Origin of the sequence: Phaeospirillum tilakii, from assembly GCF_042683125.1 — a bacterium.
Taxonomy (GTDB): Bacteria; Pseudomonadota; Alphaproteobacteria; order Rhodospirillales; family Magnetospirillaceae; genus Phaeospirillum; species Phaeospirillum tilakii.
In genome coordinates this window covers 1-54,360 of the sequence record NZ_JBHUIY010000019.1, presented here as the reverse complement: position 1 = coordinate 54,360, position 54,360 = coordinate 1, and the positions used below count along the sequence as shown (strand labels likewise).

Sequence of the window (54,360 nt, the reverse complement as noted above, 5' to 3'; positions counted from 1 at the left end):
TCGAGCTGCTGCGCTACGAGGGGCTGGTCGAGGCGGTCGACGGTGCCGGGATGGAGGACGATGCCCGGCTGGAAATCACCGCCGCCGGCCGGCGCGAGCTGCATGCGCTGCTGACGGCGCGGCTGCGGCTGGGCAGCGACCTGTCGAAGCTGGTGGTGGCGCTGAAGATCCGCTTCCTCGATCTGCTGGAGCCGTCGGAACGGCGGGCCCAGGTCGATCGGCTGATCGAGGCGGTCGAGACCGAGCTGGCCCGGCTGATCGACCTGCGCGGCAGCGCGGTGGGCGAGGACGGCATCGACAGCGCGCTGGTGGCGTGGCTCGACCACGACATCTCGCAGCTGGAGGAACGCCAGGCCTGGCTGGAATCCTTCCTCGCCCGTTTGTAGAAGGGGGAGGCGCTTTTCTTCGCCCGGCGGCTTTGGCATCCTGAGCCGGGCGGAGCGCCCGGCGTGGCGCGGCGGCATCGGCCCGATGCCGCCGTTGGTCTGTCCGGGTCCGGGAAATGAGCGGAGGCGATGGAGCAGGACGAGCAGGATCTCGCGGGGCATCGCGAGCGGTTGCGCCGCCGTTTTCTCGAGGCGCCGGAGGCGTTGCCCGATTACGAGCTGCTCGAACTGCTGCTGACGCTGGCAATCCCCCGTCGCGACGTCAAGCCCCAGGCCAAGGCGCTGATCCGCCGCTTCGGCAGCTTCGCCGACGTGCTGACCGCCCCGGTCGAGGAGCTGATGGCCGAGGCCGGGATCAACCAGCGCACCGCGGTGGCGCTGAAGGTGGCGCGCGAGGCGGCGATCCGGCTGGCCCGCGCCCCGGTGATCAACAGCGTGGTGATCTCAAGCTGGGATTCGCTGGTCGATTACTGCCGCACCGCGATGGCGACCCTGCCGATGGAACAGTTCCGCCTGCTGTTCCTCGACCGCAAGAACGTGCTGATCGCCGATGAACTGCAACAGACCGGCACCATCGACCACACCCCGCTTTACCCGCGCGAGGTGGTGCGCCGCGCCCTGGCCCTGCATGCCAGCGCCCTGATCATGGTTCATAACCACCCCAGCGGCGACCCCAAGCCGTCGAAGGCCGACATCGAAATGACCCGCGCCGTGCGCGAGGCGCTGGCGGTGGTCGGGGTGCAACTGCACGACCATCTGGTGATCGGCCGCAAGGGCGACGTCAGCTTCAAGGCGCTCGGCCTGCTGTAAAAGACGCGGGCGCCGCCCGCACCCGCCAAGGGCCGAGGGCCCTTGGAACCCGTTCCTTGTCCTTCGCGCGGCAAGCGCCCGCGTTTTTATTCCCCGCCACAGGGATCCGCTTCGCCCCGGTCGAGCCGGCCGAGGCTGGCGGCGATTCTCTCCCCCAGCCGGCCGGCCCCCTCGGCCAGGGCGGCGACCGCCGCGTCGCTGCCGTTCCCCGGCAGGGGCACGGCGAAGCCGGCGCGGCAGGCGGCCGGGCTGCCCTGGGGCAGGCGGCGCACCGTCCACGACCCTTCCACCGCCGCGCTGCGGCCGGGCACGGCGTCGAACCGTTCGATCCGCAGGGCGAGGCGGTATTGCGGCAGCGGGCTGGCGCCGGGGGCGACCGGGGCGCGGTAGGTGTCGGCGGCGCGCAGGCGGCGCCACAGCGCGTCGGCCACCACCTGGCGCATCTCGTCGGCCAGCGGCGCGGCCCAGCGGTCGTTGTCGCGCACGTCGAGCGGGGCGCCGCCGCCGCCGCCCAGCACCAGCCCGTCGCGGTCGAGCCGCTGCGGCACCGCCACCGGCAGGAATTCGACCAGCATCGCCGCGCCGCCGCCGCCGAGCGGGGCGGGGTCGGCCAGCAAGGCGTGGTAGCGCGGTGGCGGCGAGGCGCCGCAGCCGCCGAGGGCCAAGGCCGCGAAGATCAGCCCGATCCGGCTTGCCTGTCTCATCTGTCCTGATCCTTCTTGCCCCGCAGCAGGGATTCCGGCTGGCGGTCGAGGGTGTCGGTCAAATTCTTCAGCGACCGCGCCGCCTCGGTCAGGGTTTGCAGCGCCTGCCGCGAATCCTGTTGCAGCGGCGCGTCGGCGGCGGTCTGCGATTGCAGCGCCTCGACCGTCTGGCGCATCTGCTTCAGGCTGTCGCGCAGTTCGGGCAGCACCTCGCCGTTGGTGCGCTGCATCACCGCGTCGAGATTCTTGAGGCTGGAATCGAGGCTGGTCAGCAGGCGGTGGGCGTCCTGGCCCAGCGTCTCGATCGGCAGCCGGTCGACCTTGCGCAGGATCGCCTGGACCTGCTGGTACAGCTCCTGAAGGTCGCTCGCCACCGTCGGCAGCTCCATCGGCTCGGCGGTGAGGTCGAACCGGGCCGGGGCGGAATCGGGGAAGAAGTCGATCGCGACGTAAAGCTGGCCGGTCAGCAGGCTGCCGGTGCGCAACTGGGCGCGCAGGCCGCGCCGGACCAGTTCGGCGATGCCCCGGGCGCGGGCGGCGACCCGGTTCTTGCTCTTGCCCTCCTCCAGCGGCAGCGCCAGCCGCTCGGGGAACACGTCGAGCAGCACCTCGGGGGCGAAATCGCCGGTGCGCTTGTCGTAGGTGAGGTCGATCGAGCGCACCCGGCCCAGTTCGACGCCACGGAAATCGACCGGCGCGCCGACGGCGAGGCCGCGCACGCTCTGATGGAAGCGCAGCAGCAGCGGGAAGGCGTTGCCCTCGGGGTTCTTCATCGCCTCGGTATGGTCGGCGGCGAGGGCGAATTCGGTGCCGTCGGCGGCGGGTTCGGCCTGACTGCCCGGGCTTTCGAAGGCGATGCCGCCCATCAGGATCGAGGCCAGCGACTGGGTATCGACCTTGACCCCGTTGGCGTCGATCTTGAGATCGACCCCGCTGGCATGCCAGAAGCGGGCATTGGTGGTGACGAAATGGTCGTAGGGGGCATCGACGAAGATCCCCAGCGTCAGGCTGCCGCCATCGGGGGCCAGCGCGGTGGTCTCGACATGGCCGACCTGGATGCGGCGGAAGAACACCGGCGAGCCGACATCAAGCGAGCCGATGTCCTCGGCGCGCAGGGTGAAGCGGCGGCCGGGGATGTCGGCCGCCACCGCCGGCGGGCGTTCGAGGCCGGTGAACTCGGCCCGGCGCTCGCTGGAATAGCCGGCATCGACCCCGATGTAAGAGCCCGACAGCAGGGTGTCGAGCCCCGACACCCCCGAGCCGGCCAGACGCGGCCGCACCACCCAGAACCGGCTGTCGGCCACCGCGAACTGCTCGGCCTCCTTGGCGAGGTCGATCGTCACCAGCACGCGGGAACGGTCGGGGGCGAGGTGCAGCGCGGTGACCTCGCCGATATCGACCGCCTTGTACTTGACCTTGGTCTTGCCGGCCTCGATCCCCTCGGCGGTCGAGAAGCTGACGACGATGGTCGGGCCGCGCTCGCGGATCGCCTGGATCACCAGCGAGGCGCCGATCAGCGCCGCCAGCAGCGGCACCAGCCACACCATCGACGGAACCCAGCGCGGCCGGGTGCGGATCTCCGGCTCGGCGGCCAGATCGGCGGGATCATCGTTCATCCTTGCCCTCGTCCTTGTCCCAGATCAGGCGGGGATCGAAACTGAACGCCGCCAACATGGTCAACACCACCACCGCCCCGAACGCCGCCGCCGCCGGGCCGGCCTTGACCACCGCCAGCGAGCCGAAGCGCACCAGCCCGACCATCAAGGTCACCACGAACACGTCGAGCATCGACCAGCGCCCGACGAACTCGATCACCCGGAACAGCGTCATCCGCTGCCGGCGCGAACGGGGGCGGCCGGTGCGGACCGAAATCACCAGCGTCGCCAGCGCCGCCATCTTCAGCATCGGGATCAGGATGCTGAAGGCGAAGATCAGCACCGCCAGCCCGGCCGAGCCGGTGGTCCAGAAATAGACCACCCCGCTCAGGATGGTGTCCTGGGTCTGGGTGAACAGCGAGCGGGTCTCCATCATCGGCAGCAGGTTGGCCGGCAGATAGAGGATCATCGCCGCCACCAGCAAGGCGGTGGTGCGGTCGAGGCTGGCCGGCTTGCGCCGGTGCAGGGCGGAACCGCAGCGCGGACAGCGGTGGGTGCCCGCCGGGCTGAGCCGGCCGCAGCGGTGGCAGCCGATCAGGCCGAGCCCGGCGGCGCTGGTCACCGGCGGGGCGGGGGGCGGGGCGGGGGGCGGGGGGGACATCGCGGCGCTCCGGTCAGTGGTCGGCCGGGGCGGGATCGGGGTCGTCCCACAGGCTGGCGAGGTCGAAGGTGACGATCACCGCCAGCATCACCGTCAGCGCCCCGAACGCCCACAGCGCCGCGCCCGGCACGATCCGGGCCATGTGCGACAGCTTGACCAGTGCCACCAGCACGCCGAGCATGAACACCTCGGTCATCCCCCACGGCCGCATCCCCTGGATGAAGCGCAGCAGCGGCGCGAACCAGCGCGGCCGGCCGACCCGCCGCCGCCGGCTGCGCACCACCGCCATCAGCAGGGCGAACAGGATGGTGAGGTCGAGCAGCGGGAACAATTGGGTGGTGGCGAACACCAGCACGGCGGTCAGGTGGCGTCCCTCGCCCCACAGCGCGGCGATGCTGCCGAACAGGGTGGCGCTGTTGATCGAGCCCTGGAGGTTCAGCACCACGATCGGATAGGCATTGGCGATCAGATAGGTCAGCAGGGCGCCGATCACCAGCCCCAGCATCTGCTCGGGATCGAACCGGGGGCGGCTGTAGAGGCGGGCGCCGCAGCGTGGGCAGCGGGCAACCTCGCCCCGCCGCAGCTTTCGCCGCCGGTAGAGGGCGTCGCATTCGGGGCAGGCCCCCAAACTGTCGCTCATCATCACCGCTTCCGTCGCAGCCGGCGCACGGGTCGAAGCCCGGCCCACCCGCTCTCTTTTACACCGGGGAGCGGGGTGGCGGGAATCACTTGCTCGACATGGCGGCCGCGCCCCCGGCCCGACTCTGACCGGGGGGCTGGGCGAGGAAAGGAGAAGACGCGGGCTCTGCCCGCCCCCGCCAAGGGCCGGAGGCCCTTGGAACCCGCGCCTTGCCCGTCGCGCGGCAAACATCCGCGCCCAAGCTGACCGGCCTTTCCGTGCCCGACCATCAAAGGGTTCCAAGGGCCTTGCGGCCCTTGGCGGGGGTGGGCGGAGCCCACATCACCCTAAAACCCGACAGGAGGGAGGCTTATTCGTCGCCTTCGTCGATGAACAGATGGCCGGGCCGGCCATGGATGTAGCCGTTGGCGAAGGCGACGCCGGGACAGAGCCCGGCCAGCCGCTCCTCGGCCTCGGCGACGGCGATGCGGCGGTCGAGCACGGCGCGGTACAACGCCGCCACCGCCACCATGTCGACGTTCTGCGGCCACAGCCGGAACCGCTTGACCCCGTTGGCGACCAGGGTCTCCAGGTCGCCGAGCAGGTCCATGTAGTGGAACGACATGGTCTGGGTGCCGTTGACGGCCAGGAACGGCACCTCGTCGAGCGTCTCGACCGGCATCCCGTCGGGATCGTCGGCGCAGACATACTGACAGGCGTCCTTGGTCAGCTGGCGGGCGCGGGCGGCGTAGCAGCGGGCGGAAATCGCCAGCGGCAGCCGGCCGAAGGCCTGGACCTCGATCTCGGCCTTGGCGGCGCGGGCCAGGGCGGCGATCGCCTCGCCCGACAGCTCGGCCGGCAGGCAGACCCGGCTCGCCCCCATCGCCTCGAGCGCGGCCAGGGTGCCCTCGTTGTAGATGTTGAGCAGCGCGCCGGCGACGAACGGCCGGCCGGCGGTGATCGCCGCCACCGAGATGTCGTTGGCCTCGACCAGGGTGGGGGCGTCGGTGGCGAGGTCGCGCGCCGCTCCCATCTCGCGGTCGCTCATGATCAAGGCGAGCGAGGACAGCACCACTTCCTTGCCGGCGGCCTGGAGCCGCTCGACCACCGGGGCGATGTAGGGCTCGAAGAACGGGGTGCGCTTCGAACAGACCACCTCGCCGACATGGACGGTATCGACCGGCGCCTCGTCGGCGATGCGGAAGTAGAAATCACGCAGGGTCTCGGGCTTCCAGTTGAACAGAACCGGGCCCAGGGTCAACTTAGCGGTCATGATCAGCGCCACGCCTTCTCATAGGCACCGGTGGTCTGCTTGCCACCCTCGGTGATGCGGTCGAGGTCGATGTCGGGCAGGGGTTTGCCGGCCAGCACCGCGTCCACCCCCTCGCGGAACGCCCGCACCACCGCCGCGACATAGGCGCGGCCGCGCTGGCGGCCCTCGATCTTGAAGGCGGTGACGCCGGCCCGGATCAAATCGGGCAGGATCGCCAGGGTGTTGAGCGAGGTCGGCTCCTCGAACAGGTAGCTGGCCTTGTCGTTGGCGATGAAGCGGCCCTTGCACAGGGTGGGATAGCCGGCCGGCTCGTTGTGGCCGAACTTGTTGATGGTGAAGCCGCCCAGCTCGGAGGTGATCCCCTCGGCGGTTTCGGTGTAGCGGACGTCGCAGGCGGGCGAACAGGCGCCGTTGATGTTGGGCGACTGGCCGGTGGCGTAGGAGGACAGCGCGCAGCGGCCCTCGGCCATCACGCACAGGCCGCCGAACACGAACACCTCGGTCTCGACCGGGGCGATGCGGCGGTTGACCTCGGCGATCTCCTGCACCGTCAGCACGCGCGGCAGCACGACGCGGCGGATGCCGTAGCGTTCGGCATAGAAGCGGATCGCGTCGGGATTGGACGCCGCCGCCTGCACCGACAGATGCAGCCGCAGCTCGGGATGGGTGCGGGCGGCATAGTCGATCAGGCCGATGTCGGCCAGGATCACCGCGTCGGCGCCGAGTTCGGCGCAGGCATCGACCGCCTGATGCCACAGCTCGGGGCGGCCGGCGCGGGGGAAGGTGTTGACCGCGACCAGCACCTTGCCGCCGTGCTGGTGGGCGTAGGCGATGCCCTCGCCCAGCTCGCGGCGGGTGAAGTTGAGCCCGGGGAAATTGCGGGCGTTGGTTTCATCGCGGAAACCGACATAGACGCAGTCGGCGCCGGCATCGACCGCGCTTCTGAGCGCGGCGGGGGTGCCGGCGGGGCAGACCAGCTCGGGACGGACCAAAGCGGAGTCGGGCGCGGGGGCGGGCTGAACGGAAGCCATCATGCGAGTCCTCCTCGACGGGCGGCCTTGCGCAGCGTCTTCAGCTCGGTTTCGAGCTGGGCGATGCGGGCGCCCTGGGCATCGGCGGTCTTGACCGTGGGGGCGATCACGGCGGCGCGCAGGGTTTCGAGATCCTGCTGGATCCGCCCGAGCAGCCCGACCGCGGTCGAGGCGCAGGAGCGGAACAGCCCGGCCAGCGGGCCAAGCTCGGCGGCGACGTCCTCGATCAGGTCGATGCCGGCGCCGTCGATGGCGTTGCGCAACGCCACCACCACCTCGGTGTCGCCCTCGATCACCAGGCGGCGGGTGAAGAACAGGGCATCGCCGTCAACCTTGCCCTCGGCCAGCGCCAGCAGCATTTCGAGCGGGCCGTGGATGGTGGCGGCGACCTCCTGCGGATCGACCTCGCGCCGCACGGTGAGGCGGGGATCGTCCGGATGGGGATCAAGCAGGATCATGAACGGCAGATCGACCGGATCGATGCAGACCGGCTGGCTGGCGTAATCGGCCATGCGATCGAGCAGTTCGGGATGGCGGCGGCGCAACATCTTCAACACGCCATCGAACACCGGCTGCAACAGCGCGGGACGCAGCGGCCGCAGCGCAAGGCCCAGCAACAACACCGGCGAGAGCGGCGGCTGGACCGGCGTGACGGCGGCGCGGACATGCCCTTCCCTCATGGTTCAACCTCTTTTCGACCGTGGGCGACAGCGACGCATCCTGCGGGTCATATTCTCCTTGGTCGGCGGAAGTCAAGCGACGGCGCGGCCGCCCCCCACCCGGCGGGGGGCGCGGGGCGGGGCTTGACATTGACAGCGACCGGGCCGGCCTCTATCTCTTGCCGGTCGCGACCGCCCCCCCGCGCGGGGGGGCGGAGACCATCTGGGTGCGGGGATTCACATAATGTTCGGCGCCATTGCCCGGCGGATTTTCGGTTCCGCCAACGACCGTGTTCTCAAGCCGCTGCGGGCGCAGGTCGCAGCCGTCAATGCCCTCGAACCCGACATCGCCAAGCTGTCCGACGACCAGTTGCGGGGCAAGACCGACGAATTCCGCCAGCGTCTCGCCAACGGCGAAACCCTCGACGACCTGATGGTCGAGGCCTTCGCCGTGGTGCGCGAGACCGCCAAGCGCACCCTCGGCCAGCGTCACTTCGACGTCCAGCTGCTGGGCGGGATGGTGCTGCACCAGGGCCGCATCGCCGAGATGCGCACCGGTGAAGGCAAGACCCTGGTCGCCACCCTGCCGGTCTATCTCAACGCCCTGACCGGCAAGGGCGTCCATGTCGTCACCGTCAACGATTACCTCGCCCGCCGCGATTCGGAGTGGATGGGGCAGATCTACCGCTTCCTCGGCATGAGCGTCGGGGTGATCGTCCATGGCCTCAACGATGTCGAGCGCCAGCAGAATTACGCCTGCGACATCACCTACGCCACCAACAACGAGCTGGGCTTCGACTATCTCCGCGACAACATGAAGTTCAGTCTGGCGGAAATGTCGCACCGGCCGTTCAATTACGCCCTGATCGACGAGGTCGATTCGATCCTGATCGACGAGGCGCGCACGCCGCTGATCATCTCCGGCCCGACCGAGGACAATTCCGAGTTGTACCGGCTGGTCGATAAGGTGATGCCGCTGCTGACCGCCGAGGATTACGAAAAGGACGAGAAGGTCAAGGCGGTGACCCTGACCGAGCGCGGCACCGAGCGGGTCGAGGTGCTGCTGCGCGAGGCCGGGCTGCTGAAGGGCGGCCTCTACGACGTCGGCAACGTCAGTCTGGTCCACCACGTCAACCAGGCCCTGCGCGCCCATTACCTGTTCACCCGCGACGTCGATTACATCGTCAAGGACGACAAGGTGATCCTGATCGACGAGTTCACCGGGCGGATGATGGAGGGGCGCCGCTTCTCCGAGGGCCTGCACCAGGGGCTGGAGGCCAAGGAAGGCGTCACCATCCAGAACGAATACCAGACCCTGGCCTCGATCACCTTCCAGAACCTGTTCCGGCTCTATCCCAAGATGGGCGGCATGACCGGCACCGCGATGACCGAGGCCGGCGAGTTCGCCGAGATCTACGGGCTTGAGGTGGTCGAGATCCCCACCAACGTGCCGGTGGCGCGCAAGGACTGGGACGACGAGGTCTATCGCGGTCAGGCCGAGAAGCTCGACGCCATCGCCGTGCTGGTCGAGGATTGCCAGAAGCGGCGCCAGCCGGCGCTGGTCGGCACCACCTCGATCGAGAAGTCGGAGCAGCTTTCCGCCCTGCTCAAGCGGCACAAGATCCCGCATCAGGTGCTGAACGCCCGCTATCACGAGCAGGAAGCCTACATCATCGCCCAGGCCGGCGTGCCGGGGGCGGTGACGATCGCCACCAACATGGCCGGCCGCGGCACCGACATCCAGTTGGGCGGCAATGTCGAGATGCGGATCAAGCTGGAACTGGCCGAGGTGACCGACCCGGCCGAGCGCGAGCGCCGCATCGCCGCGATCCGCGCCGAGGTCGAGGTGGCCAAGCAGGAGGCGCTGGCCGCCGGCGGCCTGTACGTGATCGGCACCGAGCGCCATGAATCCCGCCGCATCGACAACCAGTTGCGCGGCCGGTCGGGCCGCCAGGGCGATCCCGGCGCCTCGAAGTTCTTCCTGTCGCTGGAAGACGACCTGATGCGGATCTTCGGCTCCGAGCGGATGGACGTGATGCTCCAGCGCCTCGGCATGAAGAAGGGCGAGGCGATCATCCATCCCTGGATCAACAAGGCGCTGGAAAAGGCCCAGCAGAAGGTCGAGGCCCGCAATTTCGACGTCCGCAAGAACCTGCTGAAGTTCGACGACGTGATGAACGATCAGCGCAAGGTGATCTACGAGCAGCGCAAGGAGCTGATGGCCGCCGACAGCGTGGCCGAGGAGATCGCCGGCTTCCGCGAGGACGTGATCCAGGCGATGGTCACCCGCTGCATCCCCGAGCGCGCCTTCGCCGACCAGTGGGACGTCGCCGGCCTGCACGAGGAGGTCCGCCGCGTCCTCAATCTCGACCTGCCGGTGGCCGAATGGGCCAAGGAGGAAGGGATCGCCGACCAGGAGATCCTCCACCGCATCGTCGCCGCCGCCGAGGCCAAGATGGCGGCCAAGGAACAGGAATACGGCACCGACACCATGCGGATGGTCGAGAAGAGCCTGCTGTTGCAGATCCTCGATCAGGTGTGGAAGGACCACTTGCTTCAGCTCGACCATCTGCGCCAGGGCATCAGCCTGCGCGCCTATGGCCAGCGCGACCCGCTCAACGAATACAAGCGCGAGGCCTTCAACCTGTTCGAGGCGGCGCTCGACGACCTGCGCGAGAAGGTCACCTCGGTGCTGGCCCATGTCGAACTGCGGGTCGGCGATCCCGATCTCGGTCCGGCGCTGACCCCGGCCGCGCCGCAGGCCCAGGAAAGCCACCCCGAGCCGGTCAGCGCCATCGCCCCGGTGCAGATCGACCCCAACGATCCCGCCAGCTGGGGCGCGGTGTCGCGCAACGCCCCCTGTCCCTGTGGCTCGGGCCGTAAGTTCAAGCACTGCCACGGCGCGGCGGCCTGACGTTTAGGTTACGCGGGCTCCCGCCCGCGGGCCCGGCCGGGGCGATGCCCCGGACCCCCTTCTTTTTGTAAAAAAAGGGGGAGGTCCGGAGGCGCCAGCCTCCGGGCGGGGCCGGGGCGGCAGCCCCGCATAGTCGCGAGGCGCGGATGGGCAAGGATCCCCGGCTTCTGTTGCAGGAAGGGCTGGCCCATCATCGGGCCGGCCGGATCGAGGCCGCCGCCGCCGCCTACCGGCAGGTCCTGAAGCTCCTCCCCCGCCAGTTCGACGCGCTCAACCTGCTCGGGGTCTGTCTGGCCCAAAGCGGGCGGGGGGCCGAGGCGCGGGCGATGCTCGACCGGGCGCTGGCGGTCAATCCCGGCCATGCCGGGGCCCACGGCAATCGCGGCAATGTCCGCAAGATGCTGGGCGATCTCGCCGGCGCGCTGGCCGATTTCGACCGGGCGATCGCGTTGGCCCCGACCCAGGCGGAAACGCACGGCAACCGCGCCAACATTCTCCATCTGCTCGGCCGCGCCGACGAGGCGCTGGCCAGCTACGACCGGGCGATCGCGCTGCGGCCGGATCATCCCGATCCCCATTTCAACCGGGGGGGGGCGCTGAAGGATCTCGGCCGGATCGAGGCGGCGGTCGAGGCCTATGACCGGGCGATCGCGCTGCGGCCGGCTTATGTCGAGGCGCATTACAATCGCGGCAACGCCCTGGCCGAGTTGGGCCGGCCGGCCGAGGCGCTCGCCAGCTACGACCGCGCCCTGGCGCTGAAGCCCGACCATGCCGAGGCGCTGGTCAATCGCGGCAACGCGCTCCAGGCGCTCGACCGGTTCGCCGAGGCGCTCGACAGTTACGACCGGGCCCTGGCGCTGAAGCCGGACCGGGTCGAAAGCCTGTCCAATCGCGGCAACGCCCTGTGCGAACTGGGGCGGAGGGACGAGGCGCTCGCCAGCTACGACCGCGCCCTGGCCCTGGCCGGCGCCGCCGCCCCGGGCGAGATCCATTACGGCCGGGCCAAGGTGCTGAAGGCGCTGGGGCGGTCGGCCGAGGCGGTTGGCGCCTATGACGCCGCGCTGGCCCGCCGGCCCGACCATGCCGAGGCCTGGCTCAACCGGGGGATCGTGCTGGCCGATCTCGACCGCTTCGCCGAGGCGCTGGACAGCTTCGAGCGGGCGATCGCGCTCGATCCCGCCTTGGCCGAGGCGCATGGCAACCGGGGCAACGCCCTCAAGCAGCTCGGCCGGGCGGAGGAGGCGCTGCCCTGCTACGCCGCCGCGCTGGCGCTGAAGCCCGATTTCGCCGAAAGCTACAGCAACCAGGGCAACGCGCTGTACGACCTCGGCCGCTTCGAGGCGGCGCTGGCCAGCTACGACCGCGCCCTGGCGCTGAAGCCCGATTTCGCCGAGGGCTACAGCAATCGCGGCAACGTGCTGAAGGAACTCGGCCGTCGCGACGCGGCGCTGGCCGATTTCGACCGCGCCCTGGCGCTGCGGCCCGATTATGCCGATGCCGCCTGGAACAAGGCGCTGTGCCAGTTGCAGGCCGGGGCCTGGGCCGAGGGCTGGGCCGGCTACGAGGCGCGCTGGCGCTGCGGCGCCCTGCGCCGGGTCCGGCGCGATTTCGTCCAGCCGCAATGGCGCGGCGAGGATTTCGCCGGCCGCACCCTGCTGCTGCATGCCGAACAGGGCCTCGGCGATACCCTCCAGTTCTGCCGCTTCGTCCCGCTGGTGGCGGCGCGCGGCGGCCGGGTGGTGCTGGAGGCGGAACGGTCGCTGCTGCCGCTGCTCGCCACCCTGGCCGGCGGGGCCGAACTGATCGCCAAGGGCGCGCCGCTGCCCGATTTCGACCTGCATTGCCCGCTGCTGAGCCTGCCGTTGGCGCTGGGCACCACCCTCGCCACCCTGCCGGCCGCGCCCGCCTATCTCGCCGCCGATCCGGCCCGGCTGGCGGCGTGGCGGCAGCGGCTGGGCCCGGCCCCGGCCAGGCGGATCGGGCTGGCCTGGAGCGGCAATCCCGCCCACCGCAACGACCGCAACCGCAGCCTGCCGCTGGCGCTGTTCGCGCCGCTGCTGACGGCCGGACTCGAGCTGATCTCGTTGCAGAAGGAGATCCGCCCCGCCGACCGCCCCGCGCTGGCGGCGCTGTCCGGCCTGCGCCATTTCGGCCCCGACCTGACCGACTTCGCCGACACCGCCGCCTTGTGCGCCCTGTGCGATGCGGTGGTCAGCGTCGATACCAGCGTCGCCCACCTTGCCGGCGCGCTGGGGCGGCCGACCTGGCTCCTGCTGCCCCGCCACAATGTCGATTGGCGCTGGCTGCTCGACCGGACCGATTCGCCCTGGTACCCCAGTGTCACCCTGGCCCGTCAGACCGAGCCCGGCGACTGGGCCGGCCTGATCGCCGCGCTCGCCGCCCGGCTGTAAACGACCGGGGTCGCGGGGCCGCCGGCCCCGCGCGGAGAGCGCCGAGAGGCGGAGCCTTTCGGCCAAGCGGTGTCCCGAAACCGTCACCGCGCTCCCTGGTCGCGGCCATGCTATTTTTCTCCCCCATCGCCGCCACCGGCGGCCCAGGGAGGGGAACCCGATGCCCGAGATCAGCTTTGACGGCAAATATTTCTGGATCAACCGGCGCTGGCGCTTTTCCGAGGATTACGTCTCGGGGGTGATCCGCGCGGTGGTGGCCTCGCTGCGGCGCGACCCGCGCACCCGCGACAAGCTCGCCGCCCTGGCCGAGGAAACCGGCCTCAAGCAGGCGATCGGCTGAGGAAATTCTCGAGATCGGCGGCGACGCGCCCGACCACCGCCGGCCACGGCTCGCCGCGCTGCTGGCGGTAGAGGGTCGCGGCGGGGTACCAGGGCGAATCGGCGCGGTCGAGCAGCCAGCGCCAGTCGGTGTTGCGGGCCGGCAGCAGGATCCAGGTCGGCCGCCCCAGCGTCGCGGCGAGATGGGCGACGCTGGTATCGACCGCGATCACCAGATCGCACAGGGTGCACAAGGCGGCGGTGTCGGCGAAATCGTCCAGCTCGGGGCCGAAATGGCGCAGGCCGGGCCAGGCCGGCAGGGTGGCGGCGTCCTCGGCGCGCAGGTCCTTCTGCACCGAGATCAGCTCGGCCCCGACCCCGCGCAGTGGCCCGATCTGGGCCAGCGTCAGGCTGCGGTGGCGGTCGTTCTGGTGGACCGGGCTGCCGCGCCACGCCAGCCCGATCCGGGGCCGGGTCGCCGGCCCCAGCCGCGCCCGCCACGCCGCCAGCCGCTCGGACGGCACGGCGAGGCCGGGCGGCAGCGGCGGGATCGTCGCCGGATTGGTGGCGAACAGCCGGGGCAGGCTCAGCAGCGGGCAATGCAGGTCGAACGGCGGCAGGTCCTCGCCGCGCTCGACCATCCACGCCACGCCGGTCAGCCCGGCCAGCAGCGGCCGCAGCCCGGGCTGGACCTCCAGCACCACCCGGCCGCCGCGCGCCGCCACCAGCGGGACGTAACGGCAGAATTGCAGGGTGTCGCCGAGGCCCTGCTCGGCATGAAGCAGGATGGTGCGGCCGGCGAGGTCCTCGCCCTGCCAGTGCGGCTGCGGGAACGGCCGGGTCCAGCCGCGCATCAGCGCGGTGCCCCAGCGCGATTCGTAATCCTGCCAGGCCTGATCCCACTGGCCGAGCTGGAGCCGGCACAGCGCCTTGTTGAAGCGGGCCTCGGCGAAGCCGGGGGCGATGGTCAGCACGGTGTCGAAACACTCGATCGCCGCCTCGCTCCGCCGCAATTCCTTCAGCACGCCGCCCCGGTTGAGGTGGGCATCGACATAGCCCGGCCGCAGCGCCGCCGCCCGTTCGTAGCTGACCAGCGCCTCTTCCGCCCGGCCCAGCTCCCACAGCGCGTTGCCCCGGTTGAACCAGGTCTCGGCGTGGCTGGGGTCGCAGGCCAGCGCCCGCTCGTAATCGACCAGCCCGGCGGCGTAATCGCCGAGATCGGCCTTCAGCGCGCCGCGATTGGAATAGGCCGAGGCATAGGCCGGCTGCAACGCGATCGCCCGGTCGTAATCGGCCCGCGCCGCGTCGGCCCGCCCCATCTGCTTCAGCAGGTTGCCGCGATTGTTGTAGGCCAGCGGATAGTCCGGCCGCAGCGCCACCGCGCGGTCGTAGCTGGCCAGCGCCGCCTCGGCCTGACCGAGGCTTTTCAGCGCCACGCCGCGATTGAGCCAGGCGTCGGCATGCTCGGGCCGCAGGGCGAGGGTCTGGTCATAGCCGCGCACCGCCGCCTCGGGCTGGCCGAACGACTGGAGCAGGGTGGCGAGGTTGAACCAGGCCTCGACCCGGTCGGGCTGGCGCTTCAGCACCGCGCCATAGGTCTCGGCCGCGCCGGCCAGGTCGCCGGCCTGGTAGCGGGCGGCGGCCTGCTCCATCAGGGTGGCGATTTCGCTTTGCGGTGCCGGCGCCATCGCCGTCCTCCCTCGCTGTTGCCGTCCGAGCCTACCGCAGCCGGGCGGCCGGGGACAGGGGGCGCTTTCACCGCCGGACTTGCGCCGGGGCGGGTTTGGTGCAAAGCAGAAGGGGGCCGGCGGTGGGCGCCGGCCGTTCTTTCTCCAACCCGGGAGCAGACGGATGCAGGCCTGGCTGTGGCTCGGCGGCGCCATCCTGGCCGAGGTGGCGGGCACCTCGGCGCTGAAGGCCAGCGACGGTTTCACCCGGCTGTGGCCGGCGCTGGGGGTGGTGGCCGGCTACGGGCTGGCCTTCTATGGCCTGTCCCAGGCGCTGCGGACGGTGCCGGTCGGGGTGGCCTATGCGGTGTGGTCCGGGGTCGGGCTGGTGCTGGTGGCGCTGATCGGCTGGCTGTGGTTCGGCGAAAGGCTGCCGCCGCTGGCGCTGGTGGGGATCGGGCTGATCCTGGTGGGGGTGGTGCTGCTCAATCTCGGCGGCGGCGGGACTCACTGAGGCGGAGCGGGGCAGGGCCCCCCCCAGGCGCGGCTTGCCCCCGATCGTGACAGGCCCCATGTTTGCGGCTACAGTGCCCGCATCTCCGGCTCGTCCCGGCAATTCGGGAAACTCTCCCGCTCGTCCCGGGCCGCGCGGCGGCCCGGCAAACACAAGGAACGTGCTCAATGAAGACTGTGACGGATTCCTCGTTCGAGGCCGAGGTCTTGCAGGCCGCCGGCCCGGTCCTGGTCGATTTCTGGGCGGAATGGTGCGGCCCCTGCCGCCAGCTTGCCCCGACCTTGGAAGAGCTGGCCCGCGACAAGGCGGAGCAGATCACCGTCGCCAAGATCAACATCGACGAAAACCCGGCCACCCCGGGCAAATACGGCGTGCGCGGCATCCCCACCCTGATGATCTTCAAGAACGGGGCGGTCACCGCGACCAAGGTCGGCGCGCTGCCGAAAAGCAAGTTGTTCGAGTGGGTCGAGTCAAGCTTGTGAGTGGATCGGGGCGGAGATGTCCGCCCCGCCCGCAACGCCAATTGCATTTGGCCTCGCTTGTGCGAAACTGGAGCGCGTATCATCGTCTCCAGAGGGAGGGAGGCCAGCATGAAACGGTCGCTTACCCTGTTCGCCGTCGCGATCCTGCTCGGGCCGGCGGGGGCCGCCTGGGCCAAGGATGAGGTCATCAGTTATTCCGAGGACATCCGCCCTATCATCGTCGGTCGATGTCTCGAATGCCATCACCCCGGCGGCCAGGGCACCGAGGCCAGCGGCCTCGACCTCAGTTCCTACGAGGGGCTGATGAAGGGCACCAAGTTCGGGCCGATGATCGTGCCCGGCGAACCCGACACCAGCAGCCTGATGCGTCTGATCGATCACAAGGTCGATCCCTCGATCCGGATGCCCCACGGCAAGAAGAAGCTGTCGCAGTGCGACCGCGACGCCTTCCGCCTGTGGATCAAACAGGGCGCCAAGAACAACTGACGCCCGCTTTGTCGTCCCGCCCGGATCGCGACCGCCCCAGGGCGTCGCGGCCGGGCGGCTTTTGTTTGCTCTCCGCCCGTTCCCGCTGACCTGCTGGTTGTGCCGTGTCCCTCCTTGCCTCCGCTCCCGATCCGCTGCTGATCCTGATCCTGGCGATCGGCCTCGACGGCCTGCTCGGCGATCTGCCCTGGCTGTTCCGCCGCCTCCCCCATCCGGTGGCGGCGGTGGGCACGCTGATCGGCTGGCTCGACCGCCGGCTCAACCGGCGCGACCGCTCCGCCGCCCTGCGCGGCTGGCTGGGGGCGGCGATGGCGCTGGGGCTGGTGGCGGCGGCGGCGGCGGCCGGCCTCGCGGTCCAGGCCGTCACCCGCACCCTGCCCTGGGCCTGGCTGTTCGAACTGTTCTGCGTGGTGGTGCTGCTGGCCCAGCGTTCGCTGTTCGACCATGTCTACGACGTCGCGGTGGCGCTGCGCGACAACGGCCTCGAAGCCGGGCGCTATGCGGTGTCACGGCTGGTCGGGCGCGATCCCGCCAGCCTCGACCGCGCCGGGGTCGCCCGCGCCGCGATCGAATCCCTGGCCGAAAACTTCTCCGACGCGGTGGTGGCCCCGGCGCTGGCCTACGCCTTGTTCGGCCTGCCCGGGCTGTTCGTCTACAAGACCGTCAACACCCTCGATTCGATGGTCGGCTACCGCACCGAGCGTCACCGCGCCTTCGGCATGGTCTCGGCCCGGCTCGACGACCTGCTCAACCTGATCCCGGCCCGCGTCGCCGCGCTGCTGCTGGCGCTGGCTGCCCCCTTCGTCCCTGGCGGCCGGCCCGTCGCCGCCCTGGTCACCCCCTGGCGCGACGCCCGCCATCACCGCTCGCCCAATTCCGGCTGGCCGGAATCCGCCTGCGCCGGCGCGCTCGGCCTCGCCCTCGGCGGGCCGCGCCGCTATCCCGGGCTGGTGGTCGATGAGAAATGGATGGGGCGCGGCCGCCAGGACGCCGACGCCCGCGACATCCTGCGCGCGCTGCACCTGTTCGGCGTCGGCTGCCTGCTCGATGCCGGGCTGATGGTGCTGCTGCTGTGGCTGAAGGACGGGCTGACCCGCCTTTAGGGCGTGGTCTGGCCGTAGGCCTTTTCCGGCAGCTTCTTGATGATCTCGTCGATGCCGACCGACAGCACCTGATCGGGGTGGGCGGCACAGAAGGCGTTGAGGGTGTCGAACACCAGCTCCTGCGACATCCCCGACAGGTCGCGGATGCGGTGCTGGGCGGTGCCGGTGAACAGGTTGACGGCGGACAGGTAGCCCGCGACCCACGAATAGAGCCCGACCCGGGTGGCGGAGTCGGTCAGGTCGCTGGCGCGGTATTCGCCGCATTTCTGGGTGCCGAACCCCAGCATCACATAGGCGTCCGCCCGCGCCGTGACCGGGGCAAGGATCGCGAGCGCCAGGGTCGCCGCCAGAATCTTGCGCATGATGATGGTTCCTCCTCGGGAGGCCGGTGGCCGATCAGGCCGCCAGTATACGCGCCCCGCCCCGGCCCGGTCGAGACGGTCGGGCTTGACGGCGGCGGGGGCGGGAGCCTACATCCCCGGCGATGAAAGTCGATCTGTTTGATTTCGAACTGCCGCGTGAGCGGATCGCCGACCGTCCGGCCCGCCCGCGCGACGCCGCCCGGCTGCTGCGGGTCGCCGCCGGCGGGGTGGCCGATCGCGGCGTGCGCGACCTGCCCGACCTGCTCGACCCCGGCGACGTGATGGTGTTCAACGACACCCGGGTGATTCCGGCCCGGCTCGACGGACGGCGCGGCACCGCCGGGGTCGAGCTGACCCTGCATCTGCGCGAGGGGGCCGAATGCTGGCGCGCCTTCGCCCGGCCGGCGCGCAAGCTGCGCCTGGGCGACCGGGTCGAGTTCGCCGCCGATTTCGCCGCCGAGGTGGTCGGCAAGGGCGAGGGCGGCGAGGTGACGCTGCGGTTCGATCGCGGCGGCGCCGCGCTGATGGCGGCGCTGGAAGCCCATGGCCGGCTGCCGCTGCCGCCCTATATCCGCCACGGCGCCGCCGACGCCACCGACCGCGCCGATTACCAGACCACCTTCGCCTGTCATGACGGCGCCGTCGCCGCCCCCACCGCCGGGCTGCATTTCACCCCCGAACTGCTCGCCGCCCTCGACGCGCGCGGAATCGAGCGGGTCGCGGTGACGCTGCATGTCGGCGCCGGCACCTTCCTGCCGGTCAAGGTCGAGGACACCGACCAGCACCACATGCATGCCGAGATCGGCATCGTCACCCCGGCGGCGGCGGAACGGATCAACCGCGCCCGCGCCGAGGGACGGCGGGTGGTGGCGGTCGGCACCACCGCGCTGCGCCTGCTCGAAAGCGCGGCGGCGGAAGACGGCACCCTGGCCCCGTTCGACGGGGTGACCGACATCTTCATCGTGCCGGGCTACCGCTTCCGGGTGGTCGATCGGCTGATGACCAATTTCCACCTGCCGCGCTCGACCCTGTTCATGCTGGTGTCGGCCTTCGCCGGGCTGGAGCGGATGCGCGCCGCCTATGCCCACGCCATCAATGACGGCTATCGCTTTTATTCCTACGGCGATGCCTGCCTGCTCGATCGGAGCGACGATGCCCCCCAGCTTCCAGTATGAGTGTCTCGCCACCGACGGCGCCGCCCGGCTCGGCCGGCTGGCGACCGCCCATGGCGCGATCGACACCCCGGCCTTCATGCCGGTCGGCACCGCCGCCACCGTCAAGGCGATGCAGCCCGAATCCGTCGCCGCGACCGGGGCGCAGATCCTGCTCGGCAACACCTATCACCTGATGCTGCGGCCGGGGGCCGAGCGGATCGAGCAGCTGGGCGGGCTGCACCGCTTCATGAACTGGCCGGGGCCGATCCTGACCGATTCCGGCGGGTTCCAGGTGATGAGCCTCGCCAAGCTGCGCAAGCTCGACGCCGACGGCGTCACCTTCCAGTCGCATCATGACGGCTCGAGCCACCGGCTGACCCCGGAACGCTCGATGCGGATCCAGCATTGCCTCGACGCCGACATCACCATGGCGTTCGACGAATGCACCCCGTTCCCGGCCACCCCGGCCCAGGCGGCCGACAGCATGCGGCTGTCGATGCGCTGGGCGGCGCGGTCGAAGGCGGCGTTCGTGCCCCGCCCCGGCTATGGCCTGTTCGGCATCGTCCAGGGTGGGATCTATCCCGACCTGCGCGCCGAATCCGCCGAGGCGCTGCAACGGATCGGCTTCGACGGCTACGCCGTCGGCGGGCTGGCGGTGGGCGAGGGGCAGGAGGCGATGTTCGCCACCCTCGACGTCACCGTGCCGCTGCTGCCGGCCGACCGTCCCCGCTACCTGATGGGGGTCGGCCGGCCGTCCGACATCATCGGCGCGGTCTGCCGGGGCATCGACATGTTCGATTGCGTGATGCCGACCCGCTCCGGCCGCACCGCCCAGGCCTTCACCCGGCGCGGCACCGTCAATCTGCGCAACGCCCGCCACCAGGACGATCCCCGGCCGCTGGAGGAAGGCTGCGCCTGCCCGGCCTGCCGCCAATATTCCCGCGCCTATCTCCACCACCTGATCCGCTGCGAGGAGATCCTCGGGGCGATGCTGCTGACCTGGCACAATCTCCAGCATTACCAGGACCTGATGCGCGACCTGCGCGCGGCGATCGGCGCCGGCCGGCTCCAGGCCTTCGCCGCCGAGGCCGCCGCCACCGAGGCGTTGGGCGACATTCCGCCGCTGGGGTGAAGCTACGCGGGCTCCCGCCCGCGGGCCCGGCCGGGGCGATGCCCCGGACCCCCTTCTTTTTCAAAATGGGGTCATCACGGAGGAGCGGAGAGGACGTCTTCGCTCCTTTCCGTCATGCGCGGCCGTGACCAGCCTCTCTTCCCCGCTCATCCGTGATGAACCAAAAAAGGGATGGGTTCGGGAAGCTCCGCTTCCCGAGCGGGCCGGCGGGCGGCAGCCCGCCTAACCGGTGTGTGTTTGCGCGCAAGGCGCGCGGGGCGGCAGCCCGCCTAGGGTACGCGCGAGGTGCGGGGGCCGGTGGCGCGGCGGAAGGCGGGGTAGGTCGGCGCGATGCCGGAGATGTCGCCGAGATGGGCGACGATATAGCTCATCAGCGGCAGGGTGGGGTGGAACTCGCCCCGCACCATGAATTCGTCGGCGGCGCGCACCGTCACCACGGCGTTGACGCAATCTTCCGGGGCGTCGATCCGGGCGATGCGGATCCGGAGCGTGTCGCCGACCTGATGGTTGGGGCCGCCCTGGAAGGCCAGTCCGGCGATCGACAGGTTGGCGATCGGGAACATCTGGCGCCCGACCACCACCACCAGCCCGTGTCCGGGCAGGCGGGGATGCTGGCGGCGCTCGATGAAGTCGGTCATGGCCGTTCGTGTCCTCCGGCGGGAACAGGGTGGGGCGGGGGTGGGCTTGTCATCCGCTCCGGCAACGGCCACATCAGCGGAAACCCCGGTGCGGTTCCCGGTGGCCAATGACGGAGCGGGCATGGAGCCAGGCGTCCTGCTGATCGATGACGATCCCCACCTGCTGTCGGCGTTGCGGCGCCAGCTCGGCGACCGGTTCGATATTACCACTGCGTGCGGTGGCGAGGAGGGGGTCGAGAGGGTGCGCGCCGCCGCCTCGCCTTTTGGCGTGGTCCTCTCGGACATGCGTATGCCGGGGATCGACGGGATCGAAACCCTGCGCCGGATCCGCGACCACGCCCCCGACACGGTGCGGATGATGCTGACCGGCAATGCCGACCAGCAGACCGCGATCGACGCCATCAATCAGGGCGCGATCTTCCGCTTCTACACCAAGCCCTGTCCGTCCGAGACCCTGATCGACGGGCTGGCGGCCGGGCTCGAACAGTTCCGCCTCGTCACCGCCGAGCGCGATCTGCTCGAACAGACCCTGACCGGGGTGATCCAGGTGCTGGTCGAGGTGATGTCGGTCAACGACCCCGCCGCCGCCGCCCAGGCCGCCCGCCTGCGCGAGTGGGTGCGGCTGCTGACCACCGAGTTCCGCATGCCGCATCGCTGGCAGCTCGAGATCGCCGCCGCGCTGGCGCCGATCGGGATGGTGGCGATGCCGCCCGCCGCGCTGGCCCGGCTGCGGCAGGGCGAGGCGCCCAATCCGGACGAGCGGGCGATGCTGGACCGGGTGCCCGAGGCCGGCCGCAACCTGCTGGCCAGGATCCCCCGGCTCGCCCGGGTGGCCGAGATCGTCCACTGGCAGGATCGTGGCTATGACGGCAGCGGCTTTCCCGCCGATGGTCCGGTCGGGGCCGATCTGCCGCTTGATGCCCGTCTGCTGAAGATCCTCAAGGATCTGCTGGCCGCCACCGCCGGCGGTCCGCTGACCGCGGCGTCGTTCGAGCAGCTCGAACGCCAGCGCCAGCACTATGACCCGGTGCTGCTGCCCCGGGTGCGGGGCTGTCTCGAAGGGCTGGCGCGCAACGAGGTCTTCACCTCGGTCGCCCTGACAGTCGGGCAGTTGCAGGCCGGCCATGTCCTGGCCGGCGATCTGCGGCTGGGCAACGGCCACCTGATCTTTCCCGCCCATACTCAGTTGCAGGCACCCCAGATCGAGCGGATCCGCACCCTGGCCCGGGTGTTCAGTTTCGCCGAGCCGATCCGGGTGCGGGGCTGACGCCGCCGGCCGTTCACGCCGAGACGGTGCCGCCGTCCTGGGCCAGATCGCGGAACAGCCGCCCGGCGAAGCTGCCCTCGCCGGGGGTGCCCTGGCCGCTGCCGCCATTGCGGTATTTGGCCACCAGGCTGCCGACGTCGGCCGGGGCCGGGACCGCCTGACCGGTGGCGGCGCTGGTCAGCGCGGCCGAACTGCCGAGGGTGCCGACCAGCTGGTCGAGGTCGGCCAGCACCGCCGCGCCGCTGCCGCTGGGGGTGCCGCTGCCGATGCCGGCGGCGGCGGTCACCGCGCCGGCGGCGGGGGTGGCGGTGACGTCGAAGCCGCTGCCGCTGGTGGCGGCGGCGCTGTCCTGCGAGGCGATCAGCGCCGACTGCATCGCCGCGCTCATCAACGGGAAGGAGCTGGCGCGGTCGCCGTCGGGCCGGCCGGTCTCGGTCGCGGCCAGCGACAGGGAGAAGGTCGCCGAACCGGGCTCGGTCGCGGTCTGACCATTGGCCAGCGTCTGCCGCGTGGCGGCGGTTCCGGTGATCGAGGAGACGCTCATGACCCCAACTCCTGTCGTCTGGTCTGCCGGGCGCGCCGGTTTCGCCGGGCGCCATGGTTCCAAAGTCTGTGTCCGGCCGGTTCCGCGCCGCCCGGACCACGCCGCCTTCCGCCGGAGCGGAAGGAGGCCGGGGACCGTCCCGGCGGCCCTGTTTTCTGCTTGGCGCCAAGGCCGGGCCGGATCCCGATCAGTTCTGATACGGCGGTTTGGGGCAAACCGGGCGGATCTTTCTGCCGGTCGGGCCGCGACAGGGCAGAATTTGCCGCCCCGGCCCCGCCGGGCGGTCAGGCCGGGGCGCCGCCGCCCGGCGCGAACTGGGGCTCGGCATGGACCACCACGCGGGCGACGTCGCCCAGCTTCCAGCGCAGTTCGGCCTCCATCCGCTCGGTCAAGGCGTGGGCGAGGCGGATCGAGGCCTCGGGCGGGAAGCGGCAATGGAACGACAGATACAGCCCGTCGGGACCGCGCTGGGCGAACAGGCGGTGGACGTGCGAGCCGGGCGGATGCCGCGCCACCACCTCCTCGACCAGCCGGGTCAGCCGGGCCAGTTCGCCCGGTTCGACCGTCTCGCCCGGGTCGATCCGGTTGCGGCGGGGGTCGATATGGATGTCGATGCCGATGTCGGCGCCGAGTTCGGTGGCCAGGGCGGTCTCGATCTCGCTGGCGACGTCGTGGGCCTCGCGCACCGTCAGGCCGTCATCGACCTCGAGGTCGAAGCCGACATGGCGGGTCGCCCCCAGGGTGTAAGAGGCGATGTCGTGGACGGCGACGCCGCGATTGGCCGCCACCACCCGCACCGCCTCGGCGACGTCCTCGTCGTCGAGCGTCAGCGGTTCGGCCACCACCAGCGGGTCGATCTCGGGCCGGGCGGCGCAGATCGCCGTGGCGACGGCGTCGCGCAGGGCCTGGACCTGACCGAAGCTGCGGCCGCGCCCGACCCGCACCACCAGCTCGACATAGATGGTCGCCCCGGCCGGGCGGGCGCGCACCCGATCGACCCGGGCGATGCCGGGGACGGCGGCGGCGATCTGGGCCACCTCCTCGGCGATGCCGCGCGGCGCGGTGTCGATCAGCATGTCGATGGTCCGCCGCCCCAGCCGCCAGCCGGCGAGGCAGACGAAGCCGGCCACCCCGATCGCGGCGACGGCGTCGCCCTGCGGCCAGCCCCAGGCGGTCAGGCCGAGCCCGACCAGCACCACCGCCGAACTGGCGATGTCCGAACTGAAATGCAGCGCGTCGGCCTCGAGCGCCGCGCTGCCGGTCTCGCGCGCCACCTTGGTCAGGGCGCGGGCGCGGCCGAAATCGATCAGCATCGACACCACGATCACCGCGACGCCGTACCAGGTCACCTCGACCGCCACCGCCTCGCCGCGCAGCCGTTCGACCGCTTCCTTGATGATCCAGGCGCTGGTGAGGAACAGCAGCCCGGTCTCGATCAAGGCGGAGACGTTCTCGACCTTGGCATGGCCCCAGGGATGCTCGGCGTCGGCCGGGCGGTCGCCGATCCGCACCGCGAACCAGGTCAGCGTCGCCGCCCCCATGTCGAGCAGCGAATGCGCCGCCTCGGACAGGATGCCGAGGCTGCCGGTCATCAGCCCCACCGCCAGCTTCATCGCGGTCATCGCCGCGCTGGCGAACACCGATGCCGCCGCCACCGCCTGCTTTTTGTTGGTCATTGCCCTGTCCCGTCGTCTCGGCCGGAGCCTCGGAGTCGATTTGCCGCGACTTTACCCTCCCCGGCGGCGAGAACAAAGACCCGGCCGAGGGGCCGACCCGCGCTTTCCCATCGACAAAGCCACCCCCGCCGACGATAGGATGGCCCCCCCCGTCACCAAGGAGCCCCGCGCGATGCGTCGTCTGTTTCCGATCCTCGTCGTTGCCCTGCTGATCGGCCTGTCCGGCCCGGCGCCGGCCCAGGACGCGGCGGACCTGACCGGCACGGCCAAGCCGGCCGCCCCCGCCGCGCCGCCCGCCGCCGAGGCCCAGCCGACCGCCGAGACGCTCGAACAGCAGCTCGATCAGGCCCAGACCGAATATGATCACCTGACCAGCGCCGCCCCGCCCCCGGCGGCCCAGCCGGCCGAACTGATCGAGCGCGACTACCTGATGGGCGAGCTGATCGGCGCGCTCGAACGCCATCTCGACATGATCGACCGCCTGCCCGAGGCGCAGGGGCGGGCCAAGGATCAGGGCGAAAAGACCGCCGCGTGGCGGGCCAACCCCAATCCGCCCTCGGTCTCGATCGTCGCGCTCGACCACCAGCGCGACCTGCTCGAGGACACGAGGGGCCGGCTCAAGGCGGCGATGCAGCGGGCCGATTTCCGCGACCAGCAGATCACCGAGGACGAAAAGCGGCTGAAGGCCAACGAGGTCACCGTCCGCCAGCAGGAAGAGAAGATCTCCGCCGCCACCGACGAGATCGCCAAGGCGCGCGAGACCTGGCTGCGCGACCTTGCCCGCCTGCGCGTGCGTACCGCCGCCGCCGCGATGGCCGAGGGCAAGACCGCCCAGACCATCGGCCGGGCCGAGATCGCCGAACTGCGCGCCCTGGCCGAGTTGCAGGAGCACCAGTTGGGCGAGATGGCCGGCAACGTCCATTTCACCGAGGCCGAACTCAACGCGGTGCTGGCCGACATCGATCGCCAGATCACCCAGTTGCAGACCCGCCAGACCAAGGCCCAGGCCGCCAGCGCCACCGCCCACCGCGCCCTCGATCAGGCCCAGCGCGCCCTCAACGCCTACAAGGCCTCGGCCAAGCCGGCCGCCCCCGGCCCCAACGGCGAGGCCGCCCCGGCCGATCCCCGCCGCGACGCGCTGGAACGCGATCTCGCGGTGCGCCGGCTTCAGGCCGACACCGCCGACCTGATCGACGAGACGGTGCGGCGGATGCTCGAGGTGCGCGGCTGGGAGCGTGCCGGCTGGCAGTTCCGCTGGCATCGCTTCAACGCCACCGACCAGGACCAGATCAAGCTGCCCGAGGCCCGCGCCACCATCGCCGCCAACGAGCGCAAGCTGGCCGGCTGGCAGCAATTGCTGGCCGACGAGATCACCCGCACCAGCCAGTTGAGCGAAAGCAACGACGCCGCCCTGGCCGCCGCCCAGGCCAGCAACGCCGCCGACGCCGAGGCCAGCGCCGCCCAGCGCAGCGCCTATCGCCAGCAGGCCGACATGCTGCGCGAGGCCGACAAGCTGGTCGATGCCCTGCTGCACACCTTCCGCGCCTGGGACGACGAACTGACCCCGCGCGCCAGCCGCAAGGCCGCCACCCAGGCCCTGCGCGAGGGCTGGCAGATGGCGGTCGAGGCCGCCCGCGCGGTGTGGGACTTCGAACTGTTCACCGCCGAGGACAATATCGAGGTCGATGGCAAGCGGATCTCGGCGGTGCGCAGCGTCACCGTCGGCAAGAGCCTCGGCGTGATCCTGCTGGTGGTGTTGGGGGCGGTGATCAGCCGCCGCGCCATGCTGTTCGCCGCCGGCCTCGCCGCCACCCAGTTCGGGGTGTCGAAGGACCATGCCAGCACCCTGACCCGCTGGCTGCATATCGTCGTCGTCACCATGCTGTTCGTGGTGGCGCTCTACATCGCCAACATCCCGCTGACGGTGTTCGCCTTCCTCGGCGGCGCGCTGGCGATCGGCGTCGGCTTCGGCACCCAGGTGATCCTCAAGAACATGATCAGCGGCATCATCCTGCTGGTCGAACGCCCGCTGCGGGTCGGCGACATCGTCGAGGTCGGCGCCGTCACCGGCACGGTGACCCACATCAACGTCCGCTCCTCGACGGTGCGCACCGCCGACGGGATCGAGATCCTGGTGCCGAACTCGACCTTCATCGAAAGCAACGTCACCAACTGGACCTATTCGAACGCGCGGGTGCGCCGCTCGGTCGCGGTCGGCACCGATTATTCGGCGCCGCCCGAAAAGGTCTCCGAGGTGCTGATGGGGGTCGCGCGCAAGCACCCCGCCGTGCTGAAGGATCCCGAGCCCTGCGTGCTGTTGCAGGATTTCGGCCCGGATTCGATCAATTTCATCCTGCGCTACTGGATCGATTACACCGGCGGCGCCGACAGCTCGAAAATCGCGTCGGAAATCCGCTTCATGATCGCCGCCGACCTGAACGCGGCGGGAATCCCAATCCCTTTTCCGCAGCGGGTGGTCCATCTGCGTCAGGACGGCGATGACACGCCCCCGCCCGACCGGATCCTGCATCACGGGGCCTGAGCGCCCCAAGCCGGCGGTGGCCCCCTGCGGGGCTGCCGCCCCGCGCCCCGCCCGGAGGCTTTGGGAAGAGGCTCAATTCGCGGGCTCTGCCCGCCCCCGCCAAGGGCCGCAAGGCCCTTGGAACCCTTTCCTTGCCCTTCGCGCGGCAAACACCCGCGCCCAAGCTGAAAGGCCGCTCTGCGCCCGATCCCCAATGGGTTCCAAGGGCCTTGCGGCCCTTGGCGGGCGTGGGCGGAGCCCACATCACCCCGAAATCCGAGAGGAACCAGACTGGACAGTGTCGAATGGCAAGGCATTCTGCCAGCCATGCCGACTTAACGCGAATTGAGCCTTCGAAAAAGAAGGGGGTTTGGGCGAGTGCCCAATAACGGCGTTAGCCGTAGCTCTGGACCAAAGAGCCGACCACCAGATACCAGCCGTCCACCATCACGAAGAAGATCAGCTTGAACGGCAGCGAGATCATCGACGGCGGCAGCATCATCATGCCCATGCTCATCAGCACCGACGCGACCACCATGTCGATGATCAGGAAGGGCAGGAACACCAGGAAGCCGATCTCGAAGGCGCGGCGCAGTTCGCTGATCATGAAGGCGGGGATCAGCGCGGTCAGCGGCACTTCCTCGGCGGTGGCGACCTCCTTGGCCCGCGACAGGTCCATGAACAGCTTGAGGTCCTGCGGGCGGACATTGCGGCTCATGAAGGCGTGAAACGGCTTGATCGCCCGCTCGAACCCTTCCATCTCGTCGATATGGCCGTCGATCATCGGCTGCAACCCGGTATCCCAGGCCTTTTCGAAGGTCGGCGCCATCACGAAGGCGGTGAGGAACAGCGCGAGGCTGATCATCACCATGTTGGGGGGGCTCTGTTGGGTGCCGAGCGCCTGACGCAGGAAGCTCAGCACCACCACGGAGCGGGTGAACGAGGTGATCATCACCAGGATCGACGGCGCGATCGACAGCACCGTGGTCAGGGCGACCAGCTGGACGATCCGGCTGGTGGCGCTGCCGGGGCCGCCGCCGAGGTCGATGTTGAGCGACTGCGCCAGCACCGGCCCGGCCACCAGCGCGGTCGCGATCCCGGCCAGCAGGCCGAGCAGCAAACGGTGGCGGGGCAGCCTCATGGCTTGGTCTCCGGGCTGGGCAGGGTAAAGCGGGCGGGCGGACAATTGCGTTCGATCACGGTGGCACTGCCGCCGCCCAGCAGCAGCAGATGTTCCTGGTCGTCGCGCCGGACCAGCACCAGCCGGTGGCGGGCATCAAGCGGCAGGGCCTCGATCACCGCCAGTCGGCGCCGACGCGACCGGTTGAGCGGGGCGATCCCGCCCAGCCCCCAGCGCCGCAGCGCCCACAGCAGGGCGAACATCAGGCCGAGAACGGTGACCAGCGCCAGCACGAAGCGCAGGTAGGAGACGGTTTCCATCAGCCGGGGGTTCCACCGCCGGGCTCGCCGGGACAGGGGTTGGCCGCTTCCAGCGCCGCGGCGAGACGGTCGAGGTCGGCCAGCAGCGCTTCCATGTCGGCGCGCAGGGTGCGGCCGCTGTCGGGCTCGAGCCGGGTCACCCCGTCGCAGATCAGGCGGATCCGGCCTTCCAGCGCGGTCAGATCGACCATCGTGCCGGTGGCCAGCAGCCGCCGCGCCGTGCCGACCAGCGACGACGCCTTGACCAGTTCGGCGCGCAGCCACTCCTCGCGCGAGGGCGGGGGCGGGGCGCTCATGTCGGCACCGCCCGGCCGGTGGCGCGATAGACATAGGCCAGGATCTCGGCCACCGCCACCATCGCCTCGACCGGAATCACGCTGCCCAGTTCGAGCGCGCCCAGCACCTGGATCAGATCGGGATCGGTGCGAACCTTGACGTCGTTGGCGAAGGCGATCTCGAGGATCTTTTCCGCCACCTCGCCCTGGCCGGTGGCGACCACCACCGGCAGGTCGTTCTCCGCCGGATCGAAACGCAACGCCACCGCACTGGTCCGCCGAGGCGGCGCGGAGGGTGGGTCTGACTGGGTGTCGCTCATTCCATTCCCCGGCGAGTCTGCCAGACCGAAAGAGTGAACCCTTACGCTTTAACAAACACTTAAGTCGGATCCGGGGGCTTCGCGCGCCATACCAAGGCGTTAGGCGGGGCGGCCGCCCCGCGCCCCGAACCCCGCGCTTTCTTATCGATGAATAAAAAGGGGGGCCGGGGCATCGCCCCGGCGGGCGCGCGGGCAGCGCCCGCGTAACATGGTTGTCTCGCACGCGAGGCGTGCGGGCAGAGCCCGCGTAACAGCCTCAGCCCTGCAACATCCGCCGCAGCAGCTCGACATCCTCGGCGAAGCCCTGATCGCTTTCCTTCAGCTCCTCGACCTTCTTGACCGCATGCATCACGGTGGTGTGGTCGCGGCCGCCGAACTTGCGGCCGATCTCGGGCAGCGAGCGGCTGGTGAGCTGCTTGGCGAGATACATCGCCACCTGACGCGGCCGGGCCACCTGACGGGAGCGGCGCGCCGAGGACATCTCGGCCAGCTTGATGTTGAAATGCTCGGCGACCTTCTTCTGGATCTCCTCGATGGTGATCCGGCGGTCGGAGGCGCGCAGCAGATCGTGCAGCACCTCCTGGGTCGATTCGAGGGTGATGGCGCGGCCGACCAGCTGGGAATGGGCGACGACGCGGTTCAACGCCCCTTCCAGCTCGCGGACGTTGGAGCAGATCTTGTGGGCGAGGAACTCCATCACCTTCTGCGGCACCAGCACCCCCATCTGCTCCGACTTCGACTGAAGGATGCCGAGGCGCAGTTCGTAGGTGGTGGCGTGGATGTCGGCGACCAGCCCGCAGGCCATGCGCGAGCGCAGCCGTTCCTCGATCCCCTCGAGGTCGGAGGGCGACTTGTCGGCCGAGATCACGATCTGGCGGCCCTGATCGACCAGGGCGTTGAAGGTGTGGAAGAATTCCTCCTGGGTCGCGTCCTTGCCGGCGATGAACTGGACATCGTCGATCATCAGCACGTCAACCGAGCGGAACTGCTCCTTGAACGACATGGTGTCCTGGTGCCGCAGCGCCCGGATGAAGCGGTACATGAACTTCTCGGCCGAGAGGTACAGCACGCTGCGGCGGGGATTGCGTTCGCGGATGTGGTGGGCGATCGCGTGCATCAGGTGGGTCTTGCCCAGGCCGACGCCGCCATAGAGGAACAGCGGGTTGAACGAGACGCTGTCGGCCTCGGCCACCCGGCGCGCCGCCGCCCAGGCGAATTCGTTGGGCTTGCCGACGACGAAATTCTTGAAGGTGAAACGCGGGTCGAGCAGGGCGCCCAGTTCGTCCATCTCGTTGACGGCGGCCTCGCCGGCGGCGGCCGGGGCCGCAGCGGCCGGCGCGGCGGGCAGGGCGACGGCGGGCGGCGGCGGGGCGGCGGCCGGGGCGCCGGCGGCGGCCGGAACCGGCACGGCGGCGGCGCGGGCGGTCTCGACCACGATCTCGACGTTATGGATGGCGGGGTTCTCCGCCCCCCACAGGGTGCGGATGCGCTCGCCGTAATGGGTGGCGACCCAGTCGCGCAGGAAGCGCGTCGGCAGGGCAAGGCGGACCGCCCCGTCGCTGATGCCATGCACGGTGATCGGCCGCAGCCACGAGCGATAGGCGGAATCACCCACCTCGTCGCGCAGCCTGGTTTTGACCCGATCCCACTCAGATTGTGCCATTGCTGATCCCCGATCCCCCGCCGTAAGCCCGACGGACGCGGCGCCCAGGGCACCCGTGCCATCTTCCCGGAAATCCGGACCCATGCTGCGGACCATCTCGTCGCCTTCGCGGGTCATGCGTCCCACACCACGTTCGGCTGCCGTCGCCTGTCGGCGTTGCCCGCGACAGCCCAGAACAGATTGCGGGTGTTACTGCTCATTAACCAAGTCAGCAAACTACATGCTCACGCGATTACCATACCCGGCGAAATGCACTCTGTGTCCCGCATCACATAGAAGCGATACTCGCGGCGTTCCCGGTGTCTTGATTTTTTTGAGAGCCCGAAGGAACACTTTAGTATGCCCGACGAGCGCTGCAAGACTAGCCATCGAGCTGTCTCCAGGCAACAACATCGGTGTCCGAATGGTGAAATTTTTCGCTTGCATTCCCGGACACCCTGGGGGGACAAGGGTTTGGGATTTCCTGCTCGCGAAAAGGGTAAAAGTCCATCGAAATGCCGATGGGAACGGGCAACAGGAAGGGCCGCGCCCGGGCGGACGCGGCCCTTCCAAAACGTCGTAAGTGGATGGTGCGGCCGTGGCCTTTAGGCCAGCGGCTTCATGTCGCGGACGCGGGCGGCGAGACGGGCCACCTTGCGCGACGCGGTGTTCTTGTGCAGCACGCCGGCCTGAACGCCCTTCATCAGCTGCGGCTCGGCATCGCCCAGGGCGGCCTTGGCGGCATCGGCGTTGCCGGAGGAAATCGCCAGCTCGACCTTCTTGACGAAGCTGCGGATACGGCTGACGCGGGCGCGGTTGACCTCGGTACGAGCCTCGGTCTGACGGATGCGCTTCTTAGCCGAAGAATGATGGGCCATGGATCAAAACCTTGCAGCTCGGTTGGCAAATTCGAAGGCGCGTTTATAAGGGCAGGCCGCCGCCGCCGTCAACAGGGAAATCAGGCGGCGGCCGGGGGGACGCGGGCGGCGGCGATGAAGGCGCGGATCAGGTCGGGATCCTTGCGCCCCGGGGCGGTTTCGACCCCGGAGGAGACATCGACCGCCGCAGCTCCGGTGACGCGGATCGCCTCGGCGACGTTGGCCGGGGTCAGCCCGCCGGCCAGCATCCAGCGCAGCGGCCAGCGTTTGCCGGCCAGCAGGCTCCAGTCGAAGCTGGCGGCGTTGCCGCCGGGCAAAGCGGCGCCCTTGGGCGGGCGGGCATCGAACAGCAGCCGGTCGGCGACGCCGAGATAAGCCTCGGCGGCGGCGAGGTCGGCCGCCTCGGCCACCGGGATCGCCTTCATCACCGGCAGGCCGTATTCCTGGCGGATCGCCTCGACCCGTTCCGGGCTTTCGTTGCCATGGAGCTGGAGCAGGTCGAGCCGGACCGCCCCCAGCACCGCGTCGAGCAGGGCATCGTCGGGATCGACGAACAGCCCGACCCGGCTGATCGGCTGCGGCAGCCACGACACCAGCTCGGCGGCGCGTTCCGGCGTTACCGCGCGCGGGCTCTTGGCGAAGAACACCAGCCCGAGGTGATCGGCCCCGGCGTCGAGCGCCGCCTCGACCGTTTCCTCCTCGGTGATGCCACAGATCTTGATCTCGACCGGCACAGCAGGGCTCCTTCCCGTCGCCGCCCGCCGGGCGCCTTGTCCAAGCCGGGCGAAATGTGCATTCTGGCGCGCAAAATCGCCCGCCGATCCAACGGGATGGCGGGTCCCCTGTCAACCCCTTGCGATCGAGAGCACGTCATGGCGGAAGCCGACATCGAAGGCACCAGATTCCAGGCCGACCAACCCCAGGTGGCCCCCTCCTATCCCGTCAAGGGCGCCAGTCAGTACGATTGGGGCATGAAGAACCGCCTCGCCCGCGTGTTCCGGCCGGACTCGGGCCGCACCGTGATGCTGGCGATCGACCATGGCTATTTCCAGGGGCCGACCACCGGGCTGGAGCGGATCGACCTCAACATCCTGCCGCTGCTGCCGGACTGTGACGCGCTGTTCTGCACCCGCGGCGTGCTGCGCACCATGGTGCCGGCCGCCTCGCACAAGCCGATGGTGCTGCGCGCCAGCGGCGGGCCGTCGATCCTCAAGGAACTGTCCGACGAGCAGATCGCGATGGACATGGAAGACGCGGTGCGGCTCAACGCCTCCGGCGTCGGCATCCAGGTGTTCATCGGCGGCGAGTTCGAGACCCGCTCGATTCATAATATGACCCGGCTGGTCGATGCCGGCCTGCGCGTCGGCATGCCGGTGATGGGCGTCACCGCCGTCGGCAAGAACATGGTGCGCGACGCCAAGTATTTCCGCCTCGCCTGCCGCATGATCGCCGAACTGGGCGCCCAGTACGTCAAGACCTACTACGTCGCCGAGGGCTTCGAGACCATCACCGCCTCCTGCCCGGTGCCGATCGTGATGGCCGGCGGCAAGAAGCTGCCCGAGCTTGAGGCGCTGACCATGGCCTACAACGCCGTCCAGCAGGGCGCCGCCGGTGTCGATATGGGCCGCAACATCTTCCAGTCCGACTGCCCGCACGGGATGATGGCGGCGATCAACGCCGTGATCCATCAGAACCTGCCGCCGGCCCAGGCGCTGGAGCTGTACCAGACCATCAAGGCCAAGGGCTGAGGTCAGAGGCGGGCTGCCGCCCGCACCCGCTTGGGGCGATGCCCCAAACCCCCTTTATTTTCGAAAACAAAGGGGGTCCGGGGCATCGCCCCGGGCAGGGTGCGGGGCGGCAGCCCCGCCGTCAGCCTTCGAGCAGATTGAGAATGTCGGCCAGGATCCGCCCGATCTCGTAATCCTTCGGCGTGTAGATCCGGGCGCAGCCGGCCCGGCGCAGCGCCTCGGCGTCCTCGGGCGGGATGATCCCGCCGACCACCAGCGGCACGTCGTCGAGTCCGGCGGCGCGCATCCGCTCCAGCACCTCGGTCACCAGCGGCAGATGGCTGCCGGACAGGATCGACAGGCCGACGAGGTGAACGCTCTCCTCCAGCGCGGCATTGACGATCTGGGCCGGGGTCAGCCGGATCCCCTCATAAACCACCTCGAACCCGGCGTCGCGGGCCCGCACCGCGATCTGCTCGGCGCCGTTGGAATGGCCGTCGAGGCCGGGCTTGCCGACCAGCAGCTTGATCCGCCGGCCCAGCTTGGCCGACACCGTCTCGACCCGCGCCCGCAATTCGGCCAGCGGGATGGTCTCGCCCGCCGCCGCCGCGCCGCCGACCCCGGTGGGGGCGCGGTACTCGCCCCACACCCGCCGCAGGGTGTCGGTCCATTCGCCGGTGGTGACGCCGGCATGGGCACAGGCGATCGACGGCTCCATCACGTTGCGGTCCTCCTCGGCGGCGGCGCGCAGTCCGGCCAGGGCACGGGCCACCGCGTCGGCGTCGCGGCCGGCGCGGAAGGCCTGGAGCCGGGCGATCTGCTCGGCCTCGGCCTCGGGCGACACCGTCTGCACCGCGTCGGCCCCGGCGGTCAGCGGGCTCGGCTCGGTCTCGGTCCAGCGATTGACCCCGACCACCACCTGATCCCCGGATTCGATCGCGGCGACGCGGCGGGCGTTGGCCTCGACCAGCGCCTGCTTGAGGCTGCCGCGCTCGATCGCCGCCACCGCGCCGCCCTCGGCGTCGATCCGGGCCAGCGCGGCGCGGGCTTCGGCCGCCAGCGCCGCCACCTTGGCCTCGATCACCCGGCTGCCGGCGAAGATGTCGCCATATTCCAGCAGGTCGGTCTCGTAGGCGACGATCTGCTGGAGCCGCAGCGACCATTGCTGGTCCCACGGCCGGGGCAGGCCGAGCGCCTCGTTCCAGGCCGGCAACTGCACCGCCCGGGCGCGGGCGTCCTTCGACAGCACCACCGCCAGCATCTCCAGCAGGATGCGATAGACGTTGTTCTCCGGCTGCGGCTCGGTCAGGCCGAGCGAATTGACCTGCACCCCGTAGCGGAACCGGCGCAGCTTGGCATCCGCGACCCCGTAACGCTCGCGGCAGATCTCGTCCCACAATTCGGTGAAGGCCCGCATCTTGCACAATTCGGTGACGAAGCGGATGCCGGCATTGACGAAGAAGCTGATCCGCCCGACCACCTGGGGGAACGCCTCGGCCGTGACGCGCGGCCGCACCGTGTCGAGCACCGCGATCGCGGTCGCCAGCGCGATTGCCAACTCCTGTTCCGGCGTCGCCCCCGCCTCCTGCAAATGGTAGGAGCAGACGTTGATCGGATTCCATTTCGGAATCTCGCGGCAGGTGAAGGTGATCACGTCGGCGGTCAGCCGCAGCGACGGGCGCGGCGGGAAGATGTGGGTGCCGCGCGACAGGTATTCCTTGATCACGTCGTTCTGGGTGGTGCCCGACAATTGGTCGCGCCGCGCCCCCTGGCGTTCGGCGGTGGCGACGTACAGCGCCAGCAGCCACGCCGCCGGGGCGTTGATGGTCATCGAGGTGTTCATCTTTTCGAGCGGTATGCCCTCGAAAAGCGTGGTCATGTCGCCGATATGACAGATCGGCACCCCAACCTTGCCAACCTCGCCGCGCGCCAGCGGGTGGTCGCTGTCGTAGCCGGTCTGGGTCGGCAGGTCGAAGGCGATCGACAGGCCGGTCTGCCCCTTGGCGAGGTTGGTGCGGTACAGCCGGTTCGATTCGGCCGCCGAACTGTGACCGGAATAGGTCCGGAACAGCCAGGGGGCATCGCGCGGCGGGGGGACGGGGCGGGGCTCGGTCATCGGCGGCTCGGTCGGCTGGAGGATCGATAATTGCCCAAGCACTGGCTTGGATTGAAACAAACTAACATTTTGTGCATTGCAAAAAAAGCGGTAAAACGATAAAACCGACCTCAACGCGTCGCAACAGGCGAACCGGAACCGGGCCGAGAACCCGGGGCGTTCGCCCTCGTGCAGGGAGATCGCGCATGAACGAATCCGTCAAGCCGGCCGGGTCCGCCACGGGGACGGGGGCCAAGGATCTCTATGAAATAGGGGAGATCCCGCCGCTCGGCCATGTGCCGCGGCAGATGTATGCCTGGGCGATCCGGCGCGAGCGCCACGGCCCGCCCGAGACGGCGATGCAGGTCGAGGTGGTCGAGACGCCCTCGATCGATTCGCACGAAGTGCTGGTGATGGTGATGGCCGCCGGGGTCAATTACAACGGCGTGTGGGCCTGTCTCGGCAAGCCGATCTCGCCGTTCGACTATCACAAGGCGCCGTATCACATCGCCGGCTCGGACGCGTCGGGGGTGGTGTGGGCGGTCGGCTCGAAGGTCAAGCGTTGGAAGGTCGGCGACGAGGTGGTGGTTCACTGCAACCAGACCGACGGCGACGACGAGGAATGCAACGGCGGCGACCCGATGAACTCGCCCAGCCAGCGGATCTGGGGCTACGAGACCCCCGACGGCTCGTTCGCCCAGTTCGCCCGGGTCCAGGCCCAGCAATTGATGCCGCGCCCGCGCCACCTGACCTGGGAGGCCAGCGCCTGTTACACCCTGACGCTCGCCACCGCCTACCGCATGCTGTTCGGCCACCGCCCGCATGTGCTGCGGCCCGGCCACAATGTGCTGGTGTGGGGCGCCGCCGGCGGGCTGGGCTCGATGGCGATCCAGCTGATCGCGGTGTCGGGCGCCAACGCCATCGGCGTGGTGTCGGAGGAGGACAAGCGCGATTTCGTCCTCGGCCTGGGCGCCAAGGGGGTGATCAACCGCAAGGATTTCGATTGCTGGGGCCAGTTGCCCGATGTCGATGGCGATCCGGCCCTGTTCGCCGAGTACATGAAGAAGGTGCGCGCCTTCGGCAAGGCGATCTGGGACATCACCGGCAAGGGCAACGACGTCGATTTCGTGTTCGAACATCCCGGCGAGGCGACCTTCCCGGTCTCCTGCAACGTGGTCAAGCGCGGCGGGATGGTGGTGTTCTGCGCCGGCACCACCGGCTTCAACCTGACCTTCGACGCCCGCTTCGTCTGGATGCGGCAGAAGCGGATCCAGGGCAGCCACTTCGCCAACCTGCTTCAGGCCTCCCAGGCCAACCAGCTGGTGATCGAACGCCGGATCGACCCCTGCATGTCCGAGGTCTATGCCTGGGAAGACATCCCGCTCGCCCATATGCGGATGCTCAACAACCAGCACAAGCCGGGCAACATGGCGGTGCTGGTCCAGGCGCTGAAGCCCGGCCGTCTCACCGTCGAGGATTGCATCGAAGGTTAGGGGGGCGTTTCCCGGGCTCCGCCCGGACCCGCCAAGGGCCGCAAGGCCCTTGGAACCCTTTCCTTTCTTGCGCGCGGGGCCGGCCCGGGTCAACCGGGGCCGGGCCTTTCGCGTCGCTGAATGTCGTTTCTACCAAGGGGGCCGTCATGAGCGTTCTGTTGCCCGATCTGCTTGTCACCTGTGACGCCGCGCTGGCCGCCGCCGGGCGGATCGAGGCGCTGGCCCGCGAGCGGGTGAGCGCGCTGGTCAGCCGCGACGGCAAGCTCGCCGCCGATCTGCTCGAAAGCCATCAGGTCGCCGCCCACGGCTATGCCTGGCTCGCCACCACCGTTGCCGCCTTGCGTCAGACGCTCGGCTGGGCGCGGCGGCTCGATGCCGCCGGGCGGCTGGGCGATCTCGAATCGCTGCTGCTGCAAGCCGCATTCGGCGAATATCTCGGCCAGATCCACGGCGGCATCCCGATGAGCCAGGGCGAGATCGTCCGCCCCGGCGATCTCGGCCTCGAGTCCGCCGACCTGCACGCCCTCAGCGACCCGGCCGAGCGGCTGCTGCGCCGCCAGGGCGCCGCCGCCCCGGTGCGGCTGGCGATCGCCGCCCTGATCCGCGACGGCCATCATTTCGGCGATCCCGGGCTGGAGGACGAGACCCTGGTGCTGATCCAGGAGCAGTTCCGCCGCTTCGCCGACGCCGAGGTCGCCCCCTACGCCCACCAATGGCACCTCGCCGACCAGTTGATCCCGATCGAGGTGGTCGACAAGGTGGCCGAACTCGGGGTGTTCGGCCTGACCCTGCCCGAGGATTATGGCGGGCTCGGCCTCGGCAAGACCGCGATGTGCGTGGTGACCGAGGAATTGTCGCGCGGCTATATCGGGGTCGGCTCGCTCGGCACCCGCTCCGAGATCGCCGGCGAGCTGATCCGTCTCGGCGGCACCCCGGAGCAGAAGCAGGAATGGCTGCCCCGCATCGCCTCGGGCGAGATTCTGCCCACCGCCGTGTTCACCGAGCCCAACACCGGCTCCGACCTCGGGTCGCTGCGCACCCGGGCGGTGCGGGACGGCGACCTCTACCGCGTCACCGGGGCCAAGACCTGGATCACCCATGCCGCCCGTTCCGACCTGATGACCCTGCTGGTGCGCACCGACCCGGCCAGCGGCGATTATCGCGGCCTGTCGATGCTGCTGGCGCCCAAGCCGCGCGGCGACGAGGCCAACCCGTTCCCGGCCGAGGGGATGAGCGGCGGCGAGATCCGGGTGCTGGGCTATCGCGGCATGAAGGAATACGAACTGGGCTTCGACGGCTTCACCGTGCCGGCCGCCAACCTGCTCGGCGGCATCGAGGGGCAGGGCTTCAAGCAGCTGATGCAGACCTTTGAATCCGCCCGGATCCAGACGGCGGCCCGCGCCGTCGGCGTCGCCCAGGCGGCGCTGGAGACCGGGTTGCGCTACGCCACCGAGCGGGTCCAGTTCGGCAAGCCGATCTACGATTTCCCCCGCGTCGGCGGCAAGCTGGCCTGGATGGCGGTCGAAACCATGGTGGCGCGCCAGTTGACCTATTTCGCCGCCCAGGAAAAGGACCACGACCACCGCTGCGACATCGAGGCGGGGATGGCCAAGCTGCTGGCCGCCCGCGTCGCCTGGGCCAATGCCGACAACGCCCTTCAGGTCCATGGCGGCAATGGCTACGCCGAGGAATATCCGGTCAGCCGCCTGCTGTGCGACGCCCGCATCCTCAACATCTTCGAGGGGGCGGCCGAGATCCAGGCCCAGGTGATCGCCCGCGGTCTGCTCGGCGGCGCCCGGGGGTGATCGGCGGGGCTGCCGCCCCGCGCGCTTCGCGCGCACTCGCAACGAATCAGCGGGGCTGCCGCCCCGCGCCCCGCTTGGGGCGATGCCCCAAACCCCCTTTCTTTTATCAATAAAGACAAAGGGGGTCCGGGGCATCGCCCCGGGCGGGCCGGCGGGCGGCAGCCCGCCTCAGACGTTGGTTTCAAACGCGAAACCCGCCGCCGTGGGGGGACGGCGGCGGGCTCGTGGAGGGGGAGAACCGAAGGAGATCCACTTGGACGACTTTCGAGTGGCTGATCCCGAAAGCTGATGATGAAAGACTACCTCCGGCCGCCTTACCGCACCGTTTCGCCGGGATGATCTTTTTGTCATGATTCAAAACTGGGCGGTTCCCAATAGGGGCGGGGGCCGAACCGCTCGGCGAGAAAATCGACGAAGGCCCGCACCTTGGGCGACAGCGGCCGGGCCGGGGGATAGACGGCGTGGATCGCCCCCTCCTGGCGCAGATAGGGATCGAGCAGGCTGACCAGGGTGCCGGCGGCGAGGTCGGGGCCGACCAGGAAGCTCGGCAGCGGGGCCAGCCCGACCCCGGCCAGCGCGGCGAGGCGCAGCGCGTCGCCATTGTTGACCCGCAGCCGGGCCTTGATCCGCACCGGCCAGGGCCGGCCGCTGGCGGGATCGACGAAGCTCCAATCCTCCTGCGGCGACAGGTTGCTGTAGCCGAGGCAGGGCAGGCGGGCGAGATCGTCCGGCGTGCGCGGTGTCCCGTAGGCGGCGAGGAAGGCCGGGCTGGCGCACAGCACCCGCCGCAGCGGCGCCAGCCGGCGGGCGATCAGACTCGATTCCGCCAGCCGGCCGATCCGCACCGCGAGGTCGAACCCTTCCTCGACCAGATCGACGAAGCGGTCGTTCATCGCCATGTCGAGGTCGATCTCGGGATAACGCTCGAGAAAGGCCGGCAGCGCCGGGGCCAGATGCAAGACGCCGAAGCTCATCGGCGCCGCCACCCGCAGCCGGCCGCGCGGCGCCGCCTGCAACCGCCCGACCGAAAGGTCGGCGGCCTCCAGCTCGGCCAGGATCCGCGCCACCTGCTCGTGATAGGACCGCCCGGCCTCGGTCAGGGTCAGCGCCCGGGTGGTGCGGTGCAGCAGGCGGATCCCCAGCGCGGCCTCCAGTTCGGCCACCTGCCGGCTGAGGCGCGAGGTCGAACGGCCCAGCCGCCGCGCCGCCGCCGCGAACGAGCCGGCTTCGGCCACCGCGGCAAAGGCGGTCAGGGCGGCGAGGCGATCCATTCTTGCCGTTTCCGCAACAGTTCATCCCGGAAACGCCAGATTGTTCCCTTTCTCGCGGCGGCGCAAGCTGAGGCCAATTCCGGAACCATTCCAGGGAGCCTCCGATGACCATTCTGCGTATTGATTCCAGCCCGCTGGGCGCCGCCTCGGTGTCGCGCCTGCTGACCGATCACATCGTCGCCGCGCTGATTGCGGCCGATCCCGCCGCGACGGTGGTGACGCGCGATCTGGCCGCCGCCCCGCCCGCCCATCTCGACGCCGAGGCGCTGCCGGTGGTCAAGTTCGGCAAGACCGACGACCTGACCCCGCGCCAGCGCGCCGAGCAGGCCCTGACCAACGAGCTGGTCGAGGAATTGCTGGCCGCCGACACGGTGGTGATCGGGGCGCCGATGTACAATTTCTCGATCCCCAGCCAGCTCAAGGCCTGGATCGACCGGGTCGCCCAGCCCGGCCGCACCTTCCGTTACACCGAATCCGGTCCGGTCGGGCTGGCCGGCGGCCGCAAGGTCTACATCGCCTCGTCGCGCGGCGGCCGCTATGCCGGCACCCCGTTTGAAACCGCGCTCGATCACCAGGAAGCCTACCTGCGTGCCGTGCTCGGCTTCTTCGGCATCACCGACCCCGTGGTGATCCGCGCCGAAGGCGTCGCCCTCGGCCCCGATGCCCGCGCCGCCGCCATCGCCGCCGCCGATGCCGAGATCGCCCGCCTGATCCCGGCCCCCTGAGACCTCTTCGTTACGCGGGCTCTGCCCGCGGACCCGCCGGGGCGATGCCCCGGACCCCCTTTGTTTTCATCAATATTGATAAATCAATGAAGGGTTCGGGGAGCTTTGCTCCCCGAGCGGGCCGGCGGGCGGCAGCCCGCCTGACCAATTTATGTTTGCGCGCGAGGCGCGCGGGGCGGCCTCAGTCCAGCGTCTGTTCCAGCCGGCCGGCGAGGTCCTGGATGAACTGCCAGGCGACGCGGCCGGAGCGGGCGCCCCGGGTGACGGTCCATTCGTTGGCGGCGCGGCGCAGCTCCTCGCGTTCGATCGCGAGGCGGTGGCGGCGGGCGTAGCCCTCGACGATGGCGAAGAAGGTTTCCTGGTCGAGGTGGTGGAAGCCGAGCCACAGGCCGAAGCGGTCGGACAGCGACACCTTTTCCTCGATCGCCTCGCCGGGATTGATCGCGGTGGCGCGTTCATTGTCGATCATGTCGCGCGCCATCAGGTGGCGGCGGTTGGAGGTGGCGTAGAACACCACGTTGGTCGGCCGGCCCTCGATGCCGCCTTCCAGCACTGCCTTCAGCGACTTGTAGGCGTCGTCCTGCTGGTCGAACGACAGATCGTCGCAGAACAGGATCGAACGGCGGCCGCTGTCGCGCAGCAGATGCAGGCAGCGGGGCAGGGTGGGGATGTCCTCGCGGTGGATCTCGACCAGGGCCAGGGCGCGGGGGGTCTCGGCGTTGATGGTGGCGTGGACCGCCTTGACCAGCGAGCTCTTGCCGGTGCCGCGCGCGCCCCACAGCAGGGCGTTGTTGGCCGGCAGGCCCCGGGCGAAGCGGCGGGTGTTGGCCAGCAGCTGCTCGCGCTGGGATTCGATCCCCTGCAACAGGTCGATCTCGACCCGGTTGACGCTGGCGATCGGCTCCAGCCGGTCGGGATCGGGCGACCAGACGAAGGCGTCGGCGGCGGCGAGGTCGCTGGGGGCCGGCGGCGGCGGGGCGAGGCGTTCGAGCGCCTCGGCGATGCGCAGCAGCAGGGCGGTGTCGGTGGGAGCGGTCATGGCGGTCGGTCTCGGCGAAGGGGGGAGCTTACGGATGGACGCAGGCGGCGAAGGGTATCATCCTGGCCGCCTCAGGCAAGGGCGGCACCCCGGCGGACGGCGCGGGGCCGGCCTGCGGCGACGGGAGGGCCGGATGGCGATCGAGGGCGAGGTGTTGTTCGAGTTCCGCCGCGTCGGCGCCCTGGTCAAGGTGTCGGCCTTCCATGTGCCGACGATGACCGAGGTGTCGCTGTCGATGCCGGCCAATGCCGGCGAGACGCTGATGCGTCTCCAGGTGCTGCGGCGGCTGGATTATGTCCTCGCCCGCCGTCGGGACGGGGGCCGGGCGGCGGAGGAAGACGGCTTCGCCTGAGCCGCCGCCCCCGGGGCGCTCCCGCCTCCGGCATCCGGAGGCGGGGGAGGCAAAAGGATCAGCGGCGGCCGCGCCGCGGGGTCTCTTCGTCGCTCTCGCTGCCCTTGCGGCCAAGGCCGATTTTCTTGGCGAAATCGGAACGCTGGGCGGCGTAGTTCGGCGCCACCATCGGGTAATCGGGCGGCAGGCCCCACTTGGCGCGATATTCGTCGGGGGTGATGTTGTAGGTGGTGCGCAGGTGCCGCTTCAACATCTTGAGCTTTTTGCCGTCTTCCAGGCAGATGATGTAATCGGGGGTCACCGAGCGCTTGACCGGGATCGCCGGCTTGGGCGCCTCCGGCTTGGTTTCGGCCGGGGCGCTGTCGAGAGAGGACAGCGAGCCGTAGACCGTATTGATCAGGTCGGGGAGCTGTCCGGCCGGAATCGGGTTCTTGCCGACATAAGCCGCAACCACGTCGACGGCCATACGCAGCAGATCATCGCGATTGGTCTTTTCCGGGGGCGTGTCGCTCATCTTTTTGTCCGCCAGTTATCGTTGTTGGGTTGGGCATATTGAAGACAGGGTGAAGCAACCGTGTCAATTCAAAACTTCCATCGGCGAATAACGAATTCTTGCGACAATGCCACCTGTCAGTAATCATCGCCGCCCCAAGACGCAAATCGGTCAGTCTCTCTGTCCGTTTTTCGTGTTCTATTGAAGGCGGAACGGTGGCGAAAGCTGGGCAGGACAGCGCGGGTGCCCAATGGCGCGGCAGGCGTGGCCGGGCGGCGGCGGCGGGCGCGGCGGCGGCCCGTGGCGCATGCCCCAGCAACTGGTGGCGCATTGGCATTGCCGGGCGACATATGGTATCTAGACCGCTTCGATGACCTCGCGGAACCGGTCCGAATGCCCCAACCCATCCTCGCTCTTGCTTCCGACCATGGCGGTTTCGAAATGAAGGCGCTGCTGGCGGCCGATCTGCCGGCGCTCGGCTGGGCCGCGCTCGATCTCGGCACCGACGGCCCCGGCTCGGTCGATTACCCCGATTTCGCGCTGGCCCTGGCCCGGGCGCTGAAGGAAGGGCGGGCCGAGCGCGGCCTGCTGGTGTGCGGCACCGGCATCGGCATCTCGATCGCCGCCAACCGTCACGCCCACATCCGCGCCGCCCTGGTCCATGACGGGTTCGGGGCGCGGATGGCCCGCCAGCACAACGACGCCAACGTGCTGGTGCTGGGCGGCCGCACCACCGGGCCGGAAATCGCCCGCGAATGCCTGCGGATCTTCCTGGAAACCCCGTTCGAAGGGGGGCGCCACGCCCGCCGCGTCGCCAAGCTCGGCGAATTCGGCGAGAAATAGTCCGCGCGCGCCCTGATCGTTCCCCTCAGTACCGACGTGTGAAAGAAACCCGATGTCCAGCCAATCCACCACCGCCTTCTTCGCCACTTCCCTGGCCGACCGCGATCCCGCGATCGCCGCCGCCGTCGCCGACGAACTCGCGCGCCAGCAGGGCCAGATCGAGCTGATCGCCTCGGAAAACATCGTGTCGCGCGCGGTGCTGGAGGCCCAGGGCACGGTGCTGACCAACAAGTACGCCGAGGGCTATGCCGGCAAGCGTTACTATGGCGGCTGTGAATTCGTCGATGTGGTCGAGAAGCTGGCGATCGAGCGCGCCTGTGCCCTGTTCGGCGCCGGCTTCGCCAACGTCCAGCCCAATTCCGGCTCGCAGGCCAACCAGGGCGTCTACATGGCCCTGACCCAGCCGGGCGACGTGGTGATGGGGATGTCGCTGGCCGCCGGCGGCCACCTGACCCATGGCGCCGCCCCCAACCAGTCGGGCAAGTGGTTCAAGGCGGTGCAGTACGGCGTGCGCCAGCAGGACGCCCGCATCGATTACGCCGAGGTCGAGGAATTGGCCCGCGCCAACAAGCCGAAGCTGATCATCGCCGGCGGCTCGGCCTATCCGCGCGAGATCGACTTCGCCCGCTTCCGCGCCATCGCCGACGAGGTCGGCGCCTATTTCATGGTCGACATGGCCCACTTCGCCGGTCTGGTCGCGGGCGGGGTCTATCCCAACCCGATGCCGCACGCCCATGTCGTCACCACCACCACCCACAAGACCCTGCGCGGCCCGCGCGGCGGCATGATCCTGACCAACGACGCCGACATCGCCAAGAAGATCAATTCGGCGATCTTCCCCGGCATCCAGGGCGGCCCGCTGATGCATGTCATCGCCGGCAAGGCGGTGGCGTTCGGCGAGGCGCTGACCCCCGAGTTCAAGGCCTATGCCCGTCAGGTGGTCGACAATGCCCGCGCCCTGGCCGACACCCTGGTCAAGCGTGGCCTCGACATCGTCTCGGGCGGCACCGATTCGCACCTGATGCTGGTCGATCTGCGGCCGAAGAAGCTGACCGGCAAGGCGGCCGAGGCCAGCCTGGAGCGGGCCGGCATGACCTGCAACAAGAACGGCATCCCGTTCGACCCGGAAAAGCCGACCGTCACCTCGGGCATCCGGCTCGGCACCCCGGCGGCGACCACCCGTGGCTTCGGCATCGAGGAGTTCCGTCAGGTCGGCGAGCTGATCGGCGACGTGCTTGACGGTCTGGCCGCCAACCCCGACGACAACGGCGCGGCCGAGGCCCGGGCCCGTGCCGCCGTCGCCGATCTGTGCCGCAAGTTCCCGATCTATGGCTGATCGGCGGCCGATCGGGGAAGCGTGATCGAGGGCGGGGGCGGTTGAGGCCGTCCCCGCCTGTTTGTGTACCCGCCCGTCTGCGCGGAGGACCGTATGCGTTGCCCGTTCTGTGGCCACGACGACACCCAGGTCAAGGATTCCCGGCCGACCGAGGATAATTCGGCGATCCGGCGGCGGCGCTGCTGCCCGGCCTGCGGCTCGCGTTTCACCACCTTCGAGCGGGTGCAGATCCGGGATCTGGTGGTGGTCAAGAAGGACGGCGCCCGGGTGCCGTTCGACCGCGACAAGCTGGCCCGCTCGATCCGGGTCGCCCTGCGCAAGCGTCCGGTCGGCGAGGAACAGATCGAGCGGATCGTCAACGGCATCCACCGCCGGCTGGAAAGCCTGGGCGAGAGCGAGATCAGCTCGAAGCTGATCGGCGAGCAGGTGATGGAGGTGCTGCTCGAACTCGACAAGGTCGCCTATGTCCGCTACGCCTCGGTTTACCGCAATTTCCGCGAAGCCAAGGACTTCGAGGATTTCCTGGGGACGATGATTGGACCGGCCGCGCCCTGATCCCGCCGCCGACGCGGCCCACATGCAGGCCGCCCTCGGCCTCGCCCGGCGCGGGCTGGGGCGGGTGTGGCCCAATCCGTCGGTCGGCTGCGTCATCGTCGCCGACGGCCGGGTGGTCGGCCGCGCCCACACCCGGCCGGGCGGCCGCCCCCATGCCGAGACCGAGGCGCTGGCGATGGCCGGCGCCCTGGCTCGCGGCGCCACCGCCTATGTCACCCTGGAACCCTGCGCCCATCACGGCAAGACCCCCCCCTGCGCCGAGGCGCTGATCGCCGCCGGGATCGCCCGGGTGGTGTCGGCGCTGCGCGATCCCGATCCCCGGGTGGCCGGGCGGGGGATCGCCCTGCTGCGTCAGGCCGGGGTGGTGGTCGAGGAAGGGCTGCTCGAGGCCGAGGCGCGCGCGGTCAATGCCGGCTTCCTGGCGCGGATCGAGCTGGGCCGGCCGCTGGTGACGCTGAAGCTGGCCAGCACGCTCGACGGCCGCATCGCCACCCATGGCGGCGAAAGCCGCTGGATCACCGGCGGGGCCGCCCGCGCCGCCGCCCATCGCCTGCGCGCCGAATCCGACGCGGTGATGATCGGCAGCGGCACCGCCCTGATCGACGATCCCGATCTGACCTGCCGCCTGCCCGGGCTGGCCCACCGTTCGCCGGTGCGGGTGGTGGTGGACGGCCGGCTGCGCCTGCCGCTGACCCATCGCCTCGCCGCCACCGCGCGGGCGGTGCCGACCTGGGTGGTGACGCTCGAAGGCGGCGATGCCCAGCGCGCCCGCGCCTTCGCCGCCGCCGGGATCGAATTGTTCGAATGCCCCGCCGCCGCCGACGGCTCGGTCGATCTTGGCGCCGCGCTGGCCGCGCTGGGCCGGGCCGGGCTGACCCGGCTGCTGGTCGAGGGCGGCGCCCGGCTGGCGGCGGCGCTGGTGCGCGACCGGCTGGTCGATCGGCTGGTGTGGTTCCGCGCCCCCCGCCTGATCGGCGGCGACGGGCTGGCGGCGCTGACCGGCTTCGGGGTCGATCATCTGTCCCAGACCCCCCATTTCGAGCGGATCGAGGCGGTGCCGGTCGGTGCCGACCTGATGGAAACCTATTCCCGCATCTGACAGCAAGAAGGACCTGACCAGCCATGTTCACCGGCATCGTCACCGCGCTCGGCGAGGTGCGGCGGGTGGTTCGCGCCCCCGGGCGCGAGACCCGGTTCGAGATCGCCAGCGGCTACGACCCCGCCACGATCGCGATCGGCGCCTCGATCGCCCATAACGGCGTCTGTCTCACCGTGGTCGAGACCGGGCCGGGCTGGCACGCGGTCGAGGCCTCGGCCGAGACCCTCGGCTGCACCACTTTGGGCGGCTGGCAGGAAGGCAGCCCGGTCAATCTCGAACGCGCGCTGCGCCTTGGCGACGAAATGGGCGGCCATCAGGTCTCCGGCCATGTCGACGGGCTGGCCCGGGTCGCGGCGATCCGCCCCGACGGCGAATCCAAGCGGTTCGTGTTCGCGGTGCCCGACACGCTGGCCCGCTTCATCGCCCCCAAGGGGTCGGTGGCGCTGGACGGGGTGTCGCTGACCGTCAACGAGGTCGAGGACGATGCCGAGGGGCATCGCTTCGGCGTCAACATCATCCCCCACACCCAGGCGGTGACCACCTTCGGTCGCTATCGTCCGGGTGACGCGGTGAATCTGGAAATCGACATGCTGGCGCGCTACGTCGCCCGGCTGCTGCAAAAGGACTGACACGGTGGTATCGGCTTATCGGGACTATCTGTCGAGCATCGACGAGATCATCGCGGACGCCCGCGCGGGGCGGCCCTTCATCCTGGTCGATGACGAGGACCGCGAGAACGAAGGCGACCTGATCATTCCGGCCGAGTTCGCCAATGCCGAGACGATCAATTTCATGGTCAAGCATTGTCGCGGGCTGGTCTGTCTGGCGCTGACCCGCGAGCGGGTCGATCAGCTTGGCCTCAAGCTGATGAACTCGGACAACCGCTCGCGGCTGCAAACCGCCTTCACCGTCTCGATCGAGGCGCGCGAGGGGGTCACCACCGGCATTTCCGCCGCCGACCGCGCCCACACCGTCGCCACCGCGATCGATCCGGCCAAGGGCGCCGCCGACATCGTCTCGCCCGGCCACGTCTTCCCGCTGGTGGCGCGCCAGGGCGGCGTGCTGGTGCGGGCCGGCCACACCGAGGCGGCGGTGGACATCTCCCGCCTGGCCGGGCTCAACCCGTCGGGGGTGATCTGCGAGATCATGAACGACGACGGCTCGATGGCGCGGATGCCCGACCTGATCGCCTTCGCCCAGGCGCACGGGTTCAAGGTCAGCACCGTCGCCGACCTGATCTCCTACCGCCGCCGCACCGAGCACACCGTCGAATCCCGCCTCGAAGCCCCGTTCCATTCGAAGTGGGGTGGCGACTGGCGGATGCGGGTCTACGCCAACACCGTCGATTACGCCGAGCACATCGCCCTGGTGAAGGGGACGATCGATGCCGACACCCCGGCGATGGTGCGGGTTCATGCCATCAACGTGCTCGACGACGTGCTGGGCGACCAGGGCTCGGGCAAGGCCGGCGAACTGCACCGGGCGATGGAGCTGATCGGCGATCATGGCTGCGGCGTGGTGGTGCTGGTGCGCGAACCCCGCCCGACCAGCCTGTCGGAGATGGTGCGTGCCCAGCTCGAAGGCCGGCCCTCGGTGTCGGAACTGCGCGATTATGGCGTCGGGGCCCAGATCCTGCTCGATCTCGGGGTGCGGCGGATGATCCTGCTGTCCAACACCCGGCGCTGCATCGTCGGCCTCGACGGCTATGGTCTCGCCGTGGTCGAGCAGCGGCCGATCGACGCCGCCTGACGGCGGGGCTGCCGCCCCGCGCCCCGCTTGGGGCGAGCCCCAAACCCCCTTATTTTCGAAAATAAAGGGGGTCCGGGGCATCGCCCCGGCCGGGTGCGGGCGGGAGCCCGCCAGAACATCTTGACTTCTGGGGCCGAGTCGCGCTCAAGGAGGGGTTTCCCCCGCACGCGCTCCGTACCCCCTAGGGAGACCCTGATGGCCCGTATCCTGATTCTCGAGGCCCGTTTCTACGATCATCTCGCCGATGGCCTGCTGGCCGGCGCTCGCGCCGAGCTGGATTCCGCCGGCCACGCCCACGATCTGGTCACCGTGCCCGGCATCTTCGAACTGCCGGCGGCGCTGGCGTTCCATCTCGCCGCGGCGGAGCGGGGCGGCGCGCCGCGCTATGACGGCTTCATCGTGCTGGGCTGCGCCATTCGCGGTGAGACCGACCATTACCACCACATCGCCACCGAGTGCGAACGCGGCCTGACCGATCTCGCGGTCGGCCACCGCCTCGCGCTGGGCAACGGGGTGCTGACCTGCCATGACGAGGCCCAGGCGCAGAACCGCGCCGATCCGGCCCGGCGCAATTTCGGCGGTCAGGCGGCGCGGGCCTGCCTGCGGATGCTGGCGCTGAAACGCGATCTGGGGCTGGCGCAATGAGCGTCAATCCCTCGGTGGCGCGCCGCAGCGCCGCCCGTCTGGTCGCGGTTCAGGTGCTGTACCAGATGGAGATGACCGGCGCCGACGTCGAGCAGGCCCTGTCCGACGACCGCGACCGCCGCGCCGAGGCGCCCCGCCGTGGCCCGATCGCCGAGCCGGATTCCTCGCTGCTCGGCCGCATCGTGCGCGGCGTCGCCGCCGACCCGACCGCGTTCGACCAGCGGATCGGCGCCGCCCTGACCGGCGACTGGACGGTGGAGCGGCTGGAGGCGGTGCTGCGGGCGATCCTGCGCGGCGGCGCCTGGGAGCTGGAAGCCCGGCCGCAGACCCCGGCGCGGGTGTGCATCTCGGAATGGGTCGATGTCGCCCATGCCTTCTATGCCGGCCCCGAGCCCGGGCTGGTCAACGCCGTGCTCGACCGCATCGGTCAGCAGCTGCGGCCGCAGGAGATGGGCCGGGGCGGCTGAGCCCCGCCTTTTGCCGCGACGGGAACGCGATGGACCAGGACAACGGCCCCGCCGCCGGGGCGGTCGATGAATTCAGCCTGATCGCCGACTTGTTCGCGCCGCTGACCCGGGGCGATCCGGCGGCGCGCGGGCTGTGCGACGACGCCGCCTTCCTGCCGGCGCGGCCGGGCTGGGACACCGTGCTGACGGTCGATGCGATGGTCGCCGGGGTGCATTTCCTCGCCGACGACCCGCCCGACCTGATTGCCCGCAAGCTGCTGCGGGTCAATCTGTCCGACCTCGCCGCCAAGGGGGCGGCGCCGGTGGGCGCGCTGCTCGCCGCCGCCTTTCCCCGCGACGTCACCCCCGACTGGCTGCGCGCCTTCGCCGCCGGGCTGGGGCGGGATCTCGCCGCCTTCGATCTGCCGCTGCTGGGCGGCGACACCGTCGCCACCCCGGGGCCGCTGACCCTGTCGCTGACCGCGCTCGGCCGGGTGCCGGCCGGCCAGGGGCTGGAACGGCGCGGCGCCCGCCCCGGCGACGAGCTGTGGGTGTCGGGCAGCATCGGCGACGGCGCGCTTGGGCTGCGCGCCGCCCGGGGCCAATTGCCGGCGCTGGCGGCGGCGGATGTCGCCTTCCTGGCGGATCGCTACCGCCTGCCGCAGCCAAGGGTGGCGCTGGGGCCGCTTCTGCGCGGGCGCGCCGGGGCGGCGATGGACATCTCCGATGGTTTGGTTCAGGATCTCGGCCATCTTTGCCGCGTTTCCGGCGTCGGCGCGCGGGTGGAGGCGGCACGGGTTCCGCTGTCGCCCCCGGCCCGCCGGGCCCTGGCCGGGGGAATGGTGACGCTGGCCGACCTGCTGTGTGGCGGCGACGATTATGAATTGCTGTTCGCCGCCCCGGCCGGGGCGGTGGCGGCGCTGGCGGCGGCGGGCGATCCGCCGCTGACCCGGATCGGCACCATCGTTGCCGGCGCGGGGGTCAGCGTGGTTGATCAACAGGGCGTGACCCTTCCCCTGACGCGGGGGGGGTGGCGGCATTTTCGCGCCGCGCCGTGACCCCCCGGGTCGGGGGGCAGCGATCCGGGGAGGGATCGAGACGTGATCCGGGTGATTTTCATCGTGGTGTCGCTGCTGCTGCTGCTGGCGGCGGTGGTGGGCGGTCTGTACTACTGGGGGGTCGATCCCCTGGCCAAGCTCGGGCTGGTCAATCCGCCGGTCGAGCGTGACGGCCCGCCGCCGCCGCCACCGGCCTCGCCGCCGGCCTATGTCGATTTCGGCCTGCTGATGGTGCCGGTGATCCAGAACCGCGAGATCCAGCGTCAGGCCGAGATGATCGTCCGGCTTGAGGTCGATTCCCGCAACAAGGAGGTGGTCGCCCGCAACCTGCCCCGGTTGCAGAACGCCTTTCTTGAGGACATGATCACCTTCCTCGGCACCAATGTCCGCCCCGACCAGCCGCTCGACACCGAGGCGATCCGCCGCCGGCTGCTGCTGATCGGCGAGCGCACCCTCGGCCCGGGCTATCTGCGCGACATCATCATCGACAACCCCACCCTCAAATCCTCCACCGGCCGGTAAGGCCCTAAAAACAGCGGAGGTCCGGAGGCGCCAGCCTCCGGGCGGGGCCGGGGCGGCAGCCCCGACCGGGGATCCTTTCGGTGTCAGGGCGTGGTTTCGGCGGTGCGCCGGCACATCGCGGTCAGGGTCTGGCAGATCCCCTGGGCGCCGTTGGGGCCGCAGATCGAGTCCGGCCGGGTGGTCGAGACGTTGAGCCGGCCATATTCCTTGCCCGACACGTCGGTCAGGATCGGCGGGTCGGCGGCGAACGGGTCGCAGGCCGAATAACGGTCGCGCGGGGCGCGGTAGCGGGCGAAATGGCTGTGGTCGGCATAAAGGTTGTCCCAGCCGAACGGCCCATGGCCGTTCCACACCGACGACACCTCGTATTGGCCGCAGGTCAGGCAGCCGAGATAATCGCGATGGAGCGGCCCGGCATAGATCTGCATCCGGGGCTGGGTCAGGGCGCTTTCCTGGGCGCCGGCACCCGACGGCGCCAGCAGCAGCGCCAGCAGGACGGCACGGACCGTCACCCCCGTCCCCATCACCCCGAGATCCGCCGCAGCAGGCCGAGGCCGCGCCGGGCCAGCGCGGCATAGATCTCGACCGCGCGGCGCAGCGGGTCGGTGTCGCGCCGGTAGGGCTGGAGCCGGATCGGCAGATAGGGCGTGAGCTTGTCCACCACCCGCGCCGGCGGCAGGTGGGTGTTGCTCTGCACCACCGCGAACAGCCCGGCGCCGTCGGGGCCGAAATGGCGCGGCGCGTCCCACTGTTCGAGATTGCGCCCGCCCTTGCCGGCATACCACACGCTGTCCTCGACATGGAGGGCGCGGCGGCCGGGCGGCGGCAGGGTGTGATAGCGTTCGATCAGCCCGGCCCGCTCGGCGTTGAGCCAGTAGAGGGTGTATTCGGTCCAGTCGATCATGTAGTGCGACAGCAGCACCCGCTTCCAGTCCTGGTGGTACAGCTCTTCCAGCCGGCACTGGAGGTCGAGCAGCAGCGGGCGGGCCAGGATCGCCGGGGTCCACCAGATCCCGTCGCGGTCGAGATGCGGCTCCTGCTCGAGCAGGCCGGCCGAGGGCCGCCACAGATGCGGCTCGCGCATCCGCGGCTGGGGATAGGTCAGGGCGCGGCCGTCGAGGATCAGGTCGTCGCGGGTGAAGGGCTGCACCGCGAACACGTCGGGGTCGAACACCATGATGAAATCGGTGTCGAGCAGCGCCGGGGCGTTGAGCTTGATGATCTGCTGGCGGTGCCAGGGGCGGATCTGGTGCGGCTGGTTGAACTCGGCGAACACCGCCATCGGCTCGGATTCATCGACCAGCTCGATCGGGAAGTCGCTCCAGGCCCGGACATACTCCCGCGCCGCCGCCATCTCGTCGTGCGGCACCACCACCAGGAAGCGGTCGAAGGTGGCGGGCGGGGTGAAGGCGCGCAGCGACGAGAACAGGATGTCGCAGCGGGCGATGTTGTCGGCGTAATGCCGGCCCCGGGTCTTGACCGGCAGGATCGCGCCGAGCCGGCTCATGTCGGGGCTCCGGCCGGGGCGGCGGGGCGCCGCCGCAGCAGGGCGGCCAGTGCCCGCAGCGCCGGGGGCGGCCGGTGCGGCGGTCCCATCGGCGCGCACAGCACCGGCAGACCGAGCCGGCGCTCGGCCTCCTCCGGGCTGAGGAAGGTCTCGCGCAGGGTCGAGCGCACCATCACCGTCAGCGCCGCCGCCAGCAGCCCGACCAGCAGGCCGATGCCGACGAACAGCAGCGGCGGGTTGCTGCGCCGGGTCGGCGGCTGCGGCGCCTGGATGATGCGGACATTGGTGCTGCTGGCGGTATCGACCTGATTCTGCTCGATCCGCGCCTGCTCCAGCTCGCGGGAGAATTTCTTGAAGCTCTCGACCAGCAGGTCGCGGTCGATCTCCATCCGCCGCAATTGGTTGGCGACCGAGATCAGGGTTTGCAGGGTGGTGGCCGCCTCGGCGCCCTGGCGTTCCAGTTCCTCCTTGCGCGCCCGCTCACCGGCGACGTCGGACGACAGCCGCATCAGCCGGTCCTGCACGGTGTCGTAATAGCTGTTGTGGCCGGTGCGCGAGGCGCTGACCAGATGGGGGGTGCGGCCGGCGATCGCCTCCTTGACGTCCTCGATCTGCTGGTCCATCTGCCGCACGAACGGGGCGCCGTCGAGATAGCGGGCGGCGAGGTCGGCGCGCCGGCTCTGCAATTGCAGCAGGGTCAGGTGCATGGTATCGACCGCGTGCGCCGCCTCGGTGTTGTCGCTGAACAGCTCGATGGTGGCGGGCACCCCGGCCGCCTCGCGGCGCAGGGTTTCGAGGGTGCTGGCATCCTGGGCGAACGAGCTGTCGTTTTCGAGGCCGCGCTGGCGCAGCAGGCTGTGCAGCGCCACCGCGCTGGCGATCTGGGCGTCGATGTTGAGGACGTTGTGGCTGCGCTGGAAGGCGATCAGCTGGGCGTTGGCCTTGTCGAGCTGGGCCCGCACCTTGTCGCGCTGGGCGACCAGGAACTCGACCCGGCCGATCGAGAACACCCCGGCGCGCTGGCGGAAATAGCGCTCGATCAGCTGTTTCAGCACCTCGGCCGCCAGCCGGGGGTCGGAATCGACATAGGACAGGTCGATGACGTTGGCGCCCTCGATCTTTTCGAGATGGAAATGGTCCTCGAAGCGGCGGAAGGCCTTCTCGATCGCCTCGGGATCGGCCGACGGCCCCAGCCGCTCGGCGACGATGGCGCGGTGCAGTTCCGGGCTGGTCAGGATCTGGGTTTCGACATTGACCACCTGGGCCGGGTCGAACGACGGCGCGGCGCGGTTGGTCTGGCGGTCGATCTGCATGTCATAATAGCCGGCATACAGGGTCAGCAGACGGGATTCGGCCCGGTAGGTCGGCGGCACCAGCAGCGCCACCAGCAGGCCCAGCAGCAGGAAGCCCGCCACCACGCTCGTCGCCGTCCAGCGGTAATAGAACAGGGTGTTGAGCAGGTCGCGGGTCGACACCTGCTGCGCGGCGGCGGTGCGGCCGGCGGGGGGCGCTGTTCTGGGCGGAGAGGGCATGACCGGTCCGTGTGCTGTCTTGGGCGACCGCCCCCGGCCCGGTCCCCGGCCGGGGCGATCCGCCGATCCGCGACCGGAGGCCTGGAGCCAATGTGGCCCATGGCGGGGGCGGTGGCAATCCCCGATCGCGGCCGGCGCGACGGCGGGGACGGACGAGGGGAACGGATGGTGGATGAGGCGGTCTGGCGGCTGATCAGCGGTTTCGGCGACAGCGGGGTGATCCTGCCATTGGTATCGGCGGTGGCGCTCTGTCTCGCCTGGGGCGGCGGCGGCCGGATCGCGCTGGCGCTGCTGCTGCCGGTGGCCGGCTGCGGCGGGGGGGTGGCCGGGCTCAAGCTGCTGTTCGGGGCCTGCGGCGGCGCCGTCGCCGGTCTGGCCCAGGCCAGCCCCAGCGGCCATGTGGCGATGAGCCTCGCGGCCTATGGCGGGCTGGCGCTGCTGCTGGCGCGGGGCGAGACGCCGGCCCGCCGGGGCATGGCGGCGGCGGCGGCGGCGCTGCTGGTCGGGCTGATCGCGCTGTCGCGGGTCCGGCTCGGCGCCCATTCGCCGGGCGAGGTGCTGGCCGGGCTCGGCCCCGGCCACGCCG

The 54,360-nt window shown here is 70.2% G+C and carries 55 protein-coding genes (1 of these 55 only partly in view); 29 read left to right on the top strand and 26 right to left on the bottom strand.

Annotated features, from left to right (window positions below):
• Both ACFSNB_RS10870 and radC read left to right on the top strand, forming a co-directional pair.
• Positions 1-386, top strand: partial view of a hypothetical protein gene (locus ACFSNB_RS10870; protein ID WP_377316391.1) — the 3' portion only. It extends 160 nt beyond the left edge of the window; only the last 386 of its 546 coding nucleotides appear in the window; the start codon falls outside the window, past its left edge; its stop codon occupies positions 384-386.
• A gap of 129 nt (positions 387-515) precedes the next feature.
• Positions 516-1,196, top strand: coding sequence for a RadC family protein (gene radC, locus ACFSNB_RS10865; protein WP_377316389.1), 681 nt, complete (start codon positions 516-518; stop codon positions 1,194-1,196).
• Positions 1,197-1,282: 86 nt separating this feature from the next.
• Here radC and ACFSNB_RS10860 read toward each other — a convergent pair whose 3' ends face one another.
• The 7 genes from ACFSNB_RS10860 to ubiT form a co-directional block, all read right to left on the bottom strand.
• Complete coding sequence (locus tag ACFSNB_RS10860) at positions 1,283-1,900, bottom strand: PqiC family protein (protein ID WP_377316387.1); 618 nt, start codon at positions 1,898-1,900, stop codon at positions 1,283-1,285.
• Positions 1,897-3,516, bottom strand: a complete 1,620-nt coding sequence (locus ACFSNB_RS10855; RefSeq protein ID WP_377316385.1) for a PqiB family protein — start codon at positions 3,514-3,516, stop codon at positions 1,897-1,899. The genes ACFSNB_RS10860 and ACFSNB_RS10855 overlap by 4 nt, the downstream gene beginning before the upstream one ends.
• Positions 3,506-4,156 carry a paraquat-inducible protein A gene (locus tag ACFSNB_RS10850; RefSeq protein WP_377316383.1) on the bottom strand — a complete coding sequence of 217 codons (651 nt, stop codon included), beginning with the start codon at positions 4,154-4,156 and terminating at the stop codon, positions 3,506-3,508. Before ACFSNB_RS10850 ends, ACFSNB_RS10855 begins: the two co-directional genes overlap by 11 nt.
• Before the next feature lie 13 nt (positions 4,157-4,169).
• Positions 4,170-4,796 carry a paraquat-inducible protein A gene (locus tag ACFSNB_RS10845; RefSeq protein ID WP_377316381.1) on the bottom strand — a complete coding sequence of 209 codons (627 nt, stop codon included), beginning with the start codon at positions 4,794-4,796 and terminating at the stop codon, positions 4,170-4,172.
• Positions 4,797-5,145: 349 nt separating this feature from the next.
• A complete protein-coding gene (ubiV, locus tag ACFSNB_RS10840) occupies positions 5,146-6,048 on the bottom strand; it encodes a ubiquinone anaerobic biosynthesis protein UbiV (protein ID WP_377316379.1) in 903 nt (300 codons plus the stop codon).
• 2 nt (positions 6,049-6,050) lie between these two features.
• The gene (gene ubiU, locus ACFSNB_RS10835) at positions 6,051-7,079 is read right to left on the bottom strand and encodes a ubiquinone anaerobic biosynthesis protein UbiU (RefSeq protein WP_377316433.1); all 1,029 of its coding nucleotides are present in this window, start codon (positions 7,077-7,079) and stop codon (positions 6,051-6,053) included.
• Complete coding sequence (ubiT, locus tag ACFSNB_RS10830) at positions 7,079-7,759, bottom strand: ubiquinone anaerobic biosynthesis accessory factor UbiT (protein WP_377316377.1); 681 nt, start codon at positions 7,757-7,759, stop codon at positions 7,079-7,081. Before ubiT ends, ubiU begins: the two co-directional genes overlap by 1 nt.
• A gap of 223 nt (positions 7,760-7,982) precedes the next feature.
• On the opposite strand from ubiT, the gene secA reads away from it, so the two are divergent.
• The 3 genes from secA to ACFSNB_RS10815 all read left to right on the top strand — a co-directional run bounded on the left by secA (position 7,983) and on the right by ACFSNB_RS10815 (position 13,403).
• On the top strand, positions 7,983-10,652 hold the full coding sequence (gene secA, locus ACFSNB_RS10825) for a preprotein translocase subunit SecA (RefSeq protein WP_377316375.1): 2,670 nt from the start codon (positions 7,983-7,985) through the stop codon (positions 10,650-10,652).
• 146 nt (positions 10,653-10,798) lie between these two features.
• On the top strand, positions 10,799-13,063 hold the full coding sequence (locus ACFSNB_RS10820; protein WP_377316373.1) for a tetratricopeptide repeat protein: 2,265 nt from the start codon (positions 10,799-10,801) through the stop codon (positions 13,061-13,063).
• 160 nt (positions 13,064-13,223) lie between these two features.
• Complete coding sequence (locus ACFSNB_RS10815) at positions 13,224-13,403, top strand: hypothetical protein (RefSeq protein ID WP_377316371.1); 180 nt, start codon at positions 13,224-13,226, stop codon at positions 13,401-13,403.
• Here the strand turns inward: ACFSNB_RS10815 and ACFSNB_RS10810 are convergent.
• Positions 13,384-15,069 (bottom strand): tetratricopeptide repeat protein, encoded by a 1,686-nt coding sequence (locus ACFSNB_RS10810; RefSeq protein WP_377316369.1) that lies wholly within the window; start codon positions 15,067-15,069, stop codon positions 13,384-13,386. The two genes, ACFSNB_RS10815 and ACFSNB_RS10810, sit on opposite strands and share 20 nt — an antisense overlap.
• 163 nt (positions 15,070-15,232) lie before the next feature.
• Here ACFSNB_RS10810 and ACFSNB_RS10805 point away from each other — a divergent pair, with 163 nt between their 5' ends.
• The 4 genes from ACFSNB_RS10805 to cbiB all read left to right on the top strand — a co-directional run bounded on the left by ACFSNB_RS10805 (position 15,233) and on the right by cbiB (position 17,633).
• Positions 15,233-15,562 (top strand): DMT family transporter, encoded by a 330-nt coding sequence (locus ACFSNB_RS10805; RefSeq protein ID WP_377316367.1) that lies wholly within the window; start codon positions 15,233-15,235, stop codon positions 15,560-15,562.
• Between the two features lie 167 nt (positions 15,563-15,729).
• Entirely contained in the window at positions 15,730-16,044 is a 315-nt protein-coding gene (trxA, locus tag ACFSNB_RS10800) for a thioredoxin TrxA (RefSeq protein ID WP_377316365.1), read from the top strand.
• Positions 16,045-16,152: 108 nt separating this feature from the next.
• A complete protein-coding gene (locus ACFSNB_RS10795; RefSeq protein WP_377316363.1) occupies positions 16,153-16,530 on the top strand; it encodes a c-type cytochrome domain-containing protein in 378 nt (125 codons plus the stop codon).
• Positions 16,531-16,634: 104 nt separating this feature from the next.
• Positions 16,635-17,633, top strand: a complete 999-nt coding sequence (gene cbiB / locus ACFSNB_RS10790) for an adenosylcobinamide-phosphate synthase CbiB (protein ID WP_377316361.1) — start codon at positions 16,635-16,637, stop codon at positions 17,631-17,633.
• Here the strand turns inward: cbiB and ACFSNB_RS10785 are convergent.
• Positions 17,630-17,995 carry a hypothetical protein gene (locus ACFSNB_RS10785; protein WP_377316359.1) on the bottom strand — a complete coding sequence of 122 codons (366 nt, stop codon included), beginning with the start codon at positions 17,993-17,995 and terminating at the stop codon, positions 17,630-17,632. The genes cbiB and ACFSNB_RS10785 overlap by 4 nt on opposite strands.
• Positions 17,996-18,117: 122 nt before the next feature.
• Here ACFSNB_RS10785 and queA point away from each other — a divergent pair, with 122 nt between their 5' ends.
• Positions 18,118-19,170, top strand: coding sequence for a tRNA preQ1(34) S-adenosylmethionine ribosyltransferase-isomerase QueA (gene queA, locus ACFSNB_RS10780; protein ID WP_377316357.1), 1,053 nt, complete (start codon positions 18,118-18,120; stop codon positions 19,168-19,170).
• On the top strand, positions 19,148-20,281 hold the full coding sequence (tgt, locus tag ACFSNB_RS10775; RefSeq protein WP_377316355.1) for a tRNA guanosine(34) transglycosylase Tgt: 1,134 nt from the start codon (positions 19,148-19,150) through the stop codon (positions 20,279-20,281). Before queA ends, tgt begins: the two co-directional genes overlap by 23 nt.
• A gap of 269 nt (positions 20,282-20,550) precedes the next feature.
• On the opposite strand, the gene ACFSNB_RS10770 is transcribed toward tgt, so the two are convergent.
• Positions 20,551-20,919 carry a PilZ domain-containing protein gene (locus ACFSNB_RS10770; RefSeq protein ID WP_377316353.1) on the bottom strand — a complete coding sequence of 123 codons (369 nt, stop codon included), beginning with the start codon at positions 20,917-20,919 and terminating at the stop codon, positions 20,551-20,553.
• Positions 20,920-21,040: 121 nt separating this feature from the next.
• On the opposite strand from ACFSNB_RS10770, the gene ACFSNB_RS10765 reads away from it, so the two are divergent.
• Complete coding sequence (locus tag ACFSNB_RS10765; RefSeq protein ID WP_377316351.1) at positions 21,041-22,186, top strand: HD domain-containing phosphohydrolase; 1,146 nt, start codon at positions 21,041-21,043, stop codon at positions 22,184-22,186.
• Positions 22,187-22,199: 13 nt separating this feature from the next.
• Here ACFSNB_RS10765 and ACFSNB_RS10760 read toward each other — a convergent pair whose 3' ends face one another.
• Complete coding sequence (locus ACFSNB_RS10760) at positions 22,200-22,730, bottom strand: hypothetical protein (RefSeq protein WP_377316349.1); 531 nt, start codon at positions 22,728-22,730, stop codon at positions 22,200-22,202.
• Positions 22,731-23,014: 284 nt separating this feature from the next.
• Complete coding sequence (locus tag ACFSNB_RS10755; protein WP_377316347.1) at positions 23,015-24,406, bottom strand: cation-efflux pump; 1,392 nt, start codon at positions 24,404-24,406, stop codon at positions 23,015-23,017.
• 172 nt (positions 24,407-24,578) lie between these two features.
• Between ACFSNB_RS10755 and ACFSNB_RS10750 the strand changes: the two genes are divergently transcribed.
• Positions 24,579-26,948, top strand: coding sequence for a mechanosensitive ion channel domain-containing protein (locus tag ACFSNB_RS10750; protein WP_377316345.1), 2,370 nt, complete (start codon positions 24,579-24,581; stop codon positions 26,946-26,948).
• 373 nt (positions 26,949-27,321) lie between these two features.
• Here the strand turns inward: ACFSNB_RS10750 and fliP are convergent, their stop codons facing one another.
• The 7 genes from fliP to ACFSNB_RS10715 form a co-directional block, all read right to left on the bottom strand.
• A complete protein-coding gene (gene fliP, locus ACFSNB_RS10745) occupies positions 27,322-28,068 on the bottom strand; it encodes a flagellar type III secretion system pore protein FliP (protein WP_377316343.1) in 747 nt (248 codons plus the stop codon).
• Entirely contained in the window at positions 28,065-28,367 is a 303-nt protein-coding gene (locus ACFSNB_RS10740) for a FliO/MopB family protein (RefSeq protein WP_377316341.1), read from the bottom strand. The genes fliP and ACFSNB_RS10740 overlap by 4 nt, the downstream gene beginning before the upstream one ends.
• Positions 28,367-28,663, bottom strand: coding sequence for a hypothetical protein (locus tag ACFSNB_RS10735; protein WP_377316339.1), 297 nt, complete (start codon positions 28,661-28,663; stop codon positions 28,367-28,369). The genes ACFSNB_RS10740 and ACFSNB_RS10735 overlap by 1 nt, the downstream gene beginning before the upstream one ends.
• Positions 28,660-28,908 carry an EscU/YscU/HrcU family type III secretion system export apparatus switch protein gene (locus ACFSNB_RS10730; RefSeq protein ID WP_377316337.1) on the bottom strand — a complete coding sequence of 83 codons (249 nt, stop codon included), beginning with the start codon at positions 28,906-28,908 and terminating at the stop codon, positions 28,660-28,662. Before ACFSNB_RS10730 ends, ACFSNB_RS10735 begins: the two co-directional genes overlap by 4 nt.
• A 310-nt stretch (positions 28,909-29,218) precedes the next feature.
• Positions 29,219-30,625 carry a chromosomal replication initiator protein DnaA gene (gene dnaA, locus ACFSNB_RS10725; protein WP_377316335.1) on the bottom strand — a complete coding sequence of 469 codons (1,407 nt, stop codon included), beginning with the start codon at positions 30,623-30,625 and terminating at the stop codon, positions 29,219-29,221.
• Positions 30,626-31,209: 584 nt separating this feature from the next.
• Positions 31,210-31,482, bottom strand: coding sequence for a 30S ribosomal protein S20 (gene rpsT / locus ACFSNB_RS10720; protein WP_377316333.1), 273 nt, complete (start codon positions 31,480-31,482; stop codon positions 31,210-31,212).
• 80 nt (positions 31,483-31,562) lie between these two features.
• A complete protein-coding gene (locus tag ACFSNB_RS10715) occupies positions 31,563-32,216 on the bottom strand; it encodes a phosphoribosylanthranilate isomerase (RefSeq protein ID WP_377316331.1) in 654 nt (217 codons plus the stop codon).
• Positions 32,217-32,354: 138 nt separating this feature from the next.
• Here ACFSNB_RS10715 and lsrF point away from each other — a divergent pair, with 138 nt between their 5' ends.
• Positions 32,355-33,230, top strand: a complete 876-nt coding sequence (lsrF, locus tag ACFSNB_RS10710; RefSeq protein WP_377316329.1) for a 3-hydroxy-5-phosphonooxypentane-2,4-dione thiolase — start codon at positions 32,355-32,357, stop codon at positions 33,228-33,230.
• A gap of 121 nt (positions 33,231-33,351) precedes the next feature.
• On the opposite strand, the gene ACFSNB_RS10705 is transcribed toward lsrF, so the two are convergent.
• Entirely contained in the window at positions 33,352-35,325 is a 1,974-nt protein-coding gene (locus ACFSNB_RS10705; protein ID WP_377316327.1) for a methylmalonyl-CoA mutase family protein, read from the bottom strand.
• Positions 35,326-35,510: 185 nt separating this feature from the next.
• Here ACFSNB_RS10705 and ccrA point away from each other — a divergent pair, with 185 nt between their 5' ends.
• Positions 35,511-36,797, top strand: coding sequence for a crotonyl-CoA carboxylase/reductase (gene ccrA, locus ACFSNB_RS10700; RefSeq protein WP_377316325.1), 1,287 nt, complete (start codon positions 35,511-35,513; stop codon positions 36,795-36,797).
• Positions 36,798-36,943: 146 nt separating this feature from the next.
• Positions 36,944-38,602 carry an acyl-CoA dehydrogenase family protein gene (locus ACFSNB_RS10695; RefSeq protein ID WP_377316323.1) on the top strand — a complete coding sequence of 553 codons (1,659 nt, stop codon included), beginning with the start codon at positions 36,944-36,946 and terminating at the stop codon, positions 38,600-38,602.
• Positions 38,603-38,949: 347 nt separating this feature from the next.
• Here the strand turns inward: ACFSNB_RS10695 and ACFSNB_RS10690 are convergent, their stop codons facing one another.
• Positions 38,950-39,873 carry a LysR family transcriptional regulator gene (locus tag ACFSNB_RS10690; RefSeq protein ID WP_377316321.1) on the bottom strand — a complete coding sequence of 308 codons (924 nt, stop codon included), beginning with the start codon at positions 39,871-39,873 and terminating at the stop codon, positions 38,950-38,952.
• Positions 39,874-39,977: 104 nt separating this feature from the next.
• On the opposite strand from ACFSNB_RS10690, the gene ACFSNB_RS10685 reads away from it, so the two are divergent.
• A complete protein-coding gene (locus ACFSNB_RS10685) occupies positions 39,978-40,598 on the top strand; it encodes an FMN-dependent NADH-azoreductase (protein ID WP_377316319.1) in 621 nt (206 codons plus the stop codon).
• Positions 40,599-40,779: 181 nt separating this feature from the next.
• Here ACFSNB_RS10685 and ACFSNB_RS10680 read toward each other — a convergent pair whose 3' ends face one another.
• Positions 40,780-41,637 (bottom strand): ATP-binding protein, encoded by an 858-nt coding sequence (locus ACFSNB_RS10680; RefSeq protein WP_377316317.1) that lies wholly within the window; start codon positions 41,635-41,637, stop codon positions 40,780-40,782.
• Positions 41,638-41,770: 133 nt separating this feature from the next.
• Here ACFSNB_RS10680 and ACFSNB_RS10675 point away from each other — a divergent pair, with 133 nt between their 5' ends.
• Positions 41,771-41,989: a DUF6898 family protein gene (locus ACFSNB_RS10675; RefSeq protein WP_377316315.1), complete on the top strand. Its 219-nt coding sequence runs from the start codon at positions 41,771-41,773 to the stop codon at positions 41,987-41,989.
• Positions 41,990-42,047: 58 nt separating this feature from the next.
• Here the strand turns inward: ACFSNB_RS10675 and ACFSNB_RS10670 are convergent, their stop codons facing one another.
• Complete coding sequence (locus ACFSNB_RS10670) at positions 42,048-42,503, bottom strand: Ros/MucR family transcriptional regulator (RefSeq protein WP_377316313.1); 456 nt, start codon at positions 42,501-42,503, stop codon at positions 42,048-42,050.
• A 372-nt stretch (positions 42,504-42,875) separates the two neighbouring features.
• Here ACFSNB_RS10670 and rpiB point away from each other — a divergent pair, with 372 nt between their 5' ends.
• The 10 genes from rpiB (at position 42,876) to ACFSNB_RS10620 (ending at position 50,735) form a co-directional block, all read left to right on the top strand.
• Positions 42,876-43,325 carry a ribose 5-phosphate isomerase B gene (gene rpiB / locus ACFSNB_RS10665; RefSeq protein ID WP_377316311.1) on the top strand — a complete coding sequence of 150 codons (450 nt, stop codon included), beginning with the start codon at positions 42,876-42,878 and terminating at the stop codon, positions 43,323-43,325.
• Between the two features lie 52 nt (positions 43,326-43,377).
• Entirely contained in the window at positions 43,378-44,661 is a 1,284-nt protein-coding gene (glyA, locus tag ACFSNB_RS10660) for a serine hydroxymethyltransferase (RefSeq protein ID WP_377316309.1), read from the top strand.
• A 93-nt stretch (positions 44,662-44,754) separates the two neighbouring features.
• Positions 44,755-45,216, top strand: a complete 462-nt coding sequence (gene nrdR / locus ACFSNB_RS10655) for a transcriptional regulator NrdR (protein WP_377316307.1) — start codon at positions 44,755-44,757, stop codon at positions 45,214-45,216.
• Positions 45,217-45,238: 22 nt separating this feature from the next.
• Positions 45,239-46,315 carry a bifunctional diaminohydroxyphosphoribosylaminopyrimidine deaminase/5-amino-6-(5-phosphoribosylamino)uracil reductase RibD gene (ribD, locus tag ACFSNB_RS10650; RefSeq protein ID WP_377316431.1) on the top strand — a complete coding sequence of 359 codons (1,077 nt, stop codon included), beginning with the start codon at positions 45,239-45,241 and terminating at the stop codon, positions 46,313-46,315.
• A 23-nt stretch (positions 46,316-46,338) separates the two neighbouring features.
• Positions 46,339-46,944: a riboflavin synthase gene (locus tag ACFSNB_RS10645; RefSeq protein ID WP_377316305.1), complete on the top strand. Its 606-nt coding sequence runs from the start codon at positions 46,339-46,341 to the stop codon at positions 46,942-46,944.
• A 4-nt stretch (positions 46,945-46,948) separates the two neighbouring features.
• On the top strand, positions 46,949-48,064 hold the full coding sequence (gene ribB, locus ACFSNB_RS10640; RefSeq protein ID WP_377316303.1) for a 3,4-dihydroxy-2-butanone-4-phosphate synthase: 1,116 nt from the start codon (positions 46,949-46,951) through the stop codon (positions 48,062-48,064).
• A 195-nt stretch (positions 48,065-48,259) separates the two neighbouring features.
• Complete coding sequence (locus tag ACFSNB_RS10635) at positions 48,260-48,709, top strand: 6,7-dimethyl-8-ribityllumazine synthase (protein WP_377316301.1); 450 nt, start codon at positions 48,260-48,262, stop codon at positions 48,707-48,709.
• Complete coding sequence (gene nusB / locus ACFSNB_RS10630; RefSeq protein WP_377316299.1) at positions 48,706-49,176, top strand: transcription antitermination factor NusB; 471 nt, start codon at positions 48,706-48,708, stop codon at positions 49,174-49,176. Before ACFSNB_RS10635 ends, nusB begins: the two co-directional genes overlap by 4 nt.
• 29 nt (positions 49,177-49,205) lie before the next feature.
• Positions 49,206-50,213: a thiamine-phosphate kinase gene (gene thiL, locus ACFSNB_RS10625; protein WP_377316297.1), complete on the top strand. Its 1,008-nt coding sequence runs from the start codon at positions 49,206-49,208 to the stop codon at positions 50,211-50,213.
• Positions 50,214-50,255: 42 nt separating this feature from the next.
• Positions 50,256-50,735 (top strand): flagellar basal body-associated protein FliL, encoded by a 480-nt coding sequence (locus ACFSNB_RS10620; RefSeq protein ID WP_377316295.1) that lies wholly within the window; start codon positions 50,256-50,258, stop codon positions 50,733-50,735.
• An 83-nt stretch (positions 50,736-50,818) separates the two neighbouring features.
• Here ACFSNB_RS10620 and ACFSNB_RS10615 read toward each other — a convergent pair whose 3' ends face one another.
• Genes ACFSNB_RS10615 through ACFSNB_RS10605 form a run of 3 tightly spaced genes read right to left on the bottom strand, consistent with a single transcriptional unit; the run spans position 50,819 to position 53,774 of the window.
• Positions 50,819-51,247 (bottom strand): hypothetical protein, encoded by a 429-nt coding sequence (locus tag ACFSNB_RS10615; protein ID WP_377316293.1) that lies wholly within the window; start codon positions 51,245-51,247, stop codon positions 50,819-50,821.
• Between the two features lie 11 nt (positions 51,248-51,258).
• Complete coding sequence (locus tag ACFSNB_RS10610) at positions 51,259-52,242, bottom strand: DUF6492 family protein (RefSeq protein WP_377316291.1); 984 nt, start codon at positions 52,240-52,242, stop codon at positions 51,259-51,261.
• Complete coding sequence (locus ACFSNB_RS10605) at positions 52,239-53,774, bottom strand: GumC family protein (protein ID WP_377316289.1); 1,536 nt, start codon at positions 53,772-53,774, stop codon at positions 52,239-52,241. The genes ACFSNB_RS10610 and ACFSNB_RS10605 overlap by 4 nt, the downstream gene beginning before the upstream one ends.
• Before the next feature lie 165 nt (positions 53,775-53,939).
• Between ACFSNB_RS10605 and ACFSNB_RS10600 the strand changes: the two genes are divergently transcribed.
• Positions 53,940-54,360 (top strand): phosphatase PAP2 family protein (locus ACFSNB_RS10600; RefSeq protein WP_377316287.1); only part of this gene is annotated, 421 nt, incomplete at its 3' end.

Coding starts and splice junctions, on each gene's coding strand:
- ACFSNB_RS10635 (WP_377316301.1), top strand. CDS start 48,260: ATGGCCCGTATCCTGATTCTCGAGGCCCGTTTCTACGATCATCTCGCC.
- ACFSNB_RS10765 (WP_377316351.1), top strand. CDS start 21,041: ATGGAGCCAGGCGTCCTGCTGATCGATGACGATCCCCACCTGCTGTCG.
- lsrF (WP_377316329.1), top strand. CDS start 32,355: ATGGCGGAAGCCGACATCGAAGGCACCAGATTCCAGGCCGACCAACCC.
- fliP (WP_377316343.1), bottom strand. CDS start 28,068: ATGAGGCTGCCCCGCCACCGTTTGCTGCTCGGCCTGCTGGCCGGGATC.
- secA (WP_377316375.1), top strand. CDS start 7,983: ATGTTCGGCGCCATTGCCCGGCGGATTTTCGGTTCCGCCAACGACCGT.
- ACFSNB_RS10760 (WP_377316349.1), bottom strand. CDS start 22,730: ATGAGCGTCTCCTCGATCACCGGAACCGCCGCCACGCGGCAGACGCTG.
- rpiB (WP_377316311.1), top strand. CDS start 42,876: ATGCCCCAACCCATCCTCGCTCTTGCTTCCGACCATGGCGGTTTCGAA.
- radC (WP_377316389.1), top strand. CDS start 516: ATGGAGCAGGACGAGCAGGATCTCGCGGGGCATCGCGAGCGGTTGCGC.
- ACFSNB_RS10785 (WP_377316359.1), bottom strand. CDS start 17,995: ATGCGCAAGATTCTGGCGGCGACCCTGGCGCTCGCGATCCTTGCCCCG.
- ACFSNB_RS10735 (WP_377316339.1), bottom strand. CDS start 28,663: ATGAGCGCCCCGCCCCCGCCCTCGCGCGAGGAGTGGCTGCGCGCCGAA.
- ACFSNB_RS10820 (WP_377316373.1), top strand. CDS start 10,799: ATGGGCAAGGATCCCCGGCTTCTGTTGCAGGAAGGGCTGGCCCATCAT.
- ACFSNB_RS10680 (WP_377316317.1), bottom strand. CDS start 41,637: ATGACCGCTCCCACCGACACCGCCCTGCTGCTGCGCATCGCCGAGGCG.
- ACFSNB_RS10850 (WP_377316383.1), bottom strand. CDS start 4,156: ATGTCCCCCCCGCCCCCCGCCCCGCCCCCCGCCCCGCCGGTGACCAGC.
- ccrA (WP_377316325.1), top strand. CDS start 35,511: ATGAACGAATCCGTCAAGCCGGCCGGGTCCGCCACGGGGACGGGGGCC.
- ACFSNB_RS10810 (WP_377316369.1), bottom strand. CDS start 15,069: ATGGCGCCGGCACCGCAAAGCGAAATCGCCACCCTGATGGAGCAGGCC.
- ubiT (WP_377316377.1), bottom strand. CDS start 7,759: ATGAGGGAAGGGCATGTCCGCGCCGCCGTCACGCCGGTCCAGCCGCCG.
- rpsT (WP_377316333.1), bottom strand. CDS start 31,482: ATGGCCCATCATTCTTCGGCTAAGAAGCGCATCCGTCAGACCGAGGCT.
- ubiV (WP_377316379.1), bottom strand. CDS start 6,048: ATGACCGCTAAGTTGACCCTGGGCCCGGTTCTGTTCAACTGGAAGCCC.
- ubiU (WP_377316433.1), bottom strand. CDS start 7,079: ATGGCTTCCGTTCAGCCCGCCCCCGCGCCCGACTCCGCTTTGGTCCGT.
- ACFSNB_RS10705 (WP_377316327.1), bottom strand. CDS start 35,325: ATGACCGAGCCCCGCCCCGTCCCCCCGCCGCGCGATGCCCCCTGGCTG.
- queA (WP_377316357.1), top strand. CDS start 18,118: ATGAAAGTCGATCTGTTTGATTTCGAACTGCCGCGTGAGCGGATCGCC.
- trxA (WP_377316365.1), top strand. CDS start 15,730: ATGAAGACTGTGACGGATTCCTCGTTCGAGGCCGAGGTCTTGCAGGCC.
- ACFSNB_RS10845 (WP_377316381.1), bottom strand. CDS start 4,796: ATGAGCGACAGTTTGGGGGCCTGCCCCGAATGCGACGCCCTCTACCGG.
- ACFSNB_RS10685 (WP_377316319.1), top strand. CDS start 39,978: ATGACCATTCTGCGTATTGATTCCAGCCCGCTGGGCGCCGCCTCGGTG.
- ACFSNB_RS10670 (WP_377316313.1), bottom strand. CDS start 42,503: ATGAGCGACACGCCCCCGGAAAAGACCAATCGCGATGATCTGCTGCGT.
- ACFSNB_RS10675 (WP_377316315.1), top strand. CDS start 41,771: ATGGCGATCGAGGGCGAGGTGTTGTTCGAGTTCCGCCGCGTCGGCGCC.
- ACFSNB_RS10645 (WP_377316305.1), top strand. CDS start 46,339: ATGTTCACCGGCATCGTCACCGCGCTCGGCGAGGTGCGGCGGGTGGTT.
- ACFSNB_RS10770 (WP_377316353.1), bottom strand. CDS start 20,919: ATGACCGACTTCATCGAGCGCCGCCAGCATCCCCGCCTGCCCGGACAC.
- ACFSNB_RS10605 (WP_377316289.1), bottom strand. CDS start 53,774: ATGCCCTCTCCGCCCAGAACAGCGCCCCCCGCCGGCCGCACCGCCGCC.
- ACFSNB_RS10755 (WP_377316347.1), bottom strand. CDS start 24,406: ATGACCAACAAAAAGCAGGCGGTGGCGGCGGCATCGGTGTTCGCCAGC.
- ACFSNB_RS10610 (WP_377316291.1), bottom strand. CDS start 52,242: ATGAGCCGGCTCGGCGCGATCCTGCCGGTCAAGACCCGGGGCCGGCAT.
- ACFSNB_RS10860 (WP_377316387.1), bottom strand. CDS start 1,900: ATGAGACAGGCAAGCCGGATCGGGCTGATCTTCGCGGCCTTGGCCCTC.
- ACFSNB_RS10795 (WP_377316363.1), top strand. CDS start 16,153: ATGAAACGGTCGCTTACCCTGTTCGCCGTCGCGATCCTGCTCGGGCCG.
- ACFSNB_RS10740 (WP_377316341.1), bottom strand. CDS start 28,367: ATGGAAACCGTCTCCTACCTGCGCTTCGTGCTGGCGCTGGTCACCGTT.
- ACFSNB_RS10690 (WP_377316321.1), bottom strand. CDS start 39,873: ATGGATCGCCTCGCCGCCCTGACCGCCTTTGCCGCGGTGGCCGAAGCC.
- glyA (WP_377316309.1), top strand. CDS start 43,378: ATGTCCAGCCAATCCACCACCGCCTTCTTCGCCACTTCCCTGGCCGAC.
- ACFSNB_RS10855 (WP_377316385.1), bottom strand. CDS start 3,516: ATGAACGATGATCCCGCCGATCTGGCCGCCGAGCCGGAGATCCGCACC.
- ACFSNB_RS10750 (WP_377316345.1), top strand. CDS start 24,579: ATGCGTCGTCTGTTTCCGATCCTCGTCGTTGCCCTGCTGATCGGCCTG.
- tgt (WP_377316355.1), top strand. CDS start 19,148: ATGCCCCCCAGCTTCCAGTATGAGTGTCTCGCCACCGACGGCGCCGCC.
- ACFSNB_RS10805 (WP_377316367.1), top strand. CDS start 15,233: ATGCAGGCCTGGCTGTGGCTCGGCGGCGCCATCCTGGCCGAGGTGGCG.
- nusB (WP_377316299.1), top strand. CDS start 48,706: ATGAGCGTCAATCCCTCGGTGGCGCGCCGCAGCGCCGCCCGTCTGGTC.
- ACFSNB_RS10695 (WP_377316323.1), top strand. CDS start 36,944: ATGAGCGTTCTGTTGCCCGATCTGCTTGTCACCTGTGACGCCGCGCTG.
- ACFSNB_RS10815 (WP_377316371.1), top strand. CDS start 13,224: ATGCCCGAGATCAGCTTTGACGGCAAATATTTCTGGATCAACCGGCGC.
- dnaA (WP_377316335.1), bottom strand. CDS start 30,625: ATGGCACAATCTGAGTGGGATCGGGTCAAAACCAGGCTGCGCGACGAG.
- nrdR (WP_377316307.1), top strand. CDS start 44,755: ATGCGTTGCCCGTTCTGTGGCCACGACGACACCCAGGTCAAGGATTCC.
- ribD (WP_377316431.1), top strand. CDS start 45,239: ATGCAGGCCGCCCTCGGCCTCGCCCGGCGCGGGCTGGGGCGGGTGTGG.
- thiL (WP_377316297.1), top strand. CDS start 49,206: ATGGACCAGGACAACGGCCCCGCCGCCGGGGCGGTCGATGAATTCAGC.